Source organism: Williamsia sp. M5A3_1d (assembly GCF_053345315.1).
This window is the reverse complement of sequence record NZ_JBKEZX010000005.1, coordinates 57672-100243: the sequence shown is the minus strand read 5'-3', so window position 1 is coordinate 100243 and position 42572 is coordinate 57672. Positions and strand designations below refer to the sequence as shown.

Annotated in this window: 43 protein-coding genes and 1 pseudogene (1 of these 44 only partly in view); 33 read left to right on the top strand and 11 right to left on the bottom strand. The window is 69.4% G+C overall.

Annotation, left to right across the window (positions count from 1 at the left end):
* From ACLBW1_RS20805 to ACLBW1_RS20795, 3 genes are all read left to right on the top strand, one after another.
* A partial coding sequence (locus ACLBW1_RS20805; protein WP_447813725.1) for a radical SAM protein occupies positions 1-532 on the top strand: 532 nt, incomplete at its 5' end.
* Positions 533-546: 14 nt separating this feature from the next.
* A complete protein-coding gene (gene bsaP, locus ACLBW1_RS20800; RefSeq protein WP_447813724.1) occupies positions 547-816 on the top strand; it encodes a biotin synthase auxiliary protein BsaP in 270 nt (89 codons plus the stop codon).
* Positions 813-1469 (top strand): DUF2567 domain-containing protein, encoded by a 657-nt coding sequence (locus ACLBW1_RS20795; RefSeq protein ID WP_447813723.1) that lies wholly within the window; start codon positions 813-815, stop codon positions 1467-1469. The genes bsaP and ACLBW1_RS20795 overlap by 4 nt, the downstream gene beginning before the upstream one ends.
* Here ACLBW1_RS20795 and ACLBW1_RS20790 read toward each other — a convergent pair.
* On the bottom strand, positions 1425-2120 hold the full coding sequence (locus ACLBW1_RS20790; RefSeq protein WP_447813722.1) for an NUDIX hydrolase: 696 nt from the start codon (positions 2118-2120) through the stop codon (positions 1425-1427). The genes ACLBW1_RS20795 and ACLBW1_RS20790 overlap by 45 nt on opposite strands.
* A gap of 146 nt (positions 2121-2266) precedes the next feature.
* Between ACLBW1_RS20790 and nadA the strand changes: the two genes are divergently transcribed.
* The 23 genes from nadA to ACLBW1_RS20675 all read left to right on the top strand — a co-directional run bounded on the left by nadA (position 2267) and on the right by ACLBW1_RS20675 (position 27929).
* Positions 2267-3280 carry a quinolinate synthase NadA gene (gene nadA / locus ACLBW1_RS20785; RefSeq protein WP_447813721.1) on the top strand — a complete coding sequence of 338 codons (1014 nt, stop codon included), beginning with the start codon at positions 2267-2269 and terminating at the stop codon, positions 3278-3280.
* Positions 3277-4143 (top strand): carboxylating nicotinate-nucleotide diphosphorylase, encoded by an 867-nt coding sequence (gene nadC / locus ACLBW1_RS20780; RefSeq protein WP_447813720.1) that lies wholly within the window; start codon positions 3277-3279, stop codon positions 4141-4143. The genes nadA and nadC overlap by 4 nt, the downstream gene beginning before the upstream one ends.
* A gap of 136 nt (positions 4144-4279) precedes the next feature.
* A complete protein-coding gene (locus ACLBW1_RS20775) occupies positions 4280-5332 on the top strand; it encodes an NAD(P)-dependent alcohol dehydrogenase (protein WP_447813719.1) in 1053 nt (350 codons plus the stop codon).
* Between the two features lie 209 nt (positions 5333-5541).
* Positions 5542-6888: a histidinol dehydrogenase gene (hisD, locus tag ACLBW1_RS20770; RefSeq protein WP_447813718.1), complete on the top strand. Its 1347-nt coding sequence runs from the start codon at positions 5542-5544 to the stop codon at positions 6886-6888.
* Positions 6885-8033, top strand: coding sequence for a histidinol-phosphate transaminase (locus ACLBW1_RS20765; protein WP_447813717.1), 1149 nt, complete (start codon positions 6885-6887; stop codon positions 8031-8033). Before hisD ends, ACLBW1_RS20765 begins: the two co-directional genes overlap by 4 nt.
* Positions 8030-8671 (top strand): imidazoleglycerol-phosphate dehydratase HisB, encoded by a 642-nt coding sequence (hisB, locus tag ACLBW1_RS20760; RefSeq protein WP_447813716.1) that lies wholly within the window; start codon positions 8030-8032, stop codon positions 8669-8671. Before ACLBW1_RS20765 ends, hisB begins: the two co-directional genes overlap by 4 nt.
* 14 nt (positions 8672-8685) lie before the next feature.
* Entirely contained in the window at positions 8686-9321 is a 636-nt protein-coding gene (hisH, locus tag ACLBW1_RS20755) for an imidazole glycerol phosphate synthase subunit HisH (RefSeq protein WP_447813715.1), read from the top strand.
* Positions 9318-9629 carry a hypothetical protein gene (locus tag ACLBW1_RS20750; RefSeq protein WP_447813714.1) on the top strand — a complete coding sequence of 104 codons (312 nt, stop codon included), beginning with the start codon at positions 9318-9320 and terminating at the stop codon, positions 9627-9629. The genes hisH and ACLBW1_RS20750 overlap by 4 nt, the downstream gene beginning before the upstream one ends.
* 43 nt (positions 9630-9672) lie before the next feature.
* Positions 9673-10416 (top strand): bifunctional 1-(5-phosphoribosyl)-5-((5-phosphoribosylamino)methylideneamino)imidazole-4-carboxamide isomerase/phosphoribosylanthranilate isomerase PriA, encoded by a 744-nt coding sequence (gene priA / locus ACLBW1_RS20745; protein ID WP_447813736.1) that lies wholly within the window; start codon positions 9673-9675, stop codon positions 10414-10416.
* A complete protein-coding gene (locus tag ACLBW1_RS20740; RefSeq protein ID WP_447813713.1) occupies positions 10416-11255 on the top strand; it encodes an inositol monophosphatase family protein in 840 nt (279 codons plus the stop codon). Before priA ends, ACLBW1_RS20740 begins: the two co-directional genes overlap by 1 nt.
* Entirely contained in the window at positions 11252-12025 is a 774-nt protein-coding gene (gene hisF, locus ACLBW1_RS20735) for an imidazole glycerol phosphate synthase subunit HisF (protein WP_447813712.1), read from the top strand. The genes ACLBW1_RS20740 and hisF overlap by 4 nt, the downstream gene beginning before the upstream one ends.
* Positions 12022-12375: a phosphoribosyl-AMP cyclohydrolase gene (gene hisI, locus ACLBW1_RS20730; protein WP_447813711.1), complete on the top strand. Its 354-nt coding sequence runs from the start codon at positions 12022-12024 to the stop codon at positions 12373-12375. Before hisF ends, hisI begins: the two co-directional genes overlap by 4 nt.
* On the top strand, positions 12375-12557 hold the full coding sequence (locus ACLBW1_RS20725) for a tautomerase family protein (RefSeq protein ID WP_045823037.1): 183 nt from the start codon (positions 12375-12377) through the stop codon (positions 12555-12557). Before hisI ends, ACLBW1_RS20725 begins: the two co-directional genes overlap by 1 nt.
* A 3-nt stretch (positions 12558-12560) precedes the next feature.
* On the top strand, positions 12561-14195 hold the full coding sequence (locus ACLBW1_RS20720) for an anthranilate synthase component I (RefSeq protein ID WP_447813710.1): 1635 nt from the start codon (positions 12561-12563) through the stop codon (positions 14193-14195).
* Positions 14192-15022 carry a TIGR02234 family membrane protein gene (locus tag ACLBW1_RS20715; protein WP_447813708.1) on the top strand — a complete coding sequence of 277 codons (831 nt, stop codon included), beginning with the start codon at positions 14192-14194 and terminating at the stop codon, positions 15020-15022. Before ACLBW1_RS20720 ends, ACLBW1_RS20715 begins: the two co-directional genes overlap by 4 nt.
* A gap of 131 nt (positions 15023-15153) precedes the next feature.
* Positions 15154-15972, top strand: coding sequence for an indole-3-glycerol phosphate synthase TrpC (gene trpC / locus ACLBW1_RS20710; RefSeq protein ID WP_447813706.1), 819 nt, complete (start codon positions 15154-15156; stop codon positions 15970-15972).
* 63 nt (positions 15973-16035) lie between these two features.
* Entirely contained in the window at positions 16036-17358 is a 1323-nt protein-coding gene (trpB, locus tag ACLBW1_RS20705; RefSeq protein ID WP_447813735.1) for a tryptophan synthase subunit beta, read from the top strand.
* Positions 17355-18152 (top strand): tryptophan synthase subunit alpha, encoded by a 798-nt coding sequence (gene trpA / locus ACLBW1_RS20700; protein WP_447813704.1) that lies wholly within the window; start codon positions 17355-17357, stop codon positions 18150-18152. Before trpB ends, trpA begins: the two co-directional genes overlap by 4 nt.
* On the top strand, positions 18149-19222 hold the full coding sequence (lgt, locus tag ACLBW1_RS20695; protein WP_447813702.1) for a prolipoprotein diacylglyceryl transferase: 1074 nt from the start codon (positions 18149-18151) through the stop codon (positions 19220-19222). The genes trpA and lgt overlap by 4 nt, the downstream gene beginning before the upstream one ends.
* A gap of 160 nt (positions 19223-19382) precedes the next feature.
* Complete coding sequence (gene gltB, locus ACLBW1_RS20690; RefSeq protein ID WP_447813700.1) at positions 19383-23969, top strand: glutamate synthase large subunit; 4587 nt, start codon at positions 19383-19385, stop codon at positions 23967-23969.
* Positions 23962-25479, top strand: coding sequence for a glutamate synthase subunit beta (locus ACLBW1_RS20685; protein ID WP_447813699.1), 1518 nt, complete (start codon positions 23962-23964; stop codon positions 25477-25479). Before gltB ends, ACLBW1_RS20685 begins: the two co-directional genes overlap by 8 nt.
* Before the next feature lie 52 nt (positions 25480-25531).
* Positions 25532-26950 carry a pyruvate kinase gene (pyk, locus tag ACLBW1_RS20680; RefSeq protein ID WP_447813698.1) on the top strand — a complete coding sequence of 473 codons (1419 nt, stop codon included), beginning with the start codon at positions 25532-25534 and terminating at the stop codon, positions 26948-26950.
* Between the two features lie 112 nt (positions 26951-27062).
* Positions 27063-27929 (top strand): acyl-CoA thioesterase, encoded by an 867-nt coding sequence (locus ACLBW1_RS20675; RefSeq protein ID WP_447813734.1) that lies wholly within the window; start codon positions 27063-27065, stop codon positions 27927-27929.
* On the opposite strand, the gene ACLBW1_RS20670 is transcribed toward ACLBW1_RS20675, so the two are convergent.
* Both ACLBW1_RS20670 and ACLBW1_RS20665 read right to left on the bottom strand, forming a co-directional pair.
* Entirely contained in the window at positions 27904-28608 is a 705-nt protein-coding gene (locus ACLBW1_RS20670; protein ID WP_447813697.1) for a hypothetical protein, read from the bottom strand. The genes ACLBW1_RS20675 and ACLBW1_RS20670 overlap by 26 nt on opposite strands.
* Before the next feature lie 7 nt (positions 28609-28615).
* A complete protein-coding gene (locus ACLBW1_RS20665; protein ID WP_447813696.1) occupies positions 28616-29527 on the bottom strand; it encodes a manganese catalase family protein in 912 nt (303 codons plus the stop codon).
* A gap of 224 nt (positions 29528-29751) precedes the next feature.
* Between ACLBW1_RS20665 and ACLBW1_RS20660 the strand changes: the two genes are divergently transcribed.
* Together ACLBW1_RS20660 and ACLBW1_RS20655 are read left to right on the top strand one after the other, a co-directional pair.
* On the top strand, positions 29752-30573 hold the full coding sequence (locus ACLBW1_RS20660) for a DUF892 family protein (RefSeq protein WP_447813695.1): 822 nt from the start codon (positions 29752-29754) through the stop codon (positions 30571-30573).
* A 27-nt stretch (positions 30574-30600) separates the two neighbouring features.
* Positions 30601-31449, top strand: a complete 849-nt coding sequence (locus tag ACLBW1_RS20655; RefSeq protein ID WP_447813694.1) for an SDR family oxidoreductase — start codon at positions 30601-30603, stop codon at positions 31447-31449.
* 33 nt (positions 31450-31482) lie between these two features.
* On the opposite strand, the gene ACLBW1_RS20650 is transcribed toward ACLBW1_RS20655, so the two are convergent.
* Positions 31483-31917 carry an SRPBCC family protein gene (locus ACLBW1_RS20650; protein WP_447813693.1) on the bottom strand — a complete coding sequence of 145 codons (435 nt, stop codon included), beginning with the start codon at positions 31915-31917 and terminating at the stop codon, positions 31483-31485.
* Between the two features lie 52 nt (positions 31918-31969).
* Positions 31970-33556, bottom strand: a complete 1587-nt coding sequence (locus ACLBW1_RS20645) for a phytoene desaturase family protein (RefSeq protein ID WP_447813692.1) — start codon at positions 33554-33556, stop codon at positions 31970-31972.
* On the opposite strand from ACLBW1_RS20645, the pseudogene ACLBW1_RS20640 reads away from it, so the two are divergent.
* Together ACLBW1_RS20640 and ACLBW1_RS20635 are read left to right on the top strand one after the other, a co-directional pair.
* Positions 33555-34175 (top strand): annotated as a pseudogene (locus ACLBW1_RS20640) (SDR family NAD(P)-dependent oxidoreductase); the annotation flags it as partial. The gene ACLBW1_RS20645 and the pseudogene ACLBW1_RS20640 overlap by 2 nt on opposite strands.
* A 176-nt stretch (positions 34176-34351) precedes the next feature.
* On the top strand, positions 34352-34576 hold the full coding sequence (locus tag ACLBW1_RS20635; RefSeq protein WP_447813691.1) for a hypothetical protein: 225 nt from the start codon (positions 34352-34354) through the stop codon (positions 34574-34576).
* A 4-nt stretch (positions 34577-34580) separates the two neighbouring features.
* On the opposite strand, the gene ACLBW1_RS20630 is transcribed toward ACLBW1_RS20635, so the two are convergent.
* The gene (locus ACLBW1_RS20630; protein WP_447813690.1) at positions 34581-35762 is read right to left on the bottom strand and encodes an alcohol dehydrogenase catalytic domain-containing protein; all 1182 of its coding nucleotides are present in this window, start codon (positions 35760-35762) and stop codon (positions 34581-34583) included.
* A 363-nt stretch (positions 35763-36125) separates the two neighbouring features.
* Here ACLBW1_RS20630 and ACLBW1_RS20625 point away from each other — a divergent pair, with 363 nt between their 5' ends.
* Entirely contained in the window at positions 36126-36995 is an 870-nt protein-coding gene (locus ACLBW1_RS20625) for a SigB/SigF/SigG family RNA polymerase sigma factor (protein WP_447813689.1), read from the top strand.
* Between the two features lie 2 nt (positions 36996-36997).
* Here the strand turns inward: ACLBW1_RS20625 and ACLBW1_RS20620 are convergent, their stop codons facing one another.
* A complete protein-coding gene (locus ACLBW1_RS20620) occupies positions 36998-38500 on the bottom strand; it encodes an FAD-dependent oxidoreductase (RefSeq protein ID WP_447813688.1) in 1503 nt (500 codons plus the stop codon).
* A 190-nt stretch (positions 38501-38690) separates the two neighbouring features.
* Between ACLBW1_RS20620 and ACLBW1_RS20615 the strand changes: the two genes are divergently transcribed.
* Together ACLBW1_RS20615 and ACLBW1_RS20610 are read left to right on the top strand one after the other, a co-directional pair.
* Positions 38691-39143, top strand: coding sequence for an anti-sigma factor (locus ACLBW1_RS20615; RefSeq protein ID WP_447813687.1), 453 nt, complete (start codon positions 38691-38693; stop codon positions 39141-39143).
* A gap of 88 nt (positions 39144-39231) precedes the next feature.
* Positions 39232-40275, top strand: coding sequence for an iron-containing redox enzyme family protein (locus ACLBW1_RS20610; protein WP_447813686.1), 1044 nt, complete (start codon positions 39232-39234; stop codon positions 40273-40275).
* Between the two features lie 19 nt (positions 40276-40294).
* Here ACLBW1_RS20610 and ACLBW1_RS20605 read toward each other — a convergent pair whose 3' ends face one another.
* The 4 genes from ACLBW1_RS20605 to ACLBW1_RS20590 all read right to left on the bottom strand — a co-directional run.
* Complete coding sequence (locus tag ACLBW1_RS20605; protein ID WP_447813685.1) at positions 40295-40489, bottom strand: CDGSH iron-sulfur domain-containing protein; 195 nt, start codon at positions 40487-40489, stop codon at positions 40295-40297.
* Positions 40486-41166, bottom strand: a complete 681-nt coding sequence (locus tag ACLBW1_RS20600; RefSeq protein ID WP_447813684.1) for a HemK2/MTQ2 family protein methyltransferase — start codon at positions 41164-41166, stop codon at positions 40486-40488. The genes ACLBW1_RS20605 and ACLBW1_RS20600 overlap by 4 nt, the downstream gene beginning before the upstream one ends.
* A gap of 149 nt (positions 41167-41315) precedes the next feature.
* The gene (locus tag ACLBW1_RS20595; RefSeq protein ID WP_447813683.1) at positions 41316-42080 is read right to left on the bottom strand and encodes a TauD/TfdA dioxygenase family protein; all 765 of its coding nucleotides are present in this window, start codon (positions 42078-42080) and stop codon (positions 41316-41318) included.
* Positions 42077-42572 carry the end of a D-alanine--D-alanine ligase family protein gene (locus tag ACLBW1_RS20590; RefSeq protein WP_447813682.1) on the bottom strand. The gene runs 563 nt beyond the window's last position, so only the last 496 of its 1059 coding nucleotides appear in the window; its start codon lies beyond the right edge, outside the window; its stop codon occupies positions 42077-42079. The genes ACLBW1_RS20595 and ACLBW1_RS20590 overlap by 4 nt, the downstream gene beginning before the upstream one ends.

Here is a 42572-nt window from a genome sequence, read left to right as displayed (position 1 = left end):
GCTCGCCGCGATGGGTGTGCACCGCTACAACCACAACCTCGAGACCGCGCGCTCGCATTTCCCGAACGTCGTAACCACCCACACGTGGGAGGAGCGCGAGGGCACCCTGCGCATGGTGCGCGAGGCCGGTATGGAGGTGTGCTGCGGCGGGATCCTCGGCATGGGGGAGTCGCTGGAGCAGCGTGCGGAGTTCGCCGCCGATCTCGCGGCGCTCGAGCCCGACGAGGTGCCCCTGAACTTCCTCAACCCGCGTCCGGGCACCCCGTTCGGTGACCTCGACGTGCTGCCGGCATCCGATGCACTGCGTGCGGTGGCGGCGTTCCGTCTGGCGTTGCCGCGCACCATCCTGCGGTTCGCGGGCGGTCGTGAGATCACCCTGGGTGACCTCGGCGCCAAGCAGGGGATCCTCGGGGGCATCAACGCGGTCATCGTGGGCAACTACCTGACCACCCTGGGCCGACCGGCCGAGGCCGACCTCGACCTGCTCGTCGATCTGCAGATGCCGATCAAGGCGCTCAACGACAGCATCTGACGGCGATCCGGGAGATGGCCGTGGTGGACGACGAACGGGATCGGGGCGCGGCGACGACACCGTCGCCGCTGACCGAGCCGCTGTCGTACGCCGTCTACACGGGTATCCGGCTCGACACCCTGGGCGCCGAGAAGGTACCCGCGGCAGCGCAACTCGGCCTGGAGCCACCGCGCTACTGCGGGCAGTGCGGGCGCCGGATGGTGGTGCAGGTGGTCCCGGACGGGTGGACCGCGCGGTGTTCCCGACACGGCGCCGTCGACTCCCACGCCCTCGGGTTCGCATGACCGTCGATCCGGACGCCGGACCTCCGGTGGCACCCGTCGTGGTCGACGAGCGCATCCACACCGAACTGATCGACCCCCGCGGCATCGTCCTGCGCGCTCTGCCGATCGCCCTCGTCATCGTGGTGCTCGGGGCTGTCGGTGGCATCGTGTGGGGTCTTCTCACCCCGGGCGTCACCGGAGTCGTCGTCCGACCCGGCCAGGCCGGATCGCTGGGCGCCGACACGGTCCACCGGTTCGACGCCGTCGCCTTGTTCGCCTGCGTGAGCGGTGTCGTCGGAGTCGTCAGCGGCGTGGTGGCCTGGTGGGATCGTCGGCTGCGCGGCCCGGCGGCCGCCGTCCTCGCCACCGTCGCCCCCATGGCCGGAGCCGGTGTCGGGATCTGGCTCGGCGGTCTCGTCGCCGGTGTCCGACACGCGGGACCGGGGGACACCGCGGTCGGCGACTACTTCCAGACCGCACCGTCGCTCCGGCTGGAATCGGCGCGCCTCGACATGTTCGGCGGACTGGACCTGTCGTGGGCCCTCGTCGTCGCCGCACCAATCGGTGCCCTGATCGTGTGCCTGGTGTTGCTGCTGTGCGATCGCGCCCCCGATCTGGGCGTGCCTGCCTCAGGCGGGCGGACGCAGGGTGGCGAACTCGTCGGTGACGCGTAACCCGTTCTCGGCGAACCGGTACAGCGCCGGTGGACGACCGCCGGAGCGCCCCGTGCGTCCCGTGGTGCCGGTGGCCCCGACCACCCCGCGCCGACTGAGGATGCGCAGCAGGTTCGTCGCGTCGACCGGATAACCCAGTGCGGCACAGTAGATGTCGCTGAGCGTCGACATCGAGAACTCACGCGGCGCCAGGGCGAACGCGATGTTGGTGTAGGACAGCTTCGCGGCCAACCGGCCGCGTGCCTGGGTCACGATCGCGCGGTGGTCGAAGCTCATCGACGGCAGGTCGTCCACCGGGTGCCATCGGGTGTCGTCGGGGAGGTTCGCGGTCGAATCCGACCGCACGAGACCGAGATACGTCGAGGCGATGACACGGGGGCCGGGGACGCGGTCGGGCGCGGAGAACACCGACAGCTGCTCGATGTGGGCCACCTCGCGCAGATCGACCTTCTCGGCGAGCTGTCGACGCGCCGACGACGTGAGGTCCTCGTCGACCCCCAGTACGCCGCCCGGCAGCGACCACGTGCCCGGCTGCGGATCGCGTGCCCGTTGCCACAGGAGGACCGACAGCTGGGGAGGGCACCGTTCCAGCGGCGTCCGCACCGCGAACACGGCGCTGAGCACCTCGTGGATGATGCCCGGCGCCTCCATGGCGCCCAGTCTATGTCGATGCGACTCCCGTGCCGCGCGGTCGGCCGCGACCGGGGTGCTACATTGAGCGCAGGTTTTCGACTTGCAGTCGAAAACCACTCGACGCCGGCCCGCGATCGAGTTTCCTCGCCTGAGAAGGAGCGGTCATGACCGCTGTTGCACCCGTCGCCCCCGTCGTCGACCCGACCGGTGATCCCGGTCCGGAGTGGGCTGCCGAGGTCCGTCGACTCGCGAAGCTCCGTGGAGCGACCGTGCTGGCGCACAACTACCAGCTCCCGGCCATCCAGGACGTCGCCGACCACGTCGGCGACTCGCTGGCCCTGTCACGGATCGCGGCATCGGCGCCCGAGGACACGATCGTGTTCTGCGGGGTCCACTTCATGGCCGAGACGGCGAAGATCCTCGCCCCGGAGAAGACCGTCCTCATCCCCGATGAGCGGGCCGGCTGCTCGCTCGCCGATTCGATCACCGCCGACGAGTTGCGCGCATGGAAGGCCGACTTCCCCGACGCCGTGGTGGTCTCCTACGTCAACACCACCGCCGAGGTGAAGGCACTGACCGACATCTGCTGCACCTCGTCGAACGCCGTCGAGGTCGTCGCCTCGATCGATCCCGATCGCACCGTGTTGTTCCTGCCCGACCAGTTCCTCGGCGCGCACGTCAAACGCGAGACCGGTCGGACGAACATGCACATCTGGGCCGGTGAATGCCATGTCCACGCCGGGATCAACGGCGACGAGCTCACCGATCAGGCGAACGCGCACCCCGACGCGGACCTCTACGTGCACCCCGAATGTGGTTGCGCGACATCGGCTCTGTATCTCGCCGGCGAGGGGGCCGTGCCGAAGGAACGGGTACACATCCTGTCGACCGGCGGGATGCTCGACACCGCGCGCGCCTCGGGTGCCCGCGAGGTCCTCGTCGCCACGGAGATCGGCATGCTCCACCAGTTGCGCCGTGCGGCGCCACAGATCGACTTCCAGGCGGTCAACCCCAAGGCGTCGTGCAAGTACATGAAGATGATCACCCCCGAGGCGCTGCTGCGGTGTCTGCGCGACGGCACCGACGAGGTCCACCTCGATCGCGATGTCGCCGACGCGGCGCGGGCCAGCGTGACGCGGATGATCGAGATCGGTACCCCCGGCGGAGGCGGTGAATGAGCGATCCGTTCGCCGCCCAGGGCCTCGACGCCGCCGACGTCGCCCGGATCATCGCGACGGCGCTCGACGAGGACCTGAGGTTCGGCCCCGACGTGACCACCGCGGCGACGGTGCCCGCCGGGGCCCGGACCACCGCGGTGATCGCCAGTCGTGACCGTGGTGTCATCGCCGGGCTCGATGTCGCCCTGGCGGTGTTCGACACCGTCATCGGGTCCGAGCTCACGGTGCTCGACCGCGTGGCCGACGGGTCCACCGTCGAGGCCGGTGCGGTGGTCCTGCGCCTCGACGCGCCGACCGCAGGGCTGCTCACCGCCGAACGCACCGCGCTGAACCTGCTGTGCCACCTGTCGGGGATCGCCACGACGACCGCACGGTGGGTCGCCGAGGTCGACGGCACCGGCACTCAGGTGCGGGACAGCCGCAAGACCCTGCCGGGGCTACGGGCCCTGCAGAAGTACGCCGTGCGCGCCGGCGGCGGGGTCAACCATCGGATGGGTCTGGGGGACGCAGCTCTCATCAAGGACAACCACATCGCCGCCGCCGGCTCGGTGACCGCGGCCTGGGAGGCGGTACGGGCCGCGGCCCCCGACCTGCCCGTGGAGGTCGAGGTCGACTCGCTCACCCAGCTCGACGAGGCGCTGGCCCTCGACGCGCAACTGATCCTGCTCGACAACTTCGCGCTGTGGGAGACCCAGATGGCGGTGCAGCGGCGCAACACCCGCGCACCGCAGACGAAGCTCGAGAGTTCCGGCGGCCTGTCGATCGACGTCGCCGGTGACTACGCGCGCACCGGTGTCGACTATCTGGCGGTCGGTGCGCTGACGCACTCGGTCACCGTGCTCGACCTCGGTCTCGATCTGTAGGCGCCAAGCGGACATCTCGGGCGGCGGTCGGTGCGCTTATGCGCACGTGGGCATAAAACCGTTGACGGTTCTGTTGGTCCCTGTGTCCCGGCGCGCTGAACAGCGCGCTCCGCAAGGCCGAAAGGACACGATTTCTGTGCCAACTGTGAACGCTGTGGTCGCCACCGGAGCGACCGATCCGCTCACCATCTCGACCATCGAACGCCGCGAACTGGGACCCAAGGATGTCCGTATCGACATCAAGTTCGCCGGCATCTGCCATTCCGACATCCACACCGCTCGTAACGAGTGGAAGGGCACCCAGTACCCGGTCGTCCCCGGCCACGAGATCGCGGGGATCGTCGCCGAGGTCGGTTCCGAGGTCACCCTCCACAACGTCGGCGACCGCGTCGGCGTCGGCTGCTTCGTCGACTCCTGTGGCGAGTGCGCCCCCTGCAAGAACGGCGACGAGCAGTACTGCGAGAAGGGTGTCGTCCAGACCTACAACTCGAAGACCTACGAGGGTGAGTTCACCAACGGTGGCTACTCCGAGCAGGTCGTCGTCACCGAGAAGTTCGTCCTGAAGATCCCCGAGGGCATCGAGCTCGACGTCGCGGCACCGCTGCTGTGCGCGGGCATCACCCTGTACGCGCCGCTGAAGAAGTGGGGCGCGGGTCCGGGCAAGAAGGTCGCCATCATCGGGATGGGCGGCCTGGGCCACGTCGGCGTCAAGATCGCCCACGCCATGGGCGCCGAGGTCACCGTGCTGAGCCAGACCACGAGCAAGGAAGAGGACGGCAAGCGCTTCGGTGCCGACCACTACTACGCCACCAAGGACAACAAGGCGCTCTTCAAGGATCTGGCCGGTCAGTTCGACCTGATCCTCAACACGGTGTCGGTGAACCTCCCGCTGACCGACTACATCGGCCTGCTCGCCATCGACGGCGCGCTCGTCGAGCTCGGTGTGCCGGAGAACCCGCTCGAGGTAGCAGCGTTCGCTCTGCTGGCGAACCGACGCTCGCTGTCGGGCTCGATGGTCGGTGGCATCGCGCTGACGCAGGAGATGCTCGACTTCTGCGCCGAGCACGACATCGCCGCCGAGATCGAGACCATCTCGGCCGACCAGGTGAACGAGGCCTACGACCGTGCCGTCTCCTCCGACGTGCGGTACCGCTTCGTGATCGACACCGCGACGCTGGCTTCTGCCTGATCGCTGTGACACCGGTCACGACGTGACCTGAGATCGACCGCCGTCGGCCGTCGGAAACCACCCACACGGTGGTGACCGGCGGCCGATGTCGTCGTCTCACGGCAGGTACCCGGCGTCGAAAACGGCTGGCCGGACCCCATATCCTTGAGTGGACCGTTCAGGGTGGCCGTCACCCACCACCCCGCACCCGACCGCAGGAGACCCGCGCAATGTTGTCCCGAACCGACCTCCGAGGCCGTGCGCACACCGCCGCGGAACTCCGGCGCGCACTCCCGCGCGGGGGCACCGACATCGACTCGGTGCTGTCGACGGTCGCGCCGGTCGTCGCCGCGGTCCGTGACAACGGTGCTCCAGCGGCCCTGGAGTTCGGTGCCCGGTTCGACGGGGTGACGCCCGAATCGGTCCGTGTGCCCGCGGACATCCTCCGTCGGGCACTGGAATCGGTCGACGCGACGGTGCGGGCCGCGCTGGAGGAGTCGATCCGCCGCGCGCGGATCGTCCACGCCGACCAACGTCGCTCCACCACGACGACCGAGGTCGTCCCCGGCGGATCGGTCACCGAGAAGTGGATCCCGGTCGCCCGCGTGGGGCTCTACGTCCCCGGCGGCAACGCCGTCTACCCGTCGAGCGTCATCATGAACGTGGTTCCCGCGCAGGAGGCCGGCGTGGCCTCGCTCGTGGTCGCCTCGCCTCCGCAGGCCGCCCACGGTGGATGGCCGCACCCGACGATCCTCGCCGCGTGCGCGCTGCTCGGTGTCGACGAGGTGTGGGCCGTCGGTGGCGCGCAGGCCGTCGCGCTGCTCACCTACGGGGGCACCGATGTCGACGGCGGACAGGCCGAACTGGCCCCGGTCGATCTCATCACCGGACCCGGCAACATCTACGTGACCGCGGCGAAGCGCCTGTGCCGCAGCATCGTCGGCATCGATTCCGAGGCCGGGCCGACGGAGATCGCCATCCTGGCCGACGGCGACGCCGATGCCACCGCCGTCGCCGCCGACCTCATCAGCCAGGCCGAACACGACGTCCTCGCCGCGTCGGTGCTGGTCACCGACAGCGTCGACCTCGCCGACCGCGTCGACGCCGAGGTCACCGCACAGGTCGAGACGACCCGGCACACCGAACGTGTGCGCACCGCACTGTCCGGCGCGCAGTCGGGCATCGTCCTCGTCGACGACATCGACCACGGGATCGCCGTGGTCGATGCCTACGCTGCCGAGCACCTTGAGATCCAGACCGCCGATGCCCCCGCGGTCGCCGACCGTGTCCGCAACGCCGGCGCCATCTTCGTCGGCCGCTACTCGCCGGTGAGCCTCGGTGACTACTGCGCGGGCTCGAATCACGTCCTGCCGACGTCCGGTTCGGCCCGGCACAGTTCCGGGCTGTCCGTGCAGACGTTCCTGCGCGGCGTCCACATCGTCGACTACGACCGCGCGGCGCTCGCCGAGGTGGCACCCCACGTCGTCGCGCTCGCCCGCGCGGAAGACCTTCCCGCCCACGGTGATGCGGTCACCGCGCGCTTCGCCGACCTCCCGGCGTCGGGGAGCCCGGTGTGAGCGTCCCCGGAGCCCGGTTCTCCCTCGCCGACCTGCCGTTGCGCGAGGCGTTGCGCGGCCAACACGCCTACGGCGCGCCGCAGCTCGACGTCCCCGTCGCGCTGAACACGAACGAGAACCCGCATCCGCCGTCGCAGGCACTCGTCGACGACGTCGCCGAATCGGTGCGTGCCGCGGCGTCGGTGCTGCACCGGTACCCCGACCGTGACGCCGTCGCGTTGCGTGCCGATCTCGCCCGCTACCTGACCGGCCGCACCGGCATCGAACTCGGTGTCGAGAACCTGTGGGCGGCGAACGGATCGAACGAGATCCTGCAGCAGGTGCTGCAGGCCTTCGGTGGTCCCGGCCGCACCGCGCTCGGTTTCGTGCCGTCGTACTCGATGCACTCGATCATCACCGGCGGCACCGACACCACCTGGGTGGAGATGCTCCGGGAGGCCGATTTCACCCTCGACGTCACCGCCGCGGTGGCCGAGATCGGGCGCCGCGCAACCGATGTCGTGTTCCTCACCTCGCCGAACAACCCGACCGGGCAGTCCCTGTCGCTCGACGACATCCGCGCGGTGGTGTCGGTGGCCCCGGGCATCGTCATCGTCGACGAGGCGTACGGGGAGTTCTCCGACCGCCCGAGCGCCATCGCGCTGATCGACGAGTTCGGCGATCGTCTCGTGGTGACCCGGACCATGAGCAAGGCGTTCGCCTTCGCCGGCGGCCGCCTCGGCTACCTCGTGGCGTCGCCGGCCCTCGTCGAGTCGCTCCTGCTGGTTCGCCTGCCGTATCACCTCTCGGTCGTGACCCAGGCCGCCGCACGTGCGGCGCTGCGCCACGCCGACGAGACCTTGGCGACGGTCGCCGCGATCGTCGCCGAGCGCGGTCGGGTGGTGGCGGAGCTGACCGCGCTCGGCTACTCCGTCGTCGATTCCGACGCCAATTTCGTGCTGTTCGGGCATCTCACCGATGCCGCGGTCGCATGGCAGCGGTTCCTCGACCGCGGCGTGTTGATCCGCGACCTGCGCATCCCCGGGTATCTGCGTGCCACCATCGGCCTGGCCGACGAGAACGACGCGTTCCTGCGCGCCGCCGCCGACGTGGCCGCCGACGGCCTGCTCGCAACCGACCCCCGAACCGACGGAGCACTGCGATGACCGACACCGACACCGATCCCGGCGCATCACGGCGGACCGCCCGCGTCGAGCGCGTCACCCGCGAGTCCTCGGTCGCCGTCGAGATCGACCTCGACGGGACCGGGAAGACGAACATCTCGACCGGCGTCGCGTTCTACGACCACATGCTGACCGCGTTCGGCGCGCACGGCAGCTTCGACCTCACCATCGCGGCCACCGGCGACGTCGACATCGAGTCACACCACACCGTCGAGGACACCGCCATCGTTCTCGGCCAGGCCATCGATCTCGCTCTCGGCGACAAGCGCGGCATCCGCCGGTTCGGCGACGCGTGGATCCCCATGGACGAGGCGTTGGCCCACGCCGCGGTCGACCTGTCGGGACGGCCCTACTTCGTGCACACCGGCGAACCCGAGCACCTGCTGACCTCGGTGATCGGCGGCAACCCCGGCGTCGCCTACAACACCGTCATCAACCGCCACGTGTTCGAGACGCTCGCCACGAACGCCCGCATCGCCCTGCACGTCCGGGTGCTCTACGGCCGCGATCAGCACCACATCACCGAGGCCCAGTACAAGGCGGTCGCCCGTGCGCTGCGCGCCGCCTCCGAACCGGACCCCCGCGCCACGGGTGTGCCGTCGACCAAGGGTGCGCTCTAGATGCGGCGGCCGTCATGAGTCCCCGCGTCACGATCCTCGACTACGGGTCGGGCAACCTCCGGTCGGCGCAACGCGCGCTCGAACGCACCGGCGCGCAGGTCACCGTCACCGCCGACCGTGACGACGCCCTCGGGTGCGACGGCCTCGTGGTCCCCGGGGTCGGAGCCTTCGCCGCATGCATGGCGGGCCTCACCGCGGCGCGCGGCGACCGGATCATCGATCAGCGACTGGCCGGCGGGCGTCCCGTCCTCGGCATCTGCGTCGGCATGCAGATCCTGTTCGAGGAGGGTGTCGAGTTCGGGGTGCAGGCGGCGGGTTGCGGTGAATGGCCCGGTGCGGTCACGCAGTTGCCCGCACCGGTGCTGCCGCACATGGGATGGAACACCGTCGACGCCGGGGCCGGATCGGTCCTGTTCGACGGTCTCGACGCCGACACGCGCTTCTACTTCGTGCACTCCTACGCCGCGCAGTCGTGGGAGCTCGACAGCGACGGTTCCCGTCTCGCGCCGGCCATCACCACGTGGGCCGAACACGGTGCCCCTTTCCTCGCCGCGGTCGAGAACGGACCGTTGTCGGCCACCCAGTTCCACCCCGAGAAATCGGGGGACGCGGGTGCCGCGCTGCTCGAGAACTGGGTCCGGTCGCTGTGAGCACGGACCGGGACCGACCGGCTTCGCGTGAGTTCTCCTATGCGCGGTTGGCGCTTGCGGTGCTCGGCGCGGGGACGCTCGTGCTGCTGGTCTCGGTCCCGGTGATCTACGCGGTGACGCGGGTGTCGGCGCCCGCGGCGCTCGTGGTCGCCCTGCTGGCCGTGGCGGTGGCCATCGCCGTGATGGGGCTGGTCGCGAACCGGATGGTCGACGCGGCCGCGCGTTCGCTCGAGTCCACGCCCCAGACCTCGTCCACACAGGCCACGTCCACGCAGCCACCGCCGACGCCGTCCGATGACGAACACTGAGATCCCGCGTCCCGCGGCGACTCCCGACGAAAGGCCCCACCAGATGCCGTCCACGCTCGAACTCCTCCCCGCGGTCGACGTCGCCGACGGCCAGGCCGTCCGGCTCGTCCAGGGGGCGGCGGGGTCGGAGACGTCCTACGGATCTCCCCGCGAGGCCGCGATGGCCTGGCAGCGTGACGGCGCCGAGTGGATCCATCTGGTCGACCTCGACGCCGCGTTCGGCCGGGGCGACAACCGCGAACTCCTCGCCGCGGTGGTCGGTGAGCTCGACGTGAAGGTCGAACTGTCGGGCGGCATCCGCGACGACGACTCGCTGCGGGCGGCGCTGGCCACCGGGTGCACGCGCGTCAACATCGGGACCGCGGCGCTCGAGGACCCCGAATGGTGCACGCGGATCGTCTCCGAATACGGCGACCGGGTCGCGATCGGTCTCGACGCCGTGCACGAGGACCGCGGTTGGCGACTGCGCGGCCGCGGCTGGGTCTCCGACGGCGGTGACCTGTGGGACGTGCTCGAGCGTCTCGAACGCGACGGCTGCTCGCGATACGTCGTCACCGACGTCAGCAAGGACGGCACGCTGACCGGCCCGAATCTCGACCTGCTGCGGGAGGTCGCGCAGCGTTCGTCGGCACCGGTCGTCGCCTCCGGCGGCGTCTCGACCGTCGACGACCTCGTCGCGATCGCCGGCCTGGTGGACGCGGGCGTCGAGGGCGCGATCGTCGGCAAGGCGCTCTACGCCGGGCGGTTCACGCTGCCCGAGGCGCTGGCCGCAGTGGCCGGGCGGTGATGGCACCGACCGTCGTCGGGACGCTGCCCGCCGATGTGGACCCGCCCCGGCTGCTGTCGATCGCCGCGGGCCTGCTCGACGAGATCACCCCGCGGTTCGTCGAAGGACTCGGCGCCCCGAGCGCGGTCGACAAGGGCGGCAACGACTTCGCGACCGAACTCGACCTCGAACTGGAACGCCTGCTGGCGGCACGACTCTCCGACGCCACGCAGATCGCGGTCCACGGTGAGGAGTTCGGGGGACCCGATGTCACCTCGGGGACGGTGTGGGTGGTCGACCCGATCGACGGCACCGCCAACTACTCGGCCGGACTGCCACTCGCCGGCACCCTCGTGGCCCTGCTGCACGACGGTGCGCCCGTCCTCGGACTCACCTGGCTCCCGCTGTTCGACCGGCGCTACGCGGCGTTCGTCGAGGGCCCGGTCGTCTGCAACGGCGAGGAACTCCCACCCCTGCGCCCCACCCGCCTCGAGGACTCGATGATCGCGTTCGGCGCGTTCAACGTCGACAGCCGCGGCCGATATCCGGGACAGTGGCGGATCGACATCCTCGGCCAGCTCTCCCGACGGGTGTCGCGGCTGCGTCTGCTCGGCAGCACGGGTATCGACATGGCCCTGTGTGCGGCCGGGAACATCGGCGGCGCAGTGTGTTTCGGGCACCACGCCTGGGACAACGCGGCCGGTGCCGCCCTCGTCCTGGCCGCCGGGGGAGAGGTCACCGACCTCACCGGGGCGCCGTGGACGGTGTCGTCGCCGTCGATGCTGGTGGGCGCACCCGGGGTGCACGGCGAGCTGGCGTCGATCATCGCCGAGGTCGGTCCACCCGGGGGACGGTCATGACCGTCGCCGTGCGGGTCATCCCGTGCCTCGACGTCGATGCCGGCCGGGTGGTGAAAGGCGTCAACTTCGTCGACCTGCGCGACGCCGGTGATCCGGTCGAACTCGCCGCGGCCTACGACGCTGCGGGCGCCGACGAACTGACCTTCCTCGACGTCACCGCCTCCAGTTCGGGTCGGTCCACGATGCTCGACGTCGTACGTCGCACCGCCGATCAGGTCTTCATCCCGCTGACCGTCGGTGGCGGCGTGCGCACCGTCGCCGACGTCGATACGTTGCTGCGCGCCGGTGCCGACAAGGTGGGCGTCAACACCGCGGCCATCGCACGCCCCGAGGTGCTCGAGGAGATGAGTCGCCACTTCGGGTCGCAGTGCATCGTGCTGTCGGTCGACGCGCGCACCGTCCCCGACGGCGAGCCCCCGACACCGTCGGGCTGGGAGGTCACCACCCACGGCGGCCGACGCGGCACCGGTATCGACGCGGTCGAGTGGGCGCGTCGCGGACAGGACCTCGGGGTGGGGGAGATCCTGCTCAACTCCATGGACGCCGACGGCACCAAGAACGGTTTCGACCTGACCATGATCGGCGCCGTGCGCGCCGCGGTCACCGTCCCGGTGATCGCGAGCGGTGGGGCCGGCCGGGTCGAGCACTTCACACCCGCGGTCCGCGCCGGCGCCGACGCGGTATTGGCCGCCTCGGTGTTCCACTTCGGCGACCTGCGGATCGGCGAGGTGAAGGACGCGATGCGCCACGACGGGGTGGTGGTCCGATGAGCGGCCTCGACCCGGCGATCGAGCAGCGACTGCGCCGCACCGACGACGGTCTGGTCGCCGCGGTGGTGCAGGAGCGATCCACCGGCGAGGTGTTGATGCTCGCCTGGATGGACGCCGAGGCCCTCGCGCGGACCCTGTACACCGGCCGGGCCACCTACTGGTCGCGATCACGACAGGAATACTGGGTGAAGGGGGAGACCAGCGGACACGTCCAGGCCGTGCACGAGGTGCGCCTGGACTGCGACGGTGACGCCCTGCTGGTGATCGTCGACCAGACCGGTCCCGCCTGTCACACCGGGACGCACAGTTGTTTCGACTCCTCGCGCGCACTCGACGTGAAAGGCCCGTGATGCCCCTCATCCAGATCTCGCAGACCCCCGGATCCAGCGACCGCGTGAAGCGGGAGACCATCGCCGCGGTCACCGAGGCCTACGCCAAGGCGACCGGCAAGGACCCCGATTCGGTCTGGGTCACCATCACCGAGGTCCCCCGGTCCCACTGGGGCGTCGGCGGGGAACCGTTGGGACAATAGGGCGTGCCCACCTCCGCCCACGCGACCACGCGACGTCCATCGACCGACGGGACCACCCCGCGGGAGGTGTTCGTCGAACTCGCGCGCGACCACCGCGTCGTCCCCGTCACCCGCAAGGTGCTCGCCGATTCCGAGACGCCCCTGTCGGCGTACCGCAAGTTGGCCGGCGACCGACCCGGCACGTTTCTGCTGGAGTCGGCCGAGAACGGTCGATCGTGGTCACGCTGGTCGTTCATCGGTGCCGGATCACCCGCGGCACTGACCGTCGTCGACGGGCAGGCGCACTGGTGGGGCGCGGTCCCCGACGGCGCGCCGCGCGACGGCGACCCGCTCGTGGCGCTCGCCGAATCGCTGCGGTTGCTCGCCACCGACCGGCTGCCGGGCATGCCGCCGCTCACCGGCGGGTTCGTCGGATACCTGGCCTACGACGCGGTCCGCAGGCTCGAGAAGCTGCCCGACACCACCGTCGACGACCTGCATCTCCCGGAGATGATGATGTTGCTGGCGGCCGACATCGCGGCCGTCGACCACCACGAGGGCGCCATCACCCTCATCGCCAACGCCATCAACTTCGACGGCTCCGACGACCGCGTCGACGCGGCCTACGACGACGCCGTCGCGCGACTCGACCGCATGACCGCCGACCTGGCCGCACCGACACCGTCGACGGTGTCGACCTTCGCCACCCCCGACCCGGAGTACCGCAGCCAACGCACCCAGGAGGAGTACGGCACCGTCGTCACCGCCCTGGTCGAGGAGATCGAGGCGGGCGAGGCGTTCCAGGTGGTGCCGTCCATGCGGTTCGAGATGACGACCGACGCCGATCCCCTCGACGTCTACCGGGTGCTGCGCGCGTCGAACCCGAGTCCGTACATGTACCTGCTGCGGGTGCCCGGTATCGGTGTCGAGCAGGGGGGCCGCGAACCGTTCACCGTCGTCGGATCGAGTCCCGAGGCGCTGGTGACCGTCCACGATCAGGTCGCCACGACCCATCCCATCGCGGGTACGCGCTGGCGCGGGGCGACCGAGGAGGAGGACGTGCTGCTGGCCAAGGACCTCCTCGCCGACGAGAAGGAGAACTCCGAGCACCTGATGCTGGTCGACCTCGGACGCAACGACCTGGGGCGGGTGTGTGAACCGGGCACCGTCACGGTGCACGACTACCGGCACATCGAGCGGTACAGCCACGTGATGCACCTGGTGTCGACGGTGACCGGACGGCTGCGCGACGACGCCACCGCCCTCGATGCGGTCTCGGCGTGCTTCCCCGCGGGGACCCTGACGGGTGCACCGAAGGTGCGCGCGATGGAACTGATCGACGAACACGAGCAGACCCGCCGCGGTCTCTACGGCGGCATCGTCGGCTACCTCGACTTCGCAGGCGACGCCGACACCGCGATCGCCATCCGCACCGCGGTGATGGCCGACGGCACCGCGTACGTGCAGGCGGGTGGCGGCGTGGTCGCCGACAGCGATCCCGTCTACGAGTTCAACGAGGCGCGCAACAAGGCGCGCACCGTTCTGTCGGCGGTCGCCGCGGCGCAGACCATGCGTCGCGTGGACGGCGTGCCGACCGACGACCCGGGCGGCGACCCCGCCCGGACGAGCACCAGCGAGGAGCACGACCACACCTCATGACCGAGACGCCGAACCAGCCCCCACCCGACGACCGGGCGCCGACCGACGAGACCGCCCCACGCGCCGGGGCCGTCGATGTCGCCACCGCCGAACGCCTGCACCGACGCCGGACCCTGACCACCGCGTCGATCCTGTTGGCCGCGGCGGCCGCGGCGCTGTGGGCCGCGTCGCGACTGACATGGGCGTCGCTGTCCACCAGCGACGGGCTCGGCCCCGAACGCGGCTTCACCGTCCACGGATCGGACTGGAGCCCCTGGCTCACGCCGGTGGCGATCGTGCTCGTCGCGTCCATCGCGGCGGCGGTGTCGCTGCGCGGATGGGCGCTGCGCGTCACGGCGCTCATCGTCGCCCTCATCGGCATCCTCGGCGTGCTGCCCGCCATCTCGCTGCTCACCGGCGACAACCCCGGCGCCTACGCCGCGAAGGCCGTCGACGTGCCCGGCCGCTACCAGGTGGTGTCGGTCGAGACCCACGACCAGGCGGCGATCGTCGTCTTCGTCGGTGGCGTCATCGCCGTCGCGGCCGCGGTCGTCCTGCTGCGTGGCGCACGAGGCGCGGCACCGATGTCGTCGAAGTACCGTTCGCCGGCCGCCCGGCGCGCGGAGCTCGAGGAGAAGGTGTTCGCCGACCGCGACCGACCCGCCGACCCCGCGGCCACACCCGGCGCGCAGTCGCCCGCCGGTACCGACGGATCGGGCGACGACCTCACCGAACGCATGCTGTGGGACGCCCTCGACAACGGCGCCGACCCGACCCGGATACGACCGGATGGACGCAGCGGCGGGCCGTCCACCAGCGACGACGACCCCGGTCGTCCGACCCGATGACGCCCGCGCGCCGCGCACACCCCGCCTGAGGGCCGCCATCGGTCGCCGGGCTACCCTGTGGCGACCAGGGATGACGTGGACCACCACCCACCGACTTCCGTCCGTCACCGCCGGAAGGGGGCCGCGCACCCATGAGTACGCCGAACGTCCTCGACTCGATCATCGACGGGGTGAAGGCCGATGTCGCCGCCCGCGAGGCGGTGCTGGATTTCGCCGCCGTGAAGGCCGCCTCGGCCGCTGCTCCCGATCCGCGTGATGCCGCCGCCGCTCTTCGTGAGACCGGGATCGGTGTCATCGCGGAGGTCAAGCGCGCCAGCCCCTCTCGCGGGGAGCTCGCCGACATCGCCGACCCCGCCGCGCTCGCCCAGGCCTATGAGAGCGGCGGCGCCCGCATCATCAGCGTTCTCACCGAGGGACGTCGGTTCGGCGGATCGCTCGACGATCTCGACGCCGTCCGCGCGGCCGTACAGATCCCCGTGCTCCGCAAGGACTTCATCGTCGGGCCGTACCAGATCCACGAGGCACGGTCCCACGGCGCCGACGTCATCCTGCTCATCGTGGCCGCACTCGAACAGAACGTGCTCGCGTCGCTGCTCGACCGCACCGAATCTCTCGGCATGACCGCGCTCGTCGAGGTGCACACCGAGGAGGAGGCCGACCGTGCGCTCGAGGCCGGTGCCTCGGTCGTCGGCGTCAACGCGCGGAACCTCAAGACACTCGAGGTCGACCGGGACAGCTTCGCGCGCATCGCGCCCGGCCTGCCGACCGAGATCATCCGCATCGCCGAATCGGGCGTGCGTGGGACCGCAGACCTGCTGGCCTACGCCGGCGCGGGAGCCGACGCCGTGCTGGTCGGTGAGGGCCTGGTCACCAGCGGTGACCCGCGCGCCGCCGTGCGTGAGCTCGTGACCGCCGGAACACATCCGTCCTGCCCCAAGCCGGTACGCTGAAGCGTGTCCACCGATCACGACCTCCGTCCCTCTGCCGCCGCGAGTCCTTTCCCCACCGCGAGCATGGGCCTCTCCCAGCGCACCGAATTCGATCCCGACGCCCGCGGATACTTCGGCAGTTTCGGCGGCCGGCATGTGCCCGAAGCGTTGATGGCCGTGATCGACGAGGTCACGACGACCTACGAGAAGGTCCGCAGCGACGACGACTTCCTCGCCGAACTCGACCGCCTGCAGCGTGACTACAGCGGTCGACCGTCGCCACTGTTCGAGGCGACACGGCTGCGCGCCGCCGCCGGAGGCGCCCGGATCTTCCTCAAACGCGAGGACCTCAACCACACCGGTTCGCACAAGATCAACAACGTGATCGGTCAGGCCCTGCTCGCCCAGAGGATGGGCAAGACGCGGGTCATCGCCGAGACCGGCGCCGGACAGCACGGTGTCGCCACGGCGACGGCCTGCGCACTGCTGGGTCTCGAGTGCATCGTCTACATGGGCCGCGTCGACACCGAACGTCAGGCCCTCAACGTCGCCCGCATGCGTCTGCTCGGTGCGTCGGTGATCGCCGTCGACAACGGTTCGGCGACCCTGAAAGACGCCATCAACGAGGCGATGCGCGACTGGGTGACCAACGCGCACAACACCTATTACTGCTTCGGCACCGCGGCCGGTCCGCACCCGTTCCCGCTGATGGTGCGCGATCTGCAGCGCATCGTGGGGCTCGAGGCCCGAGCGCAGATCCTCGAACAGACCGGTGCGCTGCCTGACGCCGTCGTGGCCTGCGTCGGTGGCGGATCGAACGCGATCGGGATCTTCCACCCGTTCATCGCCGACGCCGACGTCCGTCTCATCGGTTTCGAGGCGGCGGGTGACGGCGTCGAGTCCGGCAGGCATGCCGCCACCTTCGCCGGCGGCACGCCCGGGGCGTTCCAGGGCGCCTATTCCTACCTGCTCCAGGACGACGACGGTCAGACCATCGAGTCGCACTCCATCTCCGCGGGTCTCGACTACCCCGGTGTCGGTCCCGAACACGCCCACCTGTTGGAGACCGGTCGGGCCGAGTATCGCCCGGTGACCGACACCGCCGCCATGGACGCCCTGTCGGTGCTGAGCAAGACCGAGGGCATCATCCCGGCCATCGAATCCGCCCACGCCGTCGCGGGAGCCATCGAGCTCGGCAGGGAACTCGGCGACGGGGCGGTCATCCTCGTGAACCTGTCCGGGCGGGGCGACAAGGACGTCGACACCGCCGCGCGCTGGTTCGGCCTGCTGGATCGGCCCGCCGGCAGCGACGGCAGCGGCACCACCCTCGGTGATCCCTCGAAAGCCGGCTCCTCTGGGACCGACACCGCCGCCACGCAGCCGCCCGCCCCGGGTATCGCCCCGTGAGCACGTCGCGCCTGGCCCCGGTCTTCGCGCAGTGCTCCGCCGAGAACCGCGGTGCGCTCATCGGTTATCTGCCCGTCGGCTATCCCGATGTCGCGACCTCGTTGGAGTTGGTGCGCGCGCTGGTGCACGCGGGGTGCGACATCGTCGAACTCGGCATCCCGTATTCCGACCCGGTGATGGACGGTCCGACCATCCAGGATGCCGCCGACACCGCTCTGCGCGCGGGTACCCGCGTGCGCGACGTGTTCGCCGCGGCCGAGGCCGTCGCCGACGCCGGGGGAGCCCCGGTGGTCATGTCGTACTGGAATCCTTTGCTGCGCTACGGGGTCGACGCGTTCGCCCGTGACCTCGCCGCCGCCGGTGGCCGCGGTCTGATCACCCCCAACCTCATCCCCGAGGAGGCCGACGGCTGGCTCGCCGCGGCCGGCGAGCACTCGCTCGACCCGATCTTCCTCGTGGCGCCCTCATCGACCGAGGAACGCCTGGCGATGACCGTCGACTCGAGTCGCGGGTTCGTCTACGCGGCCTCGACCATGGGTGTCACCGGTGCCCGTGATGCCGTCTCGAACGCCGCTCCCGGCCTGTGCAAGCGGATCCGCGAACACTCCGACATCCCGATCGGCGTCGGGCTGGGTGTGCGCAGTGGAGCCCAGGCCGCCGAGATCGCCTCCTACGCCGACGGGGTCATCGTCGGATCCGCTCTCGTCAGCGCCGCCGCAGAGGGTGTCGAGGCGGTCTCCACCCTGGTGGAGGAACTGGCCGCGGGAGTGCGTTCGGCTACTGTGGCACGGTGACCGCCCCCGCTGTCCTGGCCTACATCCCGAGTCCCTCACAGGGTGTCTGGTACCTCGGTGGCTTCCCTCTCCGGGCGTATGCGCTGTGCATCATCGTCGGCATCGTGGTCGCGGTCTGGTGGGGTAGCAAGCGCTGGCAGGCACGTGGTGGCCGCGACGGCGAGGTCCTCGACATCGCGATCTGGGCAGTCCCGTTCGGACTCATCGGCGGCCGCCTCTACCACCTGGCCACCGACTGGCGGACATACTTCGGCGACGGCCCGAAGACCCCGATCGATGCGTTCAAGATCTGGGACGGCGGTCTCGGCATCTGGGGTGCGGTGCTGTTCGGTGCGCTCGGCGCCTGGATCGGGGCGCGCCGCGCCGGAATCTCGCTGCCGGCCATGGGTGACGCGATCGGACCGCCGATCCTGTTGGCGCAGGCCATAGGTCGGCTGGGGAACTATTTCAACCAGGAACTCTACGGCGCGCACACCACGCTGCCCTGGGGCCTGGAGATCTACGAACGCGTCGATCGCAACGGCAACGTCGGGCCGGGGCTCATCGACGGCACGTCCACCGGGACCGTGGTCGACGTCGTCCAACCGACGTTCCTCTACGAACTGATCTGGAACGTCCTCGTCGTCATCGCGCTGGTGGTGATCGACCGCCGGTTCCGGATCGGCCACGGCCGTCTGTTCGCGCTCTACGTCGCCGGGTACTGCGCGGGCCGGTTCTTCATCGAACTCCTCCGCGAAGACCAGGCCACCCACATCTTCGGCATCCGGATCAACGTCTTCACCGCCGTCATCGTCTTCTGCTGCGCGGTCGCATACGTGATCCTCGCCCGCAAGGGTCGCGAGTCACCGAGCGAGATCTACCGCGGTGATGCCGGGCCCGATCCGGTCACCGACGACGACACCACAGACGAGACCGACGCCCGCGCAAGCGGCACGGAGGACGGCGACGCGGGCGACACCGACGCCGGACCACCCGGGCCCGCGACATCGGACACCGTTGCGCCCACGGCGCACACCGACGAGCCCGGGGCCGACACCGACGAGACCAGCGGGACCCGAACCCCGTCCTGACACCGTCTCCGAAACACACCCGACGTCTGCGCGATCCCGGTGTTAGCATCGGATTTCGCGACCGATGCATCGTTCGCGTACCCGTAACTCCCGCAGGCCGGTGCAGTCCTGAGGACCCATCCCTGATGGCCCGCCAGGCCTGTCGTGGAGGTTGCCACCGGTGTTGTTCTCCGCATTCCCGCCCGCCCAGGGTCTCTACGATCCCGACGCCGAGAGCGATTCCTGCGGCGTCGCGATGGTCTGCGACATCCACGGCCGGCGCTCGCACGGCATCGTCGCCGACGCCCTGCTGGCGCTGGAGAACCTCGATCACCGTGGCGCGGCCGGCGCCGAGACGAACAGCGGCGACGGCGCGGGGATCCTGATCCAACTGCCCGACGCACTCCTGCGCGAGTGCGCCCCGTTCGCGCTTCCCGATCCCGCCCTGTCGGGAGACCACACCTACGCGGCAGGCGTCTGTTTCCTGCCCGTCGAGTCGTCCGCGCGCGGCGCGGCGATCGCGAGGATCGAGTCGATCGCCGCGGAGGAGGGCGTCACCGTCCTCGGCTGGCGCGACCTGCCGACCGACGCCGACCGGGCCGACCTCGGCACCACCGCCCGCGGTTGCATGCCGCACAAGGCTCAACTGTTCGTGACGGTCGACACCGCCGACGGCACACCCAGGCCCGCGGGCATCGATCTGGACCGCATCGTCTACCCGTTGCGCAAGCGGGCCGAGCAGATCGACGACACGATCGAATCACAGGGCAGCGGAGTGTATTTCGCGTCGCTGTCGAGTCGCACCATGGTGTACAAGGGCATGCTCACCACCACCCAGCTGCCGCTGTACTACGCCGACCTCCGTGACGAGCGGTGCGAGAGCGCCATCGCCATCGTCCATTCGCGGTTCTCCACCAACACCTTTCCCTCGTGGCCGCTGGCGCATCCGTTCCGTTTCGTGGCGCACAACGGGGAGATCAACACCGTGCGCGGCAACCGCAACCGCATGCGGGCCCGCGAGGCGATGCTCGACAGCGACCTCATCCCGGGTGATCTCCGGCGTCTGTTCCCGATCTGCACACCCGACGCGTCGGATTCCGCATCCCTCGACGAAGTCCTCGAACTGCTGCACCTCGGCGGCCGCAGTGTCGCGCACAGCGTGATGATGATGGTCCCCGAGGCCTGGGAGAACGTGGCCGACATGGACCCCGACCGGCGGGCGTTCTGTCAGTTCCACGGGTCGCTGATGGAGGCATGGGACGGCCCGGCGTGTGTCACCTTCACCGACGGCACCGTGGTCGGAGCAGTGCTCGACCGCAACGGACTGCGGCCCGGCCGGTGGTGGCAGACCCGCAGTGGACGGGTGGTGCTCGCGTCCGAGGCCGGCGTCCTCGACATCGCCGTCAGCGACGTCGTGGCCAAGGGGCGACTCGAGCCGGGACGGATGTTCCTCGTCGACACCGCCATCGGACGCATCGTGGACGACGAGGAGATCAAGTCCGACCTCATCGGCGCCGCCCCGTACGCCGAGTGGTTGCACGCGGGGCTGCTGGAGATCGCCACCCTTCCCGACCGACCGCGCTTCGTACCCACCCACGAATCGGTGGTGCGCAGGCAGGTGTCGTTCGGCTACACCGAAGAAGATCTGCGAATCCTGTTGACACCCATGGCCGCCGGCGGCACTGAGCCGCTGGGGTCGATGGGCACCGACACCCCCGTCGCGGTGCTCTCGCGCCGGTCCCGGCTGCTGTACGACTACTTCGTCGAACTGTTCGCTCAGGTCACCAACCCGCCGCTCGATGCGATCCGCGAGGAGATCGTCACGTCGATGGCCAGGGTCATGGGCCCCGAACACAACCTCCTCGAGCCCTCGGCGGCGTCGTGCCGACAGATCGTGTTGCCGTGGCCGGTCCTCGACAACGACGAGTTGGCCAAGATCGTCCACATCGACGACGACGGCAACCACCGAGGCCTGTCGGCCCGTGTCCTGCGCGCGCATTTCGAGATCGGCGGCGGCGGAGAGGCACTCGGCCACGCTCTGGAGGATCTGCGAACGCGCGCCTCGCAGGCCATCGCCGACGGGCACTCGACCCTGGTGATCAGCGACCGCGAGGCCGATCGCGACCACGCGCCGATCCCGTCGCTGCTGGCGGTCTCCGCGGTCCACCACCACCTGGTGCGCACCAAGGAGCGCACCCGGGTCGCACTCGTCGTCGAGACCGGCGACGCCCGCGAGGTACACCACGTGGCGTTGCTGATCGGATTCGGCGCCGCGGCGGTGAACCCCTACCTGGCGTTCGAGTCCATCGAAGACCTCATCCGCGAAGGCGAGCTGACCGGCGTCGCCGCCACCGCGGCGGTACGCAACTACCTGCTCGCGTTGGGCAAAGGCGTGCTCAAGGTGATGAGCAAGATGGGGATCTCCACCGTCAGTTCCTACACCGGTGCACAGTGTTTCGAGGCCGTCGGACTGTCGTCGGAGCTCGTCGCCGAATACTTCACCCGCACGGTGTCGCGGATCGAGGGTGTCGGGTTGGCCGAGCTCGCCGAGGAGGTGGCGATCCGACACCGCCGGGCCTTCCCCGACAACCCCACCGAGCAGGTCTTCCGCCGCCTCGATGTCGGTGGTGAGTACCAGTTCCGTCGTGAGGGGGAGCTGCACCTGTTCACCCCCGAGACGGTGTTCCTGCTGCAGCACGCGACCGCCTCCGGCAAGGCGGAGGTCTACCGCCGCTATTGCGATGAGGTGAACCGTCTCTCGGCCGAGGGCGGTACGTTGCGTGGACTGTTCGATTTCGTCGCGGCCGGTGACGGCACGAGCGGACGCTCGCCGGTGCCGATCGACGAGGTCGAGTCGGTGGAGTCGATCATGACCCGCTTCAACACCGGCGCGATGAGCTACGGCTCCATCTCCGCCGAGGCCCACGAGACGATGGCCATCGCGATGAACCGGATCGGTGGTCGATCGAACTCCGGAGAGGGCGGCGAGGACACCGATCGGCTGTACGACCCGCAGCGGCGCAGTGCGGTCAAGCAGGTCGCCTCCGGCCGATTCGGGGTGACCAGTGACTACCTGACGAACGCCACCGACATCCAGATCAAGATGGCCCAGGGCGCCAAACCCGGTGAGGGTGGGCAACTCCCGGCATACAAGGTGTACCCGTGGATCGCCAAGACCCGGCACTCCACACCCGGCGTCGCGCTCATCTCGCCGCCACCGCACCACGACATCTACTCGATCGAAGATCTCGCACAGCTCATCCACGACCTCAAGAACGCCAACTCCGGCGCACGCATCCACGTGAAGCTCGTCTCGGCGGTCGGTGTGGGGACGGTCGCGGCGGGGGTGTCGAAGGCGCACGCCGATGTCGTGTTGATCTCAGGCCACGACGGTGGGACGGGTGCGTCGCCGCTGACCTCCCTCAAACACGCAGGCACGCCGTGGGAGATCGGACTCGCCGACGCGCAGCAGACGTTGATGCTCAACGGGTTACGTGACCGCATCACCGTCCAGTGCGACGGTGCGCTGCGCACCGGCCGCGACGTGATGGTGGCCGCGCTCCTCGGGGCCGAGGAGTTCGGGTTCTCCACCGCACCGCTCATCGTGGCCGGCTGCATCATGATGCGCGTCTGCCACCTCGACACCTGTCCGGTGGGGGTCGCCACGCAGAACCCGGTGTTGCGCTCACGGTTCACCGGTCAGGCCGACCACATCGTCACCTTCTTCCGGTTCATCGCCCAGGACGTCCGCGAACACCTCGCGATGCTCGGCTTCCGGTCCATCGACGAGGCTGTCGGTCGAGCCGATGCGCTGCACACCGCCGACGGTGTGGCGCACTGGAAGAGCAGGGGCATCGACCTCTCGCCCATCTTCGCGATGCCGGACGTGCCGGGTGCACGCCGCCGCGTCGGCGAGCAGTACCACGCCCTCGACAAGGCCCTCGACCAGACGCTCATCCAACTCGCCGAGGGGGCACTCGAGGACGCGCACCCGGTGACCCTCCACCTGCCGGTCCGCAACGTCAACCGCACCGTGGGGACGCTGCTCGGCGCCGAGGTCACCCGTCGGTACGGTGCCGCGGGCCTCGCCCCCGACACCATCCGGGTGAACCTGACTGGTTCGGCCGGGCAGTCGCTCGGCGCGTTCCTCCCACCGGGCATCACCATCGACCTGCGCGGCGATGCCAACGACTATGTGGGCAAGGGCATCTGCGGCGGCACCGTGATCGTGCGGCCCGATCCCGACGCGTCGTTCGTCGCCGAGGACCAGGTGATCGCGGGCAACACGTTGCTCTACGGGGCGACCTCGGGTGAGGTGTACCTGCGTGGCCGCGTCGGGGAGCGGTTCTCGGTGCGCAACTCCGGTGCCACCGCCGTCGTGGAGGGGGTGGGCGACCACGCGTGCGAGTACATGACCGGTGGCCGGGTCGTGATCCTCGGGCCCACCGGCCGGAACATGGCCGCGGGCATGTCGGGTGGGATCGCGTTCGTGCACGATCTCGATCCGGCGAAGGTCAACACCGCGATGGTCGCGCTGCAACGGCCCGACCCCGACGACCTCGCCTGGTTGCGCGAGACGATCAGCAGACACACGGAGCTGACCCGGTCCGGGGTCGGTGCATCCCTGCTCGCCGACTGGCCGCGACGGTCTCAGGCGTTCACCAAGGTGATGCCGACGGATTACCAGCGCGTGCTCGACGCCGCGCGGATGGCGCAGGCGGAGGGTCGCGACGTCGACTCGGCGATCATGGAGGCGGCACGTGGCTGACGCACGCGGATTTCTCACCGTCGGCAAGCGCGAGGACCGCGCCCGCCCGGCGGCCGAGAGGGTGCACGACTGGGCCGACGTCTACGAGCATCCCGACCCGCCCGCGCTGCGCGAGGAGGTCTCCGAGCAGGCGCGGCGATGCATGGACTGCGGCATCCCCTTCTGTCACTCCGGCGGGGCGGGATGTCCTCTGGGCAACCTCATCCCCGAGTGGAACGACCTCGTCCGTCGCCGCCGGTGGGACGCCGCCGCCGACCGTCTGCACGCGACGAACAACTTCCCGGAGTTCACAGGCAAGATCTGCCCCGCACCGTGCGAGTCGGCGTGCGTCCTGTCGATCGCGGAGGAGACCACCGGGGGCAGCGTCACAATCAAGCGGATCGAGAAGTCGATCGCCGAGGTGGCCTGGCAGGAGGGCATGGTCGAGCCGAAGATGCCCGCGGTGCGATCGGGTCGATCGGTGGCCGTGGTCGGTTCGGGCCCCGCCGGACTCGCCGCCGCGCAGCAGCTGACCCGGGCCGGACACGACGTCACCGTCTACGAACGCGACGACCGCCTCGGAGGGCTGCTGCGGTACGGCATCCCCGAGTACAAGCTGCAGAAGTCCGACATCGACCGGCGGCTGGCCCAGATGCGCGCCGAGGGCACCGACTTCCGGACCGGTGTGGACGTGGGCGTGGATCTCGGTGTCGCCGACCTGCGCGCGCGACACGACGCGGTCGTCCTCGCCGTCGGGGCGCTCGCCGCACGCGACAACGTGGTCCCCGGACGTGAACTCGACGGGGTCCATCTGGCGATGGAGCACCTCGTCCCCGCCAACCGCGAGTGCGAGGGCGACGGACCGAGCCCGATCACCGCCCGCGGCAAGCACGTCGTGATCATCGGCGGCGGCGACACCGGCGCCGACTGCCTGGGCACCGCGCACCGCCAGGGTGCGGCGTCGGTGACCCAGCTTGACTACAACCCCGAACTCCCCGCCACCCGTGACGACGGGCTCTCGCCGTGGCCCACGTGGCCGCTGGTCATGCGGACGTCGTCATCGCACCACGAGGGCGGCGACCGCCGGTATCAGGTCGCTGTGCAGCGGTTCCGAGGGGACGCCGGCGGGAAGGTCACCCACCTCGTGCTCGCGGAGGTGGAGGTCCGGCGCGACGCCGACGGGGGCCGCACGGTGGTCCCGGTCGGTGACGACTTCGAGATCGCCTGTGATCTCGCGTTGTTCGCCATCGGTTTCGAGGGTGTGGAGCCGATGGCGCTGCTCGACGACCTCGGGTTGTCCACGACACCCCGCGGGACGCTGTCCTGCGGGAGCGGATGGCAGACGGCGACGGACGGTGTGTTCGTCTGCGGCGACGCCCACCGTGGCGCGTCGTTGGTGGTGTGGGCGATCGCCGAGGGGCGGGCGGCGGCACGTGGTGTCGACGAATTCCTCATGGGCGCCTCCGATCTGCCGGCCCCGGTCCATCCGGGTGCGCTGCCGCTGTCGACCGCGCGTCTTTCCGCGAGATGACATGTTGGCGCTGTGATGGAGTTGACCGGACGGGGAGACTAGGCTCGGCCGGGTGAATCGCCGTACCAAGATCGTCTGCACACTGGGCCCTGCGACCGATTCGGCGGAGCGCGTTCGAGAACTCGTCGAGAGCGGCATGGATGTCGCGCGCCTCAATTTCAGTCACGGCACCCACGCCGACCACCAGGCCATGTACGAGCGGGTCCGGGAGGCCTCCGACATCACCGGGCGTGCCGTCGGCATCCTCGCCGACCTCCAAGGACCGAAGATCCGGCTCGGACGCTTCGCCCAGGGCCGCACCGAGTGGGCGACCGGCGAGCAGGTCCGCATCACCGTCGACGAGATCGAGGGCACGCATGACCGCGTGTCGACGACGTACAAGGAACTCGCGGTCGACGCCCAGCCCGGTGACCGGCTCCTCGTCGACGACGGCAAGGTCGGGCTCACCGTCGTCGACGTCGACGGCAACGATGTGGTCTGCCGTGTGACCGAGGGTGGCCCGGTCAGCAACAACAAGGGCGTCTCGCTGCCCGGCATGAACGTGTCGGTGCCCGCCATGTCCGACAAGGACACCGCCGATCTCGAGTTCGCGCTGTCGCTCGGTGTCGACCTCATCGCACTGTCGTTCGTGCGTTCGCCGTCCGACATCGAGCTCGTGCACGAGGTGATGGACCGGGTCGGTCGACGCGTCCCCGTCATCGCCAAACTCGAGAAGCCGGAGGCCATCGACAACCTCGAGGCCGTCGTGCTCGCATTCGACGCGGTCATGGTCGCCCGCGGCGACCTCGGTGTCGAGTTGCCGCTCGAAGAGGTGCCGCTGGTGCAGAAGCGGGCCATCCAGATGGCACGCGAGAATGCGAAGCCGGTCATCGTCGCCACCCAGATGCTCGAGTCGATGATCGAGAACTCGCGGCCCACGCGGGCCGAGGCGTCCGACGTCGCCAACGCCGTGCTCGACGGAGCCGACGCGGTGATGCTGTCGGGCGAGACGTCGGTCGGCAAGTACGTGATGGAGACCGTCCGCACGATGGCCCGGATCGTCAACGCCGTGGAGAACAGCACGCGCGCCGTACCGCCGCTGAGCCACGTCCCGCGCACCAAGCGCGGCATCATCTCCTACGCGGCCCGCGACATCGGCGAACGCCTCGACGCGAAGGCTCTCGTCGCGTTCACGCAGTCCGGGGACACCGTCCGCCGACTCGCCCGGCTGCACACGCGGCTGCCACTGCTGGCGTTCACGCCGCTCCCGGAGGTGCGCAGCCAGTTGGCGATGAGCTGGGGGACCGAGACGTTCCTGGTCGACCCCGTCGAGAGCACCGACGCGATGATCCGCCAGGTGGATTCCTCCCTGTTGAAGATCGGCCGCCTCAACGTCGGCGATCAGGTGGTGATCGTCGCCGGTGCACCTCCCGGTACGGTCGGATCCACCAACCTGATCCACGTGCACCGCATCGGTGAAGAGGATCACTGAGGGTGCGAACCGTAGCGTTCTGACCTGAACGCCATCCCGGGGGAACACGGTCCGGCCCGAGCCGGCACCGCGCGGGATGCATCGACGAGGGGGCCGGGCAGTGGAAGTGACCATGCAGAGTGATCTCGACAAGCTTCTCGGACTGTTCGACCTGACCGACGCCGGCGACGACGTGTTTGTGGGGCAGCACCCCGAGCAGAAGACCGCCCGCACCTTCGGTGGCCAACTGCTGGCCCAGGGTGTCATCGCCGCCGGTCGCACCATCGTCAAGGGCTCGCCACCCGTCCACGCACTACACGCGCACTTCATCCGCGGCGGCGACGTCGAGCAACCCATCCGATATCACGTGCACCGCTCCCGCGATGCCCGGAGTTTCGCCAACCGGCAGGTCACCGCGATGCAGGGTGACGCCGAGGTGTTCACGATGCTCGTCGCGTTCCAGGACAGCTCGGCCGGCCTCGAGCACGCCGTGTCGACCCCCGAGGTGCCCTACCCCGACGAGCTGCCGCCGCTCGGCGAGCACTTCAAGGGCTATGAGGACCGCATCGCCGCATTCGTCGACGCCTTGCACCCGATCGACATCAGGTTCGCCAACGACCCGACGTGGAAGGCTCGCGAGACCGGCGAACGGTTGGAACAGAACCGCGTGTGGATGCGCGCCGACGGCACCCTGCCCGACAACCCACTGCTGCACGTGGCGACCATGGCGTACGCCTCCGACACCACCGTGCTCGACTCGATCATCACCACCCACGGCCTGTCCTGGGGCATCGACCGACTCTTCGCCGCCACCGTCAACCACTCCATGTGGTTCCACCGCGACTTCCGGTTCGACGAGTGGATGCTCTACGCCACCGAGTCACCGGTCGCCGCCGGCTCCCGCGGACTCGCCTCGGGTCGGTTCTTCACCATCGACGGGACCCTGGCGACGACGGTCGTGCAGGAGGCACTGATCAAGCACTTCCCCGCTCGGGACTGATCGCGGTGTCCGGTCGTCCCGACCGGCTGTTGTCGTAGCCGGCGCGTCGCACGGTCGCCAGCCAGTCCGGGAACATCGACACCTCCCGTGGTGCGTTCCTGACCGGGTCGAAATCCACGCGACCGGGTTCTCGCTTCGAGGTCAGCTGCACCGATCCGAACGACGTGAACCGACCGAGTGGTCCGCGGGCGTGGGACAGGTCCAGCCGCAGACCGTCGCCCGCGTCGACGGCGGCGCGCACCGTCGCCGGCGACATGTCGGTGAGACGTCTGTCGCCGACGAGTTCGGCGCGCAGCCACCACAGGTGGGACCCGACCCGGAACGGGGTGAGGCTCGAGAAGGTCGCCGACGTCCACGCGATCGCCGGCAGCGGTATCGCCAGTCGTACCGCCTGTCGGCTCGACGTGGCGAGCAACAGATCCCAGGTCTCGTGCGGTCCCGGCCCCGGCGCGGTGACCGAGAGACGCAGGGCGACACCTCCGACGTCGGGCAGACCGCGTGGCGTGCCGACCCCCTTGGAGATCCGCACCGTGGCGTCGGAATCCGACAGCGTGAGACGGTCCATCGCAGGCCGGGAGAACCGGGCCGAGCCCGCGCACACCACCCCTACGGGATGGAATGCGCGGGCTCGACGCGCGGCAGCCGCCCACCGGAAGGGTGCACCGACCACCTCGATCATCGTCGCCTCAGTTCGCGTCCGGGTCGATGACGTCCTTCAGCTTGCCGATGACAACCTTCTCGGTGCCGAAGGCAGGAGTGCGCGGCTCACCCATCGCCCCGTCGTAGGTGGCGTAGAGCTTCGGGTCCGGCGGCGGTCCGGCCTGGGCGGCACCCAGCGGCACCGGGTCGGCGAGGAAGCCGTTCTGGTGGCGACCGTCAGCCGCGACACCGTGCGCCCATCGCCCCTTGTCCGCATCCGCGCCGTCGGACAGGTGCCACAGACTGGTCGCGTGCTCGGCGTGTTCGGTGTCCATCAGGTCGTTCGGGACGATCGTGTCCTCGAGCCCGTCGGCCTTCAACTCCTCGATCGCGGCGAGCCACAGGTTCTGGTGGTAGGTGTCGCGGGCGAGGTTGAACTTCAACATGTCCTTGACGCCGGGGTCGTCGGTCATGTGGTAGAGCCGGGCGGTCTGCAACCGCCCGTGCGACTCGATCGACACGTTGGAACGGAAGTCCGCCAACAGGTTTCCGCTCGCGACGATGTAACCGCCGTTCCATGGGACACCGTTGCTGTTGGCGAGCATCGCGCCGCCGCCGGCCACGATGGCCTGCTGCGGATCCATGCCGCCCATGACTGCCGCGACCACGGGGTCACCCGCGGCGTTCTCCGTCGCATCGGTGGCGGGAGCGCCCTCGAGCAGACGCGCGATCATCGTGGCGATCATCTCCACGTGACCGATCTCCTCGGTGGCGACGTCCATGAGGAGATCCTTGTACTTGCCTTTCATGCGGCAGTTCCAGCCCTGCATGAGGTACTGCATCGTCACGGTCATCTCCCCGAAGGTGCCGCCGATGAGTTCCTGCAGTTTGTGTGCGTAGACCGGGTCCGGCTTCTCCGGGGCGACGTCGAATTGCAGATGGTCGGTGTGTCTGAACATGAAGACCTCTCCTGACCGGGGAGTTCGAACCCCGATCGCGCTGCTGGCAGCCAGCATTCGGCTGACTCGCGGTGTGGTGGCGTCGGCGACGGTCTCTGCCGGTCGTTCACGGACGGGATGCCCCAGGTGCACGGGGGCCCAAACCCCGACCGGATTGGTTTGAGCTCCCCGTGAGACGGGAACCCGGCCTAAACGATCTGACCCCTCACGAAAGGAAGACCTTCATGACGGTCTCGACGTCGACGATCTCCGGCCAGCTCCGCGCGATCCTCGCTCTCACCCACACCGAGATCCAGGTGGCCCAGACCCGGATCGCGCAGGCCCGTACCGACGCGGTGCGGCGAGAACTCACCCAGAACGCCGAGAATGCCCGTGGGCGCGCCGAATCGATCCAGCAGGTTCTGCGTGACCAGGGTGCGTCCCGAACGGCGTTGCGGCCCCTGCTCGGTCGCCTGGGTGCGCTGGGAAAGGCCCTCGCCGAGCAGGTGGCGCCCCTCGACGAGGCCCTCCTCGGCGACCTGGCGCTCGAGCACCAGTTGCTCGACCGGTCCCGATACCTCGTCGCGTTGGCGACGTCCGCAGGCGACGAGACCGTCGTCGAGCTCGGCAAGCGGCTGATCACCGCACATCAGGCCACCGTCGAATGGCTCACGACCGTTCTGGCCGAGGAGGCACTCGGAGGCCCGGTCGCATTGCGTCGCGGTCCGGGACAGTGGGGCGCGGGGCTAGCGGTGCGGGTCGCATCGGCTCCCGCGTCGGTTGCCGTCGGTGGCATGGACCGGGTCGTGGAGATCCTCCGCGGCGCGTCGGAGGCGGTGTCGGCGGTCCGTGGTCGCGGCGGGCCGATCGGTGATCGTCTGCCGATCGATGGTTACGACGATCTGACCGTCGCGCGAGTGGTGGCTGCGATCAAGGAGCTCGACGAGCCGACCTCGATCCGCGCCGTGGTCGCCTACGAGGAGGCCCACAAGAACCGGCACGGCGTCGTCTCCGCCGCACAGACGCGACTGGCCGCCATCGCCGCGGAGATCGTGGGAATCCGTTGAGCACGAGCCGAGGCGCAGGAGCACGAGATGAGTGAGCACACGGCGGAGACGATCTCCTACCCGGGCGAGACCGCGGAGATGTCGGAACGCCCCCGCGACGAGATGCGCGAATACCGCGGTCGCGACCTCCTGCGGGGACGGCGTGCGCTGATCACCGGTGGTGACTCGGGTATCGGCCGCGCGGTCGCGGTGGCGTTCGCGAAGGAGGGCGCCGATGTCGCCATCGCGTACCTGGAAGAGTCCGACGATGCGGCACACACCTGCGATCTGATCGAGGAGGCGGGGACTCGCGGCGTGCTCTACCCTGGCGATCTCGCCGACCCCGCGCACTGTGCTCAGGTCGTCGCGTCGACGGTCGAGGACCTCGGCGGGTTGGACATCCTGGTCAACAACGTGGCGTTCCAGAACCCGGTCGAGGACTTCATGGAACTGACGCCCGAGCAGTGGCGACGGACTTTCGATGTGAACGTCGACAGCTTCTTCCACACCACCCGGGCGGCCGTTCCCCACATGGGCCGGGGAGGGGTCATCATCAACACCGGTTCGATCAACGGTCTGCGCGGTAACAAGACCCTCATCGACTACTCGGCGGCGAAGGGTGCCGTCACCGCGCTGACATACTCACTCGCACAGTCGTTGTTGCCCAGGGGGATCCGCGTCAACTGTGTGGCGCCGGGTCCGGTGTGGACCCCCTTGATCCCGGCGACCATGCCCGCCGAGCAGGTGGGGGAGTTCGGCGCACAGGTCCCGTTCGGGCGGGCCGCGCAGCCCGACGAGATCGCGCCGTCGTTCGTGTTCTTCGCCTCCGAGCTGTTCTCGTCGTACTACAGCGGTGAGGTGCTCGCCCCGATCGGGGGCGAGACCCTGCCGGGGTAGGCGTTCCGCCCACCCCGGGGCGAGGAAGGCGGGTCAGGCGCCCGCGTTCTCCGCCAGGTAGGTCAACCGGCGCAGGCACTCGCCGAGCCGTGGCGCCATCGCGATCCGCTGTACCTCGTCCGGCACCCACCGAAGGGGAATGGTCTCGGCCGTCTCGTCCATCGTGACCACCGAGCCGTTCTCGTCCTTGGCCACCGTCATCACGATGCGGGCCTGCCCGAAGGGCCATCCGTGTGCGGACAGCACGAGTTGGCCGGCACTCGACGACAGCGAACGGGTCTCGTCGTCGAGGAGGGCAGGCCATGTGCCGAACGAATGGTGGATGCGCGAACCCTCCTGAGGCCACTCGGGATCGACCCCGCGGATGCGGGAGGCGCCGACCACCCACGACGAGTACAACCAACCGTTGGACAGCACCGACCACACCTGGGCGGGGGTGGCGGTCGTCAGTGTCGACACTGCGGGCATCTGGGGTCCTCCTGATCGTGGTTCGGTGAGAAATCGTTGTGGTCGGGACGGATCAGCGCATCAGCTTTCGACCGAGTGACGAGATGATCGTGCGGCGGGGCAGACCGCGGATGCCGTCGGCGGCGAGGGCGGCGCGCGCGGCGTTGTTGCCGCACGCGCCGTGTACCCCGCCTCCGGGGTGTGCGGATGCACCTGCGAGGTAGAGCCGTCTGATCGGGGTCTCGGCGCGGCCGAGGCCCGGGGTCGGCCGGAAGATCAACTGCTGGTGCAGCTGTGCGGTACCGCCGTTGACGGCGCCGGCGCGCAGGTTCGGGTCCTCGCCGGCGATCGTGCCCGGGGTCTGCACATGTCGCCCCTCGAGGAGGTCGGTGAAGCCCGGGGCGTGTGCCTCGACCACCTCGTCGACGCGGTCGGCAAGCGTCTGTGCGGCGGCCTCGTCGGTGACGCCGCGGGGCAGATGCGTGTAGGCCCAGGCGCTCTCGGTGCCGTTCGGGGAACGGGTGTGGTCGGCGGTGGTCATCTGGCCGAACAGGAGGAACGGTGTCCGCGGGACCGTCCCGGTCGTGAGGTCGGCCATCCACCGCACCATCTGATGGTGGTCGGCACCGAGATGGACGGTCCCCGCCTGCGAGAGCGCACGCCCCGTCCATGGGATCGGCTCGCGTACCGCATAGTTGACCTTCACCACCGGCATGTCCCACTCGAAGCGTGTGAGATCGTCCAGGACGCGGGCGGGTAGCTCACCGTGTCCGACCATTCGTGTCAGCAACGTCGGCGCGTCGACGTCGGCGAGCACGGCCCGTCGTGCCGGCCACGAACGGCCGTCGCGGGTGCGGACGCCGACCGCGCGACCGCCGCGGATGTCGACGTGATCGACGGCCGTACCGGTGTGGATCTCGACCCCGGCGGCACGTGCGCGTGCGGCGAGCGCCTCCGAGAGCGCCCCCGCGCCGCCCACCGGAACCGGGAACCCGGTGTCCTGACCCAGCATCGTCAGCAGGTAAGCCATCAGACCGCTGCCAGGTGCGTCGAGCGGGATGTCCGCATGCATGGCGTTGCCCAGGAACAGGATCCGTGCGTGGGGATCGTGGAAGAGTTCGGCGACCATCCGGGACGCGGGCAGGACGAGGAAGCGCGCCAGCCGCAACAGTTCCGCGGAGTCGAGTGCCCGCAACAGGGCCGCCGGACCGCGCACGGGTGGGAACGGCCGGAACAGGGTGTCGATCAGCGCGGGTCCGATCGTGTGCCACCGCTCGGTCAACTCCACCCAGGTCCGTCCGTCGCGGGCGTCGTGCGCGGCCAGCCTGGCCGCTGTGGCACCCGGATCGCGGCACACCACCGCAGGTTCGGTGTCATCCGGCGCCAAGGGGTGGCCGAACGCGATCGGTGCCCGGCTCCACCGCAGCCCGTGGTTCTCGAGGTCGAGACCCCGCAGCGCGGGGGAGACCGATGCCAGCGGATAGAAGGCGCTGAAGAGGTCGGACACGAAGCCGGGCGTGAGTTCGGCACTGCGCACCGCCCCGCCCACCGACTCGTTCTGCTCGAGCAACACCACGTCCCACCCCGCGTCGGCGAGGCGGGTCGCGGCGACCAGCCCGTTGTGACCGGCGCCGATCACGACGGCGTCCGCGGCGCTCATGAGACCGACCGGGCAGAGGTGTTCATCACGTGACCGGATACCCGCCGCCGATGGGGTCAAACATCGACGTGATGTCCGTCGGTCGCGGCCGGGGGAGGATTGCGACAGCGGCCGCGGGGGTATTCGTCACGACATGTATGTGTTGCGATCGATGATGGAGCGCGAGCGGCTGCGCGAGACGGTGGACGCATGGGCCGATCGGGGGCCTGCCGTCATCACGGGGGCCGCCTCGGGGATCGGCCGGGCGCTGGCCGAGGAGTTGGCCGGACACGGGGTCGAGGTCGTGGTCAGCGACATCGATGAGGCGGGTGTGGCGGAGACGGCGCGACGCTGCCAGGCGCGTGGCGGCCGCGCGCACCACCATCGGCTCGACGTCGCCGACCGCGAGGCGGTGTTCGCCCACGCCGAGTCCGTCATCGCACTGCTCGGCGTACCGCAGCTCGTGGTGAACTGTGCCGGACTGACCATGATCGCGTTGATCGAGAACGAACCCGATGCCGACAGTCGTCGGGTGTTCGAGGTGAACTTCGCCGGCGTCGTCAACGGCACCGACGCGTTCCTGCCCGCGATGATCCGCGCGGGCTCCGGGCACCTCGTCAACGTGTCCAGCGCCTTCGGTCTGGGTGCAGCACCGCTCAGAGTTCCTATAGTGCATCGAAGTTCGCAGTACGGGGCTACACCGAGTCGATCCAGATCGACCTGCTGCGCGACCGGTCGCCGGTCGGCGTCCACTGTGTGTGTCCCGGTGCGGTCCGCACCGGAATCGCCCGCACCGCCCGCTACACCGACTCGCGGGTGCGCCGCCGCGTCACCGCCGTCTTCGACCATCTGATCCCGGCGACCCGGCCCGAGAAGGCTGCCGAGGCGATCCTGGCGGGTGTGGTCAAGGGCCGTCGACGCATCGTCGTCGGTCTCGACGGCCGGATGCTCGATGTGCTCACACGGGTGACCGGCGGGGCATACCAACGCCCCGCCGGTCGACTGCTGCGACCGGTCGCCGCGATCATCGACAACCGATGACGCCTCAGGGCTTCAGCAGTATCTTCACCGCCCCGTCCTGCTTCTTCTGGAAGATCTCGTAGGCGTGGGGAGCCTCGGACAGCGGGAACTCGTGGGTGGCGAACGTGTCGACGCCGAGGGGGTCGTCGTCGCCGAGCAGCGGCATGATGTCGTCGACCCAGCGCTTGACGTTGGCCTGCCCCATCCGCATTGTGATCTGCTTGTCGAACATGGTCATCAGCGGCAGCGGATCGGCGGCGCCGCCGTACACACCGATCAATGAGATGGTGCCGCCACGTCGCACGATGTCGATCGCGGAGTTCACCGCCGCCAGTCGGTCGACGCCCGCCTGTTTCATCAACGGTTCGGCCACCGCATCGGGCAGATGTGCCGCGAGCCGCTGCATCACCCCCGCACCCGGTGATCCATGGGCCTCCATCCCGACGGCGTCGATGACCGAGTCGGGTCCACGGCCGCCGGTCATCTCGCGGATCAGGTCACCGGGTTCGCCGGACTCCGACGTCAGATCGATCACCTCGATCCCACGGCCCGCTGCCCGCGCAAGACGCTCGGGCACCAGGTCCACCGCGATGACGCGATACCCCTTGTGGGCGGCGATACGCGCCGCCATGTCGCCGATCGGCCCCAGCCCGAGCACGACAACGGTTCCCCCATCGGGGATGTCGGCGTAGACGACCGACTGCCATGCGGTCGGCAGCACATCCGACAGGTAGGTGAAACGCGAATCCGGCGGGCCCTGTGGAACGGTGATGTGGGTGAAGTCGACGTGCGGCACCCGGAGATACTCGGCCTGCGCGCCGGGGACCGATCCGTACAACTGCGAGAAGCCGAACAGTGCCGCACCCATTCCCTGCTCGCGTACCTGCGTCGTCTCGCACTGGGTGGGCAACCCGTGTCCGCACATGAAGCAGTGGCCGCAGGCGATCTGGAACGGGATCACCACGCGGTCACCGACATTCACCGTCGACACGGCCGAGCCGACGGCGACCACCTCGCCCATCGGCTCATGACCGAGGATGTCGCCCGGGTTCATGAAGGCCCCCAGCACCTCGTACAGATGGAGATCCGACCCGCAGATGTTGGTCGTCGTCATGCGGACGATCGCGTCGGTCGGATCGATGATGGTGGGGTCGGGGACCTCGTCGACCGACAACTCCCGCCGTCCCTGCCAGGTGACTGCTCTCATGTCTGCGCCTCTTCCTCGTGTTGTGGTGGTTCGGCTGAGGTGCCGCACCATCGCGGCGTCGTGTGAGCCGCCGAAGTCGTTGCCGGCTCTCACCGGTGACGTTGGCGTACCCACGTGGGGCGTCGGTCAAACGCGCGGACACGGCAGAAGTCATGCCGAGAACGGCTGCGCCACTTCGGTGGGGTAGCCATCTCGGGTTCGGCGTGACACGATCATCACTACGTGCGGAATGGTTGAGGCTTGAGCCCCTTCGTACAGCTCAGGGCCCTCGGGCGGCGTTCGTCTTTCATGACCCCCTCCCGTCCTGCTTCGTAGACCTCGACGCGGATATGCCCACCTCCCCTCTGTGTGACGAGGTGATCCATGCATCCCGACAATCACTTTCCCCCGACGACCCACCCCCAGCAGGTCTCTTCCCCGCCCGACACCGGAGGCCGTCGCAGTGCTCGGCGTCCGCGTCGTGACGACGAGTACGCCGACGTTGCGCAGCGCATCGCCGCATTGGCCGAGCTCGACGTCTCTTCTCGCGAGTTCAGCAGCGGCAGAGACGATCTGATCTCCCGATGCCTACCGCTGGCCGACAACATCGCCCGACGTTTCGGGGGGCGGGGTGAGGCGTTCGATGACCTGGTCCAGGTCGCCCGCCTCGGTCTGGTCAACGCGGTCGACCGGTTCGATCCGGAACGCGGCTCCGATTTCCTCTCGTTCGCCGTGCCCACGGTGATGGGAGAGGTGCGGCGACACTTCCGTGATGCCACGTGGTCACTGCGGGTTCCGCGCCGCACGAAAGAGACCTATCTGCAGATCGCGAAGGTCTCCGACGCGATGTTGCAGCGATTGGGGCGCTCACCTCGACCGAGCGAGATCGCCGGCGAGATGGGCCTCGACCTCGATGCGGTGGTCGACGGACTCGTCGCGCGATCGGCCTATCACGCGGCTTCCATCGACGCCGAGATCACCAGCGATGCGTCCACCATGCGGGTGCAGGACACCCTCGGCGACCTCGATGCACGGATGGGCACCGTCGAGCACGTCGCCACGCTGCGGCCGGCGCTGGCACGGCTGACCGATCGCGAGCGCCAGATCGTGGGACTGCGGTTCTTCGGTTCGATGTCGCAATCGCAGATCGCAGATCGCGTCGGCATCTCGCAGATGCATGTGTCGCGCATCCTCTCGAAAACCCTTGCCGCGATGCGGACACATCTCGACGAGGCGGCCCTCGACGGCGTCTGACGTCACATCGGGGTGAGCGGCGAGGTGGCCGGCCCCTCCAGCACCTGCCCGTCGGCGGTGAAGCGGGAACCGTGCAGCGGGCAGTCCCAGGACTTCTCCGCGTCGTTCCACTCCACGATCCCGTAGAGATGGGGACACACGGGCGACACCGTGTGGGTCACACCTTCCACGGTGCACGCCGCGACCGGTCGACCACCGCGGTGACCGGTCGAGGCCTCGCCTTCTCGGGGAGTGCCGGGGTCGGCGGAGGTGACCACTTTCGCCCACCCGCGGGCCATGTGCAGACCCACCGACGCGTTGGCCGACGCAGCGGAGCCCAGTGACAGGGCCTGCGACGGACGTGAACTGCGAAAGGTTCGGGCCCAGGGGATGTCGCCGCCCAACAGATGCGCCGACATGGCGAGACCTGCCGCAGCCGCGTTCGACATCCCCCATTTCGCGTATCCGGTGGCGACGAGGATCCGATCGATGCCGGGCAGGATGGGTCCCACGTAGGGCAACTGGTCGATCGAGCTGTAATCCTGTGCCGACCACCGTGCGTGGAGTCGCGCCGACGGGAAGTTCAGGCGTGTCCACGTCAGGAGGTCGTCGACGTGGGAGCGCTCGGATCCGCCGCGCGCGACCTCGTGGCCGAACCCTCCCACGAGGAGGTAGGTGGTGCCGTCGGCTCGCCGCGCGTACCGCAGCGACACCGACGGGGAGTCGGCGGCGAGATACATCGACCGGGGCATCGGTTCGTCGATCTCGAACGCACCCGCGTAGGACCGTTGCGCGGTCAGGCGTGCGAAATGGGCGCCCCGATCGAGGACGGGAGCACCGGTCGCCACCACCACCGAACCGGCGGTGACGTGGCCGCGGTCGGTCGCGACGGTGAGATCCCCGCTGCGTGGCACGGCGGGACGCACCAGACTCGCGCCGGTCACCCGAACCCCCTCGACGAGGGTGCCGCCACGGCTGCGGAGGTCCTCGGCGAGCGCGTCGAGCAGTGGCATCGGATCGAGTAGCGCCTGATCGGGCAGTTCCACGGCCGCCTGCACCTCGAACGGGAGTTCGGTGTCATCACGCATGCTCACGTCGAGACCGGCGTCACGCGCGACCCGGTACTCCGAGCGGACCGACTCCGCTCCCCGGGCCTGCGCTGCGTAGGTGATGGCCGACTCGCGGTCGACGGCGACGCTGCGCTCGGCGCAGTAGCGCAGCAGCCACTCCATCCCCTCGCGGTTGGCCGTCACGTAGTCGTTCACCGCACCCATCCCGTGGTGCGACGCGATCGACGACAGTCGTGTGCCCTGCAGCAGACTGACCTTCCCGGTGGTGTTACCGGTGGTCACAGCGCCACGGTGGCGCGCCTCGAGGACGGCGACCGACGCCCCCGACCGCGCCAGGAGCACAGCGGTGATCAGCCCGGTGATGCCGGCTCCGACCACCACATGGTCGAACCGCGCACCATGGGGCAGGTCCGGGGTCGGATCCGGTGACCTGTCCTGCATCCACAACGACGTCATCGCGTTCCTCTCACGGTTCGGGCGGCTGCCTGTGAGGGGGGCTACCCGCGGTGCGTGTCGACGAAACGCCTCGTGTCCGCCGCGCATCGCTCCCCGATGCGGTGATCCGGACGTTTGAGGTCGCTCGTCATGGGGCATCTCTGGCCGATCACCGCGTACGACGTGTCGTCGTCGCGAAGGAGGTGGGGTGGTGGCTTGCACGAGAGATGTCGACCACGCCTCGCCGCAGCAGGGCGTCCCCGCACAGTTGATCGTGGGGGCGTCGTCGGACAACCTGCCTGTCATCCGGTCGTTGGTGGAGAACGTCCTGCTCACCGCAGACCTCCCGATGAGCGATGTCTCCGATGTGACCCTCGGTGTCGACGAGATCAGCACCCAGATCATCCTCCGCTCGCGCGCGACCGATCCGGTGGGTTGCTCCCTGCAGGTCGGCCCGGACGTGGTCGTGGTCGAGGTCTACGGGGTGTTGCGGTCGGGTTCGACCCTGTCGACGGACGGTTTCGGGTGGCATGTGGTCCGGACGGTGTCGGACTCGGTCACCATCGATCTGAGTGACGGCGCGCCCGACTGCGAGGTGCGGGTGACACTGATCAAGGCGCGGTCGATCGCCGAGGCCGACCCTGTCGCAGGCCATGAGGTTTGAGATGGTCGGGGACGGGCTATCCCGGTGATCAGGTGTCGTCGCGCGACGACGACGGCCGTGCACGCACATCGACGAATGGGGAGAATTCGTGAGCTTGGTGATCGATGAATCGGTCCGATCGATCGGACCGGCCGTACCCGTGGGGCGCGGCCGCCTGTCCACGGCCGTGAGCGAGCTTCTCGCCGACGGCCATGAGGTCGGCGGCCCTGTCACGGACTCCCCTCTGGCCGGGCTGGACGCCGTCATCGACGAGGCCGATCCCCTCGGCATCGATCTGCACCTGGCGCTGTACAGCTGTTACGAGCTGCACTACCGGGGGTTTGCCGGAGTCGACCCCGAATGGGAGTGGGATCCGAGTCTGTTGGGCTTCCGACGCCGTCTCGAGAACCGCTTCCGCACTGCGCTCGACGCCGGCATCGAGCCCATCGGCCAGGATGACGACGTCGACCGGGAGATGTCGGCGATGTCGGTGGAGCCCATCGACGGCACCGGCCCCTCGTATCTCCTGCGCGACGAGGGCACCTGGGACCAGATGCGTCAGTACCTCGCGCTGCGGTCGCTGTACCACCTCAAGGAGGCGGATCCGCACGCGTGGGCGATCCCGCGGCTGACCGGTCGGAGCAAGGCGGCGTTCGTCGCCGTCGAGTTCGACGAGTACGGCGGTGGACGGGGCGACCGGATGCATCAGCAGCTGTTCGCCGACCTGATGGTCGCCGCCGACCTCGACGCCACGTATCTGGGCTACCTCGACCGGGCGCCGGCGCCTGCGTTGGTGACGGTCAACCTGATGTCGATGTTCGGCCTGCACCGTGCGCTGCGCGGTGCGGCCGTCGGCCACCTCGCGGCCACCGAGATCACATCGTCGCCCGGGTCACGACGCCTCGCCGAGGCTCTCGTCCGACTCGAGGCACCGACCGAGTGCGCAGCGTTCTACCTCGAGCACGTCGAGGCCGACGCCGTCCATGAACAGGTCATGCGGACCGATGTGGTCGGTGACCTCATCACTCGTGAACCCGAACTGCACGATGATGTCCTGTTCGGGATGCGGGCGTTCGATTTCGTTGAGAACCGACTCGCCGACCACATGATGTCGTGCTGGCAGCGCGGCGAGGCGGCGATCGACCTGTCCTGATTGCGTGAGCGCGCCGCGTTCAGTCGGTCATGCGTGCGCGGCGGCGATGACTGGTGTCGCACAACGGGAACGTCTTGCTGCGCTTGCACGCGCAGATCGCCACCAGGAAGCGATCGGACTCCACCACCGCCCCGTCGGGCATCTCGATACGAACCGGCCCCTGCACCATCACCGGGCCGCCCGGCACCATGCGCACCGTCCGCCGTTCACTCATCGACGCCCCCGGATCACGGCCAGCATCTCCGATCGTGCGCCCACCGGGAGCAGACCGCTGCGACTCAACCACTCCGCTCGTTCGGTCAACACCGGCCCGAGCGGGATGTGGCCGGACGCGACTGTCTCGGCAGTCAATCCACCGTCTTCCAACATCGCGATGGTCGTCTCGACTCCCGAGGTCTCCGAATGCACGATCACACACATACCGTGCGGCGTCAGCAGGTCGGGAACCGCCCCGCAGAGCGGATCGAGAACCGAACGACCGTCGGAACCGGCATCCCATGCGCTGGCCGTCATGTCGCCGCCGATCTCCGTGTCGTCCGGTGTCGGGACGTACGGCGGGTTGCTGAGCACGACATCGAAGGGGCCCGCCGCGAGTGCGTCGGCGATCGAACCCTGCCGCGCATCGACCACCACGCCCGCGCTCGCAGCGTTCTGCGTCGTGCTGCGGACGGCCTCGGGATTGATGTCGAACGACACCACCTCCCGCGCACCCAGTCGCGCCGCCGCGATACCGATGACACCACTTCCACAACACAGGTCGAGGACTCGGGCGCCCGCGATCGCGGCGATCTCGACGCGCATCGCCTCGATGAGCAGGAAGGAATCCTCCTGCGGTGCGTACACCGAGTCGCCCAGCGCGAACCGATGGGGCAGGAGGTCATTCGGCGCCACATGAGGGGCGACGGGGGGATGGAGAGAGGAGGAAGGGGATGTGAGGAGCACTGTCACCTCTGACGTCGACGTCCACGGTGCCGTTGCGCCGACACCCGTGTGTCCGGGATACCCGCCGATGCCCGGGTCAAACCTCAGCGCGACATCGGCTATCCGGCCACCATCCCGCGGTGCATGACGCGATCGCCCACCACGCCGGAATGATCGGCCTTGTGCATCACACACCGGTTGTCCCACATCACGACATCGTTCGGCGACCACCGGTGGGCGAGGACGTTGTCCTCTCGGGTGCTGTGTTCGAGGAGCGACGCCACGGTGTCGGCGGCCTCCTCCTCGCTGAGCCCGCTGACCTCGGCGCATCGCTGCGGTGTCGAGAGGTACAGCGCGGTCCGGCCTGAGATCGGATGCGTCGCACACAGGGGGTGCACCGCCGAGGTCTCGGCGTCGTCGTCGAGTTCGAGGCCGGTCACCACATGGGTCACCATCCGCTCGGACAGGTCCTCGCGCACCATCTCCGGTAGCGACTCGAACGCCCGGTACTGGTTGCTGAAGAGGGTCTGACCGCCTTCTGCGGGCACGTCGACGGCCCGTAAAGCCGTGTAGGCCGGCGGGTTGCGGACGTAGCTGGTGTCGACGTGGAACTGCGAACGCGGTGGCGTGGAGCGTCCCACGTTGCTGATCACGTTCAGTTCCGGCCGCCCGGGTACCGGGGTCTCCCCGACGGTGAACACCGTCTCGCCGAAGCTTCGGAGAAAGGCGAGGAAGGCGTCGTCGTCGATGTCCTGATCGGGCAGGACGATCACCCCGTGTTCGGCGAGCAGCGCCCGCAACTCGGCGACGTCGGTGGGGTCGAGTGCCCCCACGCGGATGTCGGTCACCTGTGCGCCCAGCGGCGTCAACGTGGTGTGCTTCAACGTTTCTCCTCTTCGGCGCGTAGTTCTGCGAGTGCGATGGCGAACACCTCGTCGAGTTCGATCCCCCCGGCCTTGGCCATCACCGCGATCACGCTTCCCGGGGCGAAGGAGCAGTACGGTCCGGCCTCGAGGAAGTAGGGCTTCCCGTCGGGGTCGATCCGGAAGTCGAACAGGCTGTGGTGCCGGCAGCCGAGCGCGCGGTGGCACCGGCGCGCGGCCTCGTGCACCACGGCGACGATGGGATCGTCGTCGTCCACGATCCAGGCGTGCTCGGCGTCCTTCGCGACGAGGTACAGGTCACCGTCGTCGGACCGCGCGAGCTTGTCGGCGCGGTCGCGGATCGGTTTGGTCTCGGGATCGACGGAGTACTCCTCGAGCGGGAGGCAGACGAGTTCACCGTCGCGCACGATGATTCCGCACCGCACCTCGCGGCCCAGCTCGACATAGGTCTCCACCAGTGCGGAATCGCCCAGTGCCAGCGCGACATCGAGC

Bases quoted from the DNA above. Each gene is read 5' to 3' on its own strand.
- hisF (WP_447813712.1), top strand. From the start codon at position 11,252: ATGACCGTCGCCGTGCGGGTCATCCCGTGCCTCGACGTCGATGCCGGC.
- hisD (WP_447813718.1), top strand. From the start codon at position 5,542: ATGTTGTCCCGAACCGACCTCCGAGGCCGTGCGCACACCGCCGCGGAA.
- trpB (WP_447813735.1), top strand. From the start codon at position 16,036: ATGGGCCTCTCCCAGCGCACCGAATTCGATCCCGACGCCCGCGGATAC.
- ACLBW1_RS20725 (WP_045823037.1), top strand. From the start codon at position 12,375: ATGCCCCTCATCCAGATCTCGCAGACCCCCGGATCCAGCGACCGCGTG.
- ACLBW1_RS20630 (WP_447813690.1), bottom strand. From the start codon at position 35,762: ATGAGAGCAGTCACCTGGCAGGGACGGCGGGAGTTGTCGGTCGACGAG.
- ACLBW1_RS20660 (WP_447813695.1), top strand. From the start codon at position 29,752: ATGACGGTCTCGACGTCGACGATCTCCGGCCAGCTCCGCGCGATCCTC.
- ACLBW1_RS20650 (WP_447813693.1), bottom strand. From the start codon at position 31,917: ATGCCCGCAGTGTCGACACTGACGACCGCCACCCCCGCCCAGGTGTGG.
- ACLBW1_RS20715 (WP_447813708.1), top strand. From the start codon at position 14,192: ATGACCGAGACGCCGAACCAGCCCCCACCCGACGACCGGGCGCCGACC.
- nadA (WP_447813721.1), top strand. From the start codon at position 2,267: ATGACCGCTGTTGCACCCGTCGCCCCCGTCGTCGACCCGACCGGTGAT.
- hisH (WP_447813715.1), top strand. From the start codon at position 8,686: ATGAGTCCCCGCGTCACGATCCTCGACTACGGGTCGGGCAACCTCCGG.
- priA (WP_447813736.1), top strand. From the start codon at position 9,673: ATGCCGTCCACGCTCGAACTCCTCCCCGCGGTCGACGTCGCCGACGGC.
- ACLBW1_RS20645 (WP_447813692.1), bottom strand. From the start codon at position 33,556: ATGAGCGCCGCGGACGCCGTCGTGATCGGCGCCGGTCACAACGGGCTG.
- ACLBW1_RS20670 (WP_447813697.1), bottom strand. From the start codon at position 28,608: ATGATCGAGGTGGTCGGTGCACCCTTCCGGTGGGCGGCTGCCGCGCGT.
- ACLBW1_RS20740 (WP_447813713.1), top strand. From the start codon at position 10,416: ATGGCACCGACCGTCGTCGGGACGCTGCCCGCCGATGTGGACCCGCCC.
- ACLBW1_RS20625 (WP_447813689.1), top strand. From the start codon at position 36,126: ATGCATCCCGACAATCACTTTCCCCCGACGACCCACCCCCAGCAGGTC.
- hisI (WP_447813711.1), top strand. From the start codon at position 12,022: ATGAGCGGCCTCGACCCGGCGATCGAGCAGCGACTGCGCCGCACCGAC.
- ACLBW1_RS20795 (WP_447813723.1), top strand. From the start codon at position 813: ATGACCGTCGATCCGGACGCCGGACCTCCGGTGGCACCCGTCGTGGTC.
- trpC (WP_447813706.1), top strand. From the start codon at position 15,154: ATGAGTACGCCGAACGTCCTCGACTCGATCATCGACGGGGTGAAGGCC.
- ACLBW1_RS20790 (WP_447813722.1), bottom strand. From the start codon at position 2,120: ATGGAGGCGCCGGGCATCATCCACGAGGTGCTCAGCGCCGTGTTCGCG.
- ACLBW1_RS20675 (WP_447813734.1), top strand. From the start codon at position 27,063: ATGCAGAGTGATCTCGACAAGCTTCTCGGACTGTTCGACCTGACCGAC.
- ACLBW1_RS20605 (WP_447813685.1), bottom strand. From the start codon at position 40,489: ATGAGTGAACGGCGGACGGTGCGCATGGTGCCGGGCGGCCCGGTGATG.
- nadC (WP_447813720.1), top strand. From the start codon at position 3,277: ATGAGCGATCCGTTCGCCGCCCAGGGCCTCGACGCCGCCGACGTCGCC.
- ACLBW1_RS20665 (WP_447813696.1), bottom strand. From the start codon at position 29,527: ATGTTCAGACACACCGACCATCTGCAATTCGACGTCGCCCCGGAGAAG.
- ACLBW1_RS20620 (WP_447813688.1), bottom strand. From the start codon at position 38,500: ATGACGTCGTTGTGGATGCAGGACAGGTCACCGGATCCGACCCCGGAC.
- hisB (WP_447813716.1), top strand. From the start codon at position 8,030: ATGACCGACACCGACACCGATCCCGGCGCATCACGGCGGACCGCCCGC.
- ACLBW1_RS20655 (WP_447813694.1), top strand. From the start codon at position 30,601: ATGAGTGAGCACACGGCGGAGACGATCTCCTACCCGGGCGAGACCGCG.
- bsaP (WP_447813724.1), top strand. From the start codon at position 547: ATGGCCGTGGTGGACGACGAACGGGATCGGGGCGCGGCGACGACACCG.